The sequence below is a fragment of the uncultured Caldilinea sp. genome, assembly GCF_937128415.1.
In the GTDB taxonomy this organism is placed as follows: domain Bacteria; phylum Chloroflexota; class Anaerolineae; order Caldilineales; family Caldilineaceae; genus Caldilinea.
This window is the reverse complement of sequence record NZ_CAKZMJ010000074.1, coordinates 1-57,671: the sequence shown is the minus strand read 5'-3', so window position 1 is coordinate 57,671 and position 57,671 is coordinate 1. Positions and strand designations below refer to the sequence as shown.

Annotated in this window: 42 protein-coding genes (1 of these 42 running past the window's edge); 23 read left to right on the top strand and 19 right to left on the bottom strand. The window is 62.4% G+C overall.

All coding sequences use genetic code 11. The annotated features are described in order from the left end of the window. Positions 1–698, bottom strand: the 5' portion of a protein-coding gene (locus Q0367_RS14315) for a hypothetical protein (RefSeq protein ID WP_298983052.1). Its footprint begins 1,006 nt before the window's first position; 698 of the gene's 1,704 nt are visible here — the first part of the coding sequence; its start codon is at positions 696–698; the stop codon falls past the left edge of the window. Positions 699–2,212: 1,514 nt separating this feature from the next. Between Q0367_RS14315 and Q0367_RS14310 the strand changes: the two genes are divergently transcribed. Then, positions 2,213–3,142 (top strand): hypothetical protein, encoded by a 930-nt coding sequence (locus tag Q0367_RS14310; protein WP_298983050.1) that lies wholly within the window; start codon positions 2,213–2,215, stop codon positions 3,140–3,142. Positions 3,143–3,252: 110 nt separating this feature from the next. Here Q0367_RS14310 and Q0367_RS14305 read toward each other — a convergent pair whose 3' ends face one another. The 4 genes from Q0367_RS14305 to Q0367_RS14290 are packed head-to-tail and all read right to left on the bottom strand — an operon-like array spanning position 3,253 to position 7,241. Continuing rightward, positions 3,253–5,133 (bottom strand): glycoside hydrolase family 20 zincin-like fold domain-containing protein, encoded by a 1,881-nt coding sequence (locus Q0367_RS14305; protein WP_298983048.1) that lies wholly within the window; start codon positions 5,131–5,133, stop codon positions 3,253–3,255. A 26-nt stretch (positions 5,134–5,159) separates the two neighbouring features. Beyond that, the gene (gene hisH / locus Q0367_RS14300) at positions 5,160–5,846 is read right to left on the bottom strand and encodes an imidazole glycerol phosphate synthase subunit HisH (protein ID WP_298983046.1); all 687 of its coding nucleotides are present in this window, start codon (positions 5,844–5,846) and stop codon (positions 5,160–5,162) included. 17 nt (positions 5,847–5,863) lie between these two features. Further along, positions 5,864–6,388 carry a hypothetical protein gene (locus tag Q0367_RS14295; protein ID WP_297634211.1) on the bottom strand — a complete coding sequence of 175 codons (525 nt, stop codon included), beginning with the start codon at positions 6,386–6,388 and terminating at the stop codon, positions 5,864–5,866. Between the two features lie 37 nt (positions 6,389–6,425). Beyond that, positions 6,426–7,241, bottom strand: coding sequence for a carbon-nitrogen hydrolase family protein (locus Q0367_RS14290; RefSeq protein ID WP_297634214.1), 816 nt, complete (start codon positions 7,239–7,241; stop codon positions 6,426–6,428). A 235-nt stretch (positions 7,242–7,476) separates the two neighbouring features. On the opposite strand from Q0367_RS14290, the gene lspA reads away from it, so the two are divergent. Next, positions 7,477–8,004, top strand: a complete 528-nt coding sequence (gene lspA, locus Q0367_RS14285; protein ID WP_297634217.1) for a signal peptidase II — start codon at positions 7,477–7,479, stop codon at positions 8,002–8,004. Beyond that, the gene (locus tag Q0367_RS14280) at positions 8,004–9,017 is read left to right on the top strand and encodes an RluA family pseudouridine synthase (protein ID WP_298983043.1); all 1,014 of its coding nucleotides are present in this window, start codon (positions 8,004–8,006) and stop codon (positions 9,015–9,017) included. The genes lspA and Q0367_RS14280 overlap by 1 nt, the downstream gene beginning before the upstream one ends. 78 nt (positions 9,018–9,095) lie before the next feature. Here Q0367_RS14280 and Q0367_RS14275 read toward each other — a convergent pair whose 3' ends face one another. The 4 genes from Q0367_RS14275 to Q0367_RS14260 all read right to left on the bottom strand — a co-directional run bounded on the left by Q0367_RS14275 (position 9,096) and on the right by Q0367_RS14260 (position 13,360). Then, positions 9,096–9,527, bottom strand: coding sequence for an EamA family transporter (locus Q0367_RS14275; protein WP_298983041.1), 432 nt, complete (start codon positions 9,525–9,527; stop codon positions 9,096–9,098). A 4-nt stretch (positions 9,528–9,531) separates the two neighbouring features. Continuing rightward, entirely contained in the window at positions 9,532–10,383 is an 852-nt protein-coding gene (locus Q0367_RS14270) for an ABC transporter permease (RefSeq protein ID WP_298983037.1), read from the bottom strand. Between the two features lie 51 nt (positions 10,384–10,434). Then, positions 10,435–11,370, bottom strand: a complete 936-nt coding sequence (locus Q0367_RS14265) for an ABC transporter permease (protein WP_297634229.1) — start codon at positions 11,368–11,370, stop codon at positions 10,435–10,437. A 313-nt stretch (positions 11,371–11,683) separates the two neighbouring features. Next, the gene (locus tag Q0367_RS14260; protein WP_297634232.1) at positions 11,684–13,360 is read right to left on the bottom strand and encodes an ABC transporter substrate-binding protein; all 1,677 of its coding nucleotides are present in this window, start codon (positions 13,358–13,360) and stop codon (positions 11,684–11,686) included. A 342-nt stretch (positions 13,361–13,702) separates the two neighbouring features. Here Q0367_RS14260 and Q0367_RS14255 point away from each other — a divergent pair, with 342 nt between their 5' ends. From Q0367_RS14255 to Q0367_RS14210, 10 genes are all read left to right on the top strand, one after another. Then, a complete protein-coding gene (locus Q0367_RS14255; RefSeq protein ID WP_298983034.1) occupies positions 13,703–14,680 on the top strand; it encodes a hydroxyacid dehydrogenase in 978 nt (325 codons plus the stop codon). A 31-nt stretch (positions 14,681–14,711) separates the two neighbouring features. Next, complete coding sequence (locus Q0367_RS14250) at positions 14,712–15,239, top strand: OsmC family protein (RefSeq protein WP_298983031.1); 528 nt, start codon at positions 14,712–14,714, stop codon at positions 15,237–15,239. Positions 15,240–15,349: 110 nt separating this feature from the next. After that, positions 15,350–16,468, top strand: coding sequence for a site-2 protease family protein (locus tag Q0367_RS14245; protein WP_297634241.1), 1,119 nt, complete (start codon positions 15,350–15,352; stop codon positions 16,466–16,468). A 105-nt stretch (positions 16,469–16,573) separates the two neighbouring features. Beyond that, positions 16,574–17,752, top strand: a complete 1,179-nt coding sequence (locus Q0367_RS14240) for a VLRF1 family aeRF1-type release factor (protein ID WP_298983029.1) — start codon at positions 16,574–16,576, stop codon at positions 17,750–17,752. Between the two features lie 198 nt (positions 17,753–17,950). Further along, positions 17,951–19,069, top strand: a complete 1,119-nt coding sequence (locus Q0367_RS14235) for a BMP family protein (RefSeq protein ID WP_297634247.1) — start codon at positions 17,951–17,953, stop codon at positions 19,067–19,069. 259 nt (positions 19,070–19,328) lie between these two features. Then, complete coding sequence (locus Q0367_RS14230) at positions 19,329–20,867, top strand: ABC transporter ATP-binding protein (protein WP_297634250.1); 1,539 nt, start codon at positions 19,329–19,331, stop codon at positions 20,865–20,867. Between the two features lie 11 nt (positions 20,868–20,878). Next, positions 20,879–21,970 carry an ABC transporter permease gene (locus Q0367_RS14225; protein WP_298983024.1) on the top strand — a complete coding sequence of 364 codons (1,092 nt, stop codon included), beginning with the start codon at positions 20,879–20,881 and terminating at the stop codon, positions 21,968–21,970. Positions 21,971–22,036: 66 nt separating this feature from the next. After that, complete coding sequence (locus tag Q0367_RS14220; RefSeq protein ID WP_298983021.1) at positions 22,037–23,035, top strand: ABC transporter permease; 999 nt, start codon at positions 22,037–22,039, stop codon at positions 23,033–23,035. Next, the gene (locus tag Q0367_RS14215) at positions 23,032–23,802 is read left to right on the top strand and encodes a hypothetical protein (protein ID WP_298983018.1); all 771 of its coding nucleotides are present in this window, start codon (positions 23,032–23,034) and stop codon (positions 23,800–23,802) included. Before Q0367_RS14220 ends, Q0367_RS14215 begins: the two co-directional genes overlap by 4 nt. A 49-nt stretch (positions 23,803–23,851) precedes the next feature. Continuing rightward, a complete protein-coding gene (locus tag Q0367_RS14210) occupies positions 23,852–25,192 on the top strand; it encodes an amidohydrolase (RefSeq protein WP_297634259.1) in 1,341 nt (446 codons plus the stop codon). Between the two features lie 113 nt (positions 25,193–25,305). Here the strand turns inward: Q0367_RS14210 and Q0367_RS14205 are convergent, their stop codons facing one another. The 6 genes from Q0367_RS14205 to Q0367_RS14180 form a co-directional block, all read right to left on the bottom strand. Then, complete coding sequence (locus tag Q0367_RS14205) at positions 25,306–27,546, bottom strand: S8 family serine peptidase (RefSeq protein WP_297634262.1); 2,241 nt, start codon at positions 27,544–27,546, stop codon at positions 25,306–25,308. 199 nt (positions 27,547–27,745) lie between these two features. Beyond that, on the bottom strand, positions 27,746–28,135 hold the full coding sequence (locus Q0367_RS14200) for a VOC family protein (protein WP_297634265.1): 390 nt from the start codon (positions 28,133–28,135) through the stop codon (positions 27,746–27,748). A gap of 493 nt (positions 28,136–28,628) precedes the next feature. Next, the gene (locus tag Q0367_RS14195; RefSeq protein WP_298983015.1) at positions 28,629–34,610 is read right to left on the bottom strand and encodes an Ig-like domain-containing alpha-2-macroglobulin family protein; all 5,982 of its coding nucleotides are present in this window, start codon (positions 34,608–34,610) and stop codon (positions 28,629–28,631) included. A 482-nt stretch (positions 34,611–35,092) separates the two neighbouring features. Continuing rightward, a complete protein-coding gene (gene pbpC / locus Q0367_RS14190; protein WP_297634271.1) occupies positions 35,093–37,729 on the bottom strand; it encodes a penicillin-binding protein 1C in 2,637 nt (878 codons plus the stop codon). Positions 37,730–38,028: 299 nt separating this feature from the next. After that, positions 38,029–40,149 (bottom strand): NAD-dependent DNA ligase LigA, encoded by a 2,121-nt coding sequence (ligA, locus tag Q0367_RS14185; protein ID WP_297634274.1) that lies wholly within the window; start codon positions 40,147–40,149, stop codon positions 38,029–38,031. A 203-nt stretch (positions 40,150–40,352) separates the two neighbouring features. Continuing rightward, complete coding sequence (locus tag Q0367_RS14180) at positions 40,353–41,288, bottom strand: squalene/phytoene synthase family protein (protein ID WP_297634277.1); 936 nt, start codon at positions 41,286–41,288, stop codon at positions 40,353–40,355. Positions 41,289–41,508: 220 nt separating this feature from the next. Between Q0367_RS14180 and Q0367_RS14175 the strand changes: the two genes are divergently transcribed. The 7 genes from Q0367_RS14175 to Q0367_RS14145 are packed head-to-tail and all read left to right on the top strand — an operon-like array spanning position 41,509 to position 49,925. After that, complete coding sequence (locus Q0367_RS14175; protein WP_297634280.1) at positions 41,509–42,942, top strand: MerR family transcriptional regulator; 1,434 nt, start codon at positions 41,509–41,511, stop codon at positions 42,940–42,942. Positions 42,943–42,945: 3 nt separating this feature from the next. Beyond that, complete coding sequence (locus Q0367_RS14170; RefSeq protein WP_297634283.1) at positions 42,946–43,944, top strand: TIGR01777 family oxidoreductase; 999 nt, start codon at positions 42,946–42,948, stop codon at positions 43,942–43,944. Positions 43,945–43,948: 4 nt separating this feature from the next. Then, positions 43,949–44,413, top strand: a complete 465-nt coding sequence (locus Q0367_RS14165; RefSeq protein ID WP_297634286.1) for a hypothetical protein — start codon at positions 43,949–43,951, stop codon at positions 44,411–44,413. A gap of 1 nt (position 44,414) precedes the next feature. Beyond that, positions 44,415–45,968, top strand: a complete 1,554-nt coding sequence (locus Q0367_RS14160; RefSeq protein WP_297634289.1) for an NAD(P)/FAD-dependent oxidoreductase — start codon at positions 44,415–44,417, stop codon at positions 45,966–45,968. A gap of 16 nt (positions 45,969–45,984) precedes the next feature. After that, positions 45,985–46,938, top strand: a complete 954-nt coding sequence (locus tag Q0367_RS14155) for an L-lactate dehydrogenase (RefSeq protein ID WP_297634292.1) — start codon at positions 45,985–45,987, stop codon at positions 46,936–46,938. Between the two features lie 10 nt (positions 46,939–46,948). Continuing rightward, positions 46,949–48,373 carry a deoxyribodipyrimidine photo-lyase gene (locus Q0367_RS14150; RefSeq protein WP_297634294.1) on the top strand — a complete coding sequence of 475 codons (1,425 nt, stop codon included), beginning with the start codon at positions 46,949–46,951 and terminating at the stop codon, positions 48,371–48,373. A gap of 58 nt (positions 48,374–48,431) precedes the next feature. Continuing rightward, on the top strand, positions 48,432–49,925 hold the full coding sequence (locus Q0367_RS14145) for an AAA family ATPase (RefSeq protein ID WP_297634297.1): 1,494 nt from the start codon (positions 48,432–48,434) through the stop codon (positions 49,923–49,925). Between the two features lie 222 nt (positions 49,926–50,147). Here Q0367_RS14145 and Q0367_RS14140 read toward each other — a convergent pair whose 3' ends face one another. The 4 genes from Q0367_RS14140 to Q0367_RS14125 all read right to left on the bottom strand — a co-directional run bounded on the left by Q0367_RS14140 (position 50,148) and on the right by Q0367_RS14125 (position 53,236). Further along, positions 50,148–51,203: a UDP-glucose--hexose-1-phosphate uridylyltransferase gene (locus Q0367_RS14140; protein WP_297634300.1), complete on the bottom strand. Its 1,056-nt coding sequence runs from the start codon at positions 51,201–51,203 to the stop codon at positions 50,148–50,150. Positions 51,204–51,215: 12 nt separating this feature from the next. Further along, complete coding sequence (locus Q0367_RS14135) at positions 51,216–52,106, bottom strand: ROK family protein (RefSeq protein ID WP_297634303.1); 891 nt, start codon at positions 52,104–52,106, stop codon at positions 51,216–51,218. 45 nt (positions 52,107–52,151) lie between these two features. Then, on the bottom strand, positions 52,152–52,784 hold the full coding sequence (locus Q0367_RS14130) for a YigZ family protein (protein WP_298983009.1): 633 nt from the start codon (positions 52,782–52,784) through the stop codon (positions 52,152–52,154). A gap of 89 nt (positions 52,785–52,873) precedes the next feature. Further along, positions 52,874–53,236, bottom strand: coding sequence for a hypothetical protein (locus tag Q0367_RS14125; protein ID WP_297634310.1), 363 nt, complete (start codon positions 53,234–53,236; stop codon positions 52,874–52,876). Between the two features lie 179 nt (positions 53,237–53,415). Between Q0367_RS14125 and Q0367_RS14120 the strand changes: the two genes are divergently transcribed. The 3 genes from Q0367_RS14120 to Q0367_RS14110 form a co-directional block, all read left to right on the top strand. Further along, a complete protein-coding gene (locus Q0367_RS14120) occupies positions 53,416–55,788 on the top strand; it encodes a hypothetical protein (RefSeq protein WP_298983006.1) in 2,373 nt (790 codons plus the stop codon). Positions 55,789–55,923: 135 nt separating this feature from the next. Next, positions 55,924–57,384 carry an LCP family protein gene (locus tag Q0367_RS14115; protein WP_298983004.1) on the top strand — a complete coding sequence of 487 codons (1,461 nt, stop codon included), beginning with the start codon at positions 55,924–55,926 and terminating at the stop codon, positions 57,382–57,384. Between the two features lie 39 nt (positions 57,385–57,423). Continuing rightward, positions 57,424–57,671 (top strand): hypothetical protein (locus tag Q0367_RS14110; protein WP_298983002.1); only part of this gene is annotated, 248 nt, incomplete at its 3' end.

Genomic DNA, 57,671 nt, shown 5'->3' with positions numbered 1-57,671 from the left:
ACCTCGAGGTTTTCAAAGCGCCCTCCGTTGATGACTCCAACGCAAGTTTCATCTCCCCCTGGCGTTGGAGTGGCGGTTGGGGCGGGCGTAGGCGAGGGAGAGGGCGTCGAAGTGGGGGTGGGCTGGTTCGGCGTTCCTCCAAAACCGGCGCACTGATCTTCATAGCTGGCTGCCCGGTTGCGTCCGCCGACTGGGACAGGCGCGTTTTCTTTGCACTGTAAATTGCCGTTGATCACGTTGTCGCTGATGGTGGCGCCGCCGCGATTCTGAAACACCTGAATATTGCCGCCAACGCGGTTGAAGGTGACGCTGAGCGCGCGGCTGTTCGATTCCAGCTGAATATCTCCATTCACCTGCGTCTGATCCACCGTGGCGCCGCCGCCCTGCTTGATCTGAACGCTGCCCCCAATCCTTGAACTGTTGACCGTGACGGAGGCGGCGTTCTCCGCCTGAATGTTGCCGCCGACGACGATCTCATTGGCGGTCAACGTAGCATTATTATAAACCTTGATGTTGCCGTCGATGCGCGTGCCGTTCAGCGTACAGGCGGCGCCTGCCGGCACCTCCAGATTCTCGAACCGTTGCACACCGATGACGCCGGTGCAGGTTGCGTCACTCGCATAAAGGACGCTGTACATTCCCACCGTCGCTCCCAACGCAACGAGGGCCAGGATCAACAACCGAATGCGTTTTAACATGCCGTGACTCCTTTCCTATGTCAACACATTGTAAACCGACGAGCGATTTCCAGGCGAGCCGAGGTTGAATCGCTTTTCCGGCGCCTGCAACTCACTCGTACAGAGCAGGCGCCCTTCTCAAAAATACATTCCCGCTCTTCGCGAAAAATACATTCCCGCTCTTCGCGGAAGCATCTTCCAAATGCGTTGACATCCCGATCTGCACGTTGTATGATTACGTTGACTTCGCATATTTGTTCAGCTCGTTGCGTCTGAATCGCGTTTCTGCGGAGGACGACACCATGACAGACTCTTTTTGGTGGCATCTCCTGGCCGGTTTCATCCTCGGCTTTGGGGTGTCCACCCTCTGGGAATGGCTCTATTTTCGGCGCAAGCGCACGACGATCCGCGACCGCTATGTCGCCGAGCTGGAGGCTACAGTGCGCACCTATGCGGCAGCCGCTTCGCAGTCGAACGTCAACACGGCAGGCGATTGGAGCGAACCTCGTTTTGAAAAGCCGCCCGTCTTCTTGGAAACTGAGGAAAACCTTACAGAAGAGCGTTCACGGGAGCAGAAGCCATCCGTTGCGTCTCCCTTCAGTGGGAGCGTTTCACATCCGCAAACAGCTCTCAGAAGCGTCGGGAGCGCACCGGCGCCCTTGACTTCCGTAAACCCCAAACTGCACCGGCAGGGAATTTCACCGGATCAATCAGCCGCCGGCTCGGCGCATCCCCAAACCGCGACAGCGTCTTTCCGCTCCGTCGCAGTGCAACAGCCGACTTCGGCCTCGGATCGGTCGCAGACTCCTGCGGTTTCGCAGGGCGAAGCCTATAGGGAATCCACCTTTGCAGAAGAACCTGCGAGACGCATCGAGCCTGCACCCTCTTTCTATACACAGGAGCGCCCGAGCCTGCCCGAGGATGTGCGGCGGAGACGCATCGAGCCGTCGATGTTGTCCCTTCCACAGGAGCAACCAAGTCCTACCGAAGAAGATGAATCATCGAGGCGCGCTCAACCGTTGACCCCGCCTCCCTCCCAGGCGACCGACTCAGGCCTCGCCGAAGATGCACAATCACAGCGCGTCGAGGCTGCAACTTCGTCACATCTACAAGCTCGCTCAGTCCTCTCTGAGGCTCCGCAACCCGGTCGCGTTGAAGCTGTCGCCTCGTCCCATTCGCAGGCGCCCCCGAGCCGCACCGAAATTGCGCAAGCAGAGGAGCTCGAACCGTCAATTTCCCTTCGTCCTCAGAAGGATTCAACGAGCCTTGATGAGGATGCACAGTTGAAGCGCAGCGAACTGACAGCCTCGTCTCCACTGCAAGAGGAATCGGCGCCTCCCGAAGCCGGGCGTCCGACGCCCACGGAACCTGTAACTTCCGCTCCTGCCCAGGAGCGCTCAAGCGCCGCAGAAGCTTCGCAAGCGAGGCGCACAGCGTCCACCTCTTCAAGCGCTCCCTATCTCGCCGCCTCTGTCCCGAGCGAAACGCAGAAATTCCAGAAGCTCTCGCCCACAAAAGACGCGTCGCCTGAAACAATGCAACATGCCGCCGCGGTGGAGCCAGGCTCAGGATCACCGGCCACCTCACAGACGAGCAGAACAGGGGAGGAGGCAGCGCAGCAGCCTTTTGCAGCGCTGCACCTCGAACGGGCGGGAGCGACGCCTGCGGCCGACGCTCCATCGCAGGCGCCGTCAGCCCCCGCCGGCGAACGCCGCGAGTCCGTCTACTTCGTGTTCCCAAACGGTTACCAGGCGCCGCCCGAAGCGTCGCGAACGGAGCCGACCGGACGCGAGAACGCGGAGCAAGCGGAGCCAACCCGAGAAACTCCTCCGTCGGCGCAGGGCAGCGTGGCTGCGCCTCAGCCTGAGACAAAATCCTCCGCCTCGATGGACGAACAAATCCAGCTTTCCCCTGCAGAGACGGCTCCGGCGGAGGCGTCCGCAGCAATGGCGACCGATGAGCGCACAGGGATGCAAAGGGAACGCCTCTCGGTGACTGCGATTGACGCAGCTCAGAGCGAGGGCGAACCTTCTCCTTCGGGCGAAGCCGCTGCCTGCCAGGATGAGGTCGCCGCCCCGCCCATGCGACAGGGCAAAATCTACACTACGGTCATCACCAGTCGAACAGAGTGGATGTTGGTGCGGGTGGTGCAGGCGATGGTGCAATTTGTGCGTCAGGTGCGCAGCGCCATCACGGGCGAGGATGCGCCGTGCTCCGAACCTCGTCTGACGCACGACGCTGCGCTTTGTGAAGATGATCTTACGCGAATCTCCGGCCTGACGCCCGCCCATGCAGAGCGGCTTAAGGCCGTAGGCGTTACACGATATACACAGCTCGCTGCGCTCACCCTCGATGAACTGCGGATGCTGACGTTCACTCCAGATGCAGCGAAGCCGATCGACTACGAGCAATGGCGCCAGGAAGCGGCCACCCTGGCGGCCTCCCAGGAAAGGGGGCGACGATGAGCAAGCACTTCTTCAAGCGCCGTCCCTTTATCGACCCCGGCGTCGACGGTTGGAAGGTCGCTGTGCTGGCGCTGGCCTTTTTGCTCCTCGTTGCGCTGACGCTCCTCCAATCATAGCGTTGCCTCCGCGTAGTCGTTGCGCATGCGCTGCAGCCGTGCAATGCTGCGCGCAAACCCTCCCGGTCGGTTGCGCGCGTGCCAGATCGCCTCAAACTCCGGCAACAATTTGTCCGCCTCCTGCAGCAGCCACTGGCGCAGGGCGTCGTTCTCGACGCGGCGTTCGATGTTCAGCGCCCAGAGCGCGCGCCAGCAGGCGTGACGCAACATGTCGGCGGCCCAGGTGAACTCCCGTTGAATCAATTCGGCGTCATCGCGCTGCATGGATGCATTATGAAGATTGCCCATGATGCCGTCGATGGCGTCGAGCACAGCGCGCAGCCGTTGCGGCAGGTCGCCGACGGCATTGGCGCGCAGCCATTCGACGATCTGCGCCGGCGTGGCCTGGAGAATGCGAAAAAGGATGCTGGCGTTGTGCATCGTCACGCCGGTGAGACGATAGACGTCGCCGAGATCGTAGGCGAGCCTCCCCATGATGCCCGTTTCGTCGCGAAAGGCGAAGCGGCTGAGCGCATCCTGAAGGGGGAGGGCGCAATTGGCGTCATGCGCCCAGGCGTGCGCCGCGCCAACCGCCAGCCCCAGATAGCTGACCGGCAAGGGCTGCCAGTGGCCGTGGTCGCCCCAGTCGGTGTTGAGCAGGCCGACCGCACCGTGTTTGAGACCGTTGGCAGCAGCGTTGCGGATGTTTTCGATGGCGTTGGTCGTGCGTCCGGCGATGGAGTTCCAACTCGACGTCCCAGGGCAGACATAGAAGGGAATGCCGGAGGCGGCGAAGAGCGCGCCATGCTCGTCGAAGGGATGGTTGGCTTCGTAGCCCCACTCAAGTGCAACGACGTCACGCGGCAGCTCGGCAACCAGCTCCGGATGTTCGACGATGATGTCGCCCCAAAACTGCATCGTATAGCCGCGACTCTGCACCTCTCGATGAATCTTGCGCAAGAAATTCAAATAAAGTCGACCGACGCCGATCTCCTCCGCCAGTCCCCGGCTGCGACCTTTTCCCAGATCGATGGTCTCGTCGCAGCCGACGTTGAACTGGCGGCTGCTGAAGTTCGGCAGCAATTCATCGTAGAGCGAACGGAGAAAGTTCAGGCTCTCTTCCGTCGGTTGCAGGCTGAACGGCTTGTCGCGCGGGCCCCACGGCGTGTCGCATCCCTCCGGCGCCTCGGCGAGATGGATGTACTCGGGGCGCACCAGCCATTGCTCGAGATGGCCGAAGGAGTTCTGATTGGGGACGAGCTCAATAAAACGCTCCTTGCAGAAGCGATCCAGCTCCACGATTTCTTCGGCGGTGAACGGTGAATCCTCCTGCCAGACGGTCGGATGGTTGCGATAGGCGAAAATATGCTCGAAATAGATCTGGAGCTGGTTGATCTTCCAGGAGGCGAGCAAGTCCACCAGTTCCAGCAGCGTCGCCATTGTGGGAACCTTGTCGCGGCTGACGTCGAGCATGACGCCGCGGTTGGGGTAGTCCGGCCAGTCATTGCAGCGCAGCGTAGGAACCTGACGGCCGCACTGGGCGAGCAACTGACGCAGCGTCTGCACGCCGTAGAAAAGGCCGGCGGGCGTGGACGCAACCAGGTGTATCGCCTCTTGGGCGACGGTGAGTTGATAGCCCTGTGGGTGAACGGTCGCGGAAGGCGTGACGGTGAGCACGGCGCCGATCTGCTCCGCCGGCGCGGTCGCTCCGCCGACGATCTCCCAATCCACTCCAGGGATGGCGTGGAGCGCCTGCTGCAGCTGCCGCGCGGCCAACCAATTTTCATGAACCGCCGGGGCCTGGACGCAGATCAAAGCGTTTGCTTTGAGTGGAAACGCCTCGCCCAAAAATTCGAGACGCCGCGGATTCGGCAAAAAGACGAAATCTCGGATCATAGTATGTTTCTCCCTAACGCAATCTTTCAGGTGGTAGAGCTTTCAGGTGACAGGAGCGCCGTCTGCTCCGCCACCATGGCGATGAAGTTGCGCAGGATGCGCAGGCCGACGGTGTGACTCTTCTCTGGGTGAGGCTGCACGCCCCAGGCGTTGCGATAGCGCACGATGCTCGGGTAATCGATGCCGTAGTCGGTCGTCGCCAATACAGCCTTCGGATCGGCGGCGTCGCAGTAGTAGCTGTGCGCAAAATAGGCGTAGGCGCCGTCCGGCACGTGGTCGAGCAGCGGGTCGCGCTGGCGAAGATGGAGTTGATTCCAGCCGATCTGGGGCACGCGCAGGCTGCGTCCTGGATGGATGGGATCGGGCATATCGTCTGGAAAACGTCGCACTGCGCCGGGGATCAGATGCAATCCTTCATGCTGGCCCATCTCCTCGCTTGAGTCAAAGAGGAGCTGCATTCCCACGCAGATGCCAAGCAGAGGCACGCCGCTGTGCACGGCGTCGAGCAGCGGCCGTTCAAAGCCTTGGCGACGCAAGTTGTTGACACTGTCGCCGAAGGCCCCCTGGCCCGGCAGAACGATGGCCCGCCAGCGGGTGAAATCGGCCGGCCGCTCGACGATGTCCACCGCAATGCCAAGCGGGGCGGCGACCGTCTCGAACGCTTTGTACACGCTGCGCAGGTTGCCTACGCCGTAATCGATGATGGCAATCATGATTGAATCCCTCCAAGCTATGCAGCATCGTGGTCCGGCGTCATGAGCGCCAGATTGCGCACGATCGGCGGCGGGAAGCGCCTGTTGGCGATCGCCATGGTCAGCTCGCGGATCTGCTGTTCCGCGTGCTCCGCCTCCACCGGCGAAATGAGGCCGGACTTCACCGCTTCGTCGAACTCTTCTTCATGCAGGACGGTGACGCGCGCGTCCTCGGTGATCCACAGCCCCAACAAGAGGTTCAACATCGTGAAGCCGCGACCTCGGTGCGGCAGCGCCATGCCGATGCGCGCGTACATGCCGATCGCCCGTCCGAGATTGTCGAAGTATTTCTCGATGACGTGCTGCCCGTTCGCCAACCAGAAGCGAAACCAGATATAGCCGGGTGCGGCGACGACGTGGTGATTGATGCGTTGAACGGCGGCATCGGGGGCGCAGGTGGCGCGTTCGACCAGGAGATCGCTCAACCACTCGGCGCGGTAGTCGATCAGCCCGGGATGGCGATTCCATTCGCCGCTGGCGATCATTGTTAACGATTGACCCATGATGTCGATGACCCTGTCGTCAGCCGCCCTCCGTTGTCTAATATTTGCGCACAATGGCGCGGTAGGCAAGCGGCTCGCGATATTGAATGAGCTGTCGCTCCTCGCGCACGACCCGCACCTGATCCAGGTCGATGGTGGCGACGGCGTAGCCTTCGATCGGCTGGTCGAGCACCGTGTAAATCTCCGCCGAGGGGCCGACCAGCAGGCTATCCCCCATAAAACGCATGGTTGGCTCTTCGCCAACCCGATTGGCGGCGGCGACAAAGATAGAGTTTTCGCAGGCGCGGCTGATCAGATGCGCCCGCCATGAGTCGGCGTATTGCTCCTCCCAGTTGGCGCTCAGCGTCACCAACTCGGCGCCGTCGAGGGTCATGCAGCGGGCCGCCTCCGGGAAAGCCAGGTCCGTCCCGATCATCAACCCGAAGCGCCCCCATTCGGCGTCAACGATCTGGAAGCGGAAGCCGTTGCGATAGACTTGGCGCTCTTCACCCAACAGATGGACTTTGCGGTAATCCGCCACAACGTCGCCCTCCGGCCCCAGACAGACGACGCCATTATAAAGGATGCTCTCCACCTTCTCCTTGATCACCATGCCGAAGACGACATAGACGTTGAAATCGTTGGCGCGCTTGGCCAGATAGTTGGTGGCGTGGCCGGGCACGCGTTCGGCCAGGTCGGTGGCGCGCAGCCCCAGCTCCGCGCCTGTGTAGCTCAGTTCCGGAAAAACGATCAAATCTGTGCGCTGTTCGGTGCAGATTTTTTCGATAAAGTCGCCCATCTTGCGCAGGTTCGCCTCCGGGTTGGCGAGCTCCGGCGCCATCTGCACCAGAGCGACGGTCACTTCACGCGGCATACAAATCACTCCTGACGGCCTGGTGGTGTTGAGAAATGTTGCTCTCGCCCCGCTTGCGGAAACAATCCTACGGAAGCGATGCAATAATTTCACGATCATAGCACAAGATGAAAAATTCACCACTTTGGCGCATCTGCGGTACAATGCTTGCGATGGATCGCCGGGGGGCCGACAAGCGCTGTGAAAGATTTCAGGGAAAAGTGAAGAGACCATGCAGAACAGATTGAGACACTGGATGAGCAGAGCCTGGCTGGTGCTGTTGGTGGCGGGGATCGTGATTGCACTCGATCAGTGGACGAAAGAGCTGGTGCGCCGCTCTATCCCGGATTACACGTCGGTGATTCCAATCCCGGCGCTGGGAGAATATTTCATCTTCGAGCACGTCCACAACTACGGCGCGGCCTTCGGCATTCTGCAGAACATGGGCAATCTGTTCATCATCGTCGCCATCGTCGTCGTGGTCGGCATCCTCGCCTACGTGCGCTATTTGCCGACCGAGGACTGGCCGGTGCGTCTACTCTTGGGATTGATGTTGGGCGGCGCGGTCGGCAACGTCATCGACCGCATCACGCAAGGCTACGTCACCGACTTTATCAAGATGGGCATCCCCGGCGTCTACTACTGGCCCAACTACAACATCGCCGACAGCGCCATCGTCATCGGCGTGATCGGGCTGGGCCTCTACGTCGTCATCGACGACGTGCGCAAACATCGCCGACAGAAGGCGCAGGAAAGCATCGAGGAAGCGATCGAACGCGGGTAGTGCACAGCCCTCGCTTTTCTCCGACCATGCCCGCCGCAGAGAGCGTAGCGCCCTGGATATTTCAAGTTGAGAGCGATGCAGGTCAGCGTCTCGACCGCTGGCTGGCCGACCGCTTGCCTGAGCGCAGCCGCAGCGAAATTCAGCGCTGGATTCGCCAGGGGCTTGTGCGCGTCGACGGTCAAACGGTGAAAGCAGGCCAACGCGTCGAGCCGGGGCAGCAGATCGTCGTCGAGGCGCCGCCCCCTCCGGCGGAAAGGGCGCTGGAGCCTGAAGCCATCTCGCTCGCCATCGTCTACGAGGACGACGATCTCCTCGTCATCGACAAACCGGCGGGCATGGTGGTCCACCCTTCGCCGGGGCATGGCAGCGGCACCCTCGTGCACGCCGTGCTTCATCATTGTCCGCAGATCGAAGGGGTCGGCGGGGAACAGCGGCCAGGCATCGTCCATCGGCTCGACAAGGACACCTCCGGCCTGATCGTCGTCGCCAAGCACGACTATGCGCATCGCTATTTGCAGGCGCAATTCAAGGATCGCACCGTCTATAAGCAATACCTGGCGCTGGTCGAAGGCCGCCTGACGCCTGCGCGCGGCCGCATCGACGCGCCCATCGGGCGCCATCCTACCCATCACACTCGCCAGGTCGTCCTGCCGCCCGACGCCCTCTCCGGCGTTTCGTCCGGACGCGAGGCGGTCACCGACTATGAAGTGCTCGCCGTCTACGCTGCGCCGCTGCAGGGCGCCGGCAACGCACTCGCCACCTTCTCTCTGGTGCGCGCCGAGCCCCACACCGGCCGCACGCATCAGATCCGCGTCCACTTCGCCTGGCTCCAGCATCCGGTCGTGGGGGACGTCCTCTACGGATTCAAACGGCAGCGCCTGGTCTTGAACCGCCACTTCTTACATGCGCACAAGTTGCGCTTGCGCCTCCCCGGGGACGGCGAAGTGCATGAATTCACGTCGCCGCTGCCGCCCGATCTTCAAGCCGTGTTGGATCGATTGCAGAAGCTCTGAAGGCTGCACTATCCCGGCTTGCGCGCTGTTTTTCTAGAAAGCCCGGAACTCTCGAAAGACGACGGAGAATCCCCTAGCTCATAAGGTGGCGATCAGAATCCCGGCGACGACGCACAGAACGCCGAGCACCGTTTTCCAGGTCATCGCCTCATGCAAGACCAGGGCGGAGAGGATCAAGACCAACGCCAGGCTTGACTTGTCGATGGCTGCCACGATGGCTGTCGGGCCGCTCTGCAGGGCGCGGAAATAAAAAAGCCAGGACAGGCCGGTGGCGACTCCCGATAAAACCAGAAACAGCAAGGTGACGCGGTTCACCTCGCCGAGCTGATGAATTTCACCTGTAGCTGCGACCCATCCCCATGCAATCAGCAGAATCACGATGGTGCGCACGGCGGTCGCCAGGTTGGAGCTGACGCCCTGGACGCCCAACTTCGCCAGGATCGTGGTCAGGGCGGCGAACAGGGCGGATAAAAAGGCGAAGAAAAGCCAAAGATTGCGACTGTCAACCATGAGATTACTCCTTCGGATCGAGTGCATCGCGTAGGCCATCGCCTACAAAGTTGAAGGCGAGCACAGTGATAACAATCATCAGGCCCGGGAAAAAAGCGATGTGAGGATAGCGCAGGATATAGGCGCGGCCATCGGCGAGGATGGCGCCCCAGGAAGGCGTCGGCGGTCGCACGCCAAGGCCCAGGAAGGAAAGGGCCGCCTCCAGAATGATGATGCCTCCGACGCCGAGCGACGCCAACACGATCACCGGCCCCATGACGTTGGGGATGAGATGACGCCAGATAATGCGCCAGTTGCGCACGCCGGAGGCGTAGGCCGCGAGGACGAAGTCGCGTTCGCGCAGGCTCAGCACTTCGGCGCGCACGACGCGCGCATAGCGAGACCAGACGGTCACGCCGATCACGATCACCGTCGTCAGAAGGCTCGGACCCAGGACGGCGGCGAGAACGATCAAGAGCGCAATGATGGGGAAGGACATCAGTGTGTCGATGATGCGCGAGAGCACCGTGTCGACCCAGCCGCCGAAAAAACCCGCCAGCGCGCCGACGACCACACCGATCACCACAGAGATGATCGTGGCGCCGACGCCGGCGATCAGCGCGATGCGCGCGCCGAAAATGACGCGGCTCAGTAGATCGCGGCCCAAATGGTCGCAGCCAAAGGGGTGCTCCCTTGAAGGAGGGCAGCCGCGCAGGCTGGTGTCCATATCGTTGATCGGGTCATAGGGCGCCACAAACGGCGCAAAGAGGGCGATGAGCGTAATGAAAGTCAAAAGGCTTAACCCGACCAGCGCCACGCGATTGGCGGCGAAGCGCCGCCAGGCGTTCTCCAGTTCGGAGCGATGCCTGGATTCCATCGCAGCTGCAGACAACCGGGTTCGCGAAGAAGTGACGGCCATGTTCGATCTCTAACGGCTCAGACGAATGCGAGGATCGATGAAGGCGTAGACCAGATCGGTGAGCAAGTTGGCGACGACGACCAGCACGGCCAGGATGACGACGAGCGACTGCACCACCTGATAGTCGAGACGAAAGACCGAGTCGGTGAAGAGGCGCCCGACGCCGGGCAAGGCAAAGATCGTTTCGACGACAATGGTGCCGCTCAACAGGAAGGCGATATTGAAACCGATGACCGTCACCAGCGGCAGCAAAGCGTTGCGCACGGCATGGTTGAGGATCACCGCCCGTCGCGACAGCCCCTTGGCTGTGGCTGTGCGCACATAGTCCTGTTTGAGCGCCTCGATGGTCGAACTGCGCATGACGCGCGTAAACACCGCCATCTGCTCGACCGCCAGCACGATAACCGGCAAGATAAACCCCTGCCAGGACTTGAGGCCGAAGGGTGGCAGCCAGCGTAACATCAGCGAAAAGACAATGATCAGCATCAACGAAAGCCAGAAATTGGGCGTCGCCACGCCGACCACCGAAATCACCGAGGAGCTATAATCCACGATCGAATTGCGCTTGACCGCCGCCCAAATCCCCATCGGCACCGAAAAAAGCAGCGCCAGCGCCATCGAATAGAGATTCAGCTGAGCGGTGACGGGGATCGCCTCGAAAATCATATCTCGCACCGGCACGCCTGTGCGGATGATCGACTCTCCAAAGTTGCCCGTAAGCAGGTTGCCCATCCAGATCAGATATTGTTCGGGATAGGATCGGTCAAGCCCCCAGCGGGCGCGGATCGCTTGAATTTGATCCTCTGAGATGCGCACCTGCCCCTCGCCAAGGAGCAGATAGACCGGGTCGCCCGGCATCATGCGCATCACGACAAAGGTGAGCAGGCTAATGAGAAAGATGACAATGACGCCATGAAAAAGACGGACGGCGACGTAACGTCCCATCGTTCATCCCATAGAACATGCAGAATTTTGCAGTCGTCTGCTTCCAGGAAACAGGCTTGTGCACGTCGAAAATGACAAAAAATGACGTCCGTGAAAATCCCATTGCCTGGCGGGGAACTCTAAAGCAAGGACGCCTTAAAACCAAGAGAGCATTTCATGTCATCTTCCAGGAAGCTTCAGAGCTTCCCGGAAGATGAGCGTAGAGACTTCTGTGAATCGCAACGCAAACCCTGTTCGAGCTTCTCGCCAGGTGCAAACGCCGCCATTCTATCATCGATGGTTCGCATCCTGGAAGAATGACCCTCTTCAGAACTTATTCCTCCAGCCACCATTCGTGGGCGCGGTAGTAGAAGACCGTGGAGGACTTTGGATTCTGTGGCAGGCCCTTGACGCGATTGCTGAAAACGTTGATCCATTCGTCGTACTGAAGATAGAGACAGGGCACTTCCTCGACGAAGATCGCCTGAATCTGATCGTAGATCTTTTTGCGTTCGTTGGGATCGACGATCTGCAGCCCTGCTTCGATCAACCGATCCATTTCCTCGTTCTTGAACTGGTTGAAATTGTTGCCGCCCTTGGAATGCAACGTCGCAAAAGGATCCGGCTCCAACGCGCCGCTGTTGTACGTCCAGTTGAAGATGGAGCTTTCCAACGTGCCGGCGCGCAACCCTTCCAGGATGGAAGCAACGGGCGCCTCGGCGAGCTGCACTTCGACGCCGATCTCTTTGAAGACCTGCTGCGCAAACTCAGCGATCGGGCGCCGCGCCTGATCGCCCGTGATCGTGGTCATGGTGAAGGAGAGACGGACGCCGTCCTTCACGCGCACCCCGTCAGCGCCGGGAGTCCAGCCTGCCTCGTCAAGCAATGCTCGGGCTTTCTCTACATCGTAAGGGTACTTCTTGACGGTCGGGTCATAGTAAAAGCTCGTCGGCGGGATGTTCGAATGCGCTACGGTGGCGGCTCCCTGCCAGAGATCGGCGATGATCTTCTCGCGATCCAGCGCATGCATCATGGCCTGGCGCACGCGTTTGTCCGAGAGCTGCGGAACGGAGTTGTTCAACGGGAAATGCTTGATTGAGTTGCCCAGCGTGCGCAACAGGGTGTAATTCGGGTCGTCGGCGAAGCTCAGGCTATCTTCGACCAGCAAGGGCCAGACCGAAGAGTGGGCGTCGCCGGTCTGCAGAGCGATCGTGCGCACGGAGGGCTCGGGCACAACCTCCAGCCGAATGACATCGATGTAAGGACGGCCGCGGAAGTGATCGTCGAAAGCTTCCAGCTCCGTGTATTCCGCAGCGCGCCACTCCTTGAGTTTATAGGCGCCCGTGCCGATCGGCGCCGTGCGATAAACGCTTTCGCCAACTTCGGCGTGGTAGGTGGACTGAACGATCGGGAAAGAAGCCCAGTTCACCAGCGATGCCGCATTGACGCTGTCCATCTTGACAACCACTGTGTAGTCGTCAGGCGTCTCGATCTCGCCCACGCCGGTGAAAAGGCCGGCCCGCACGGCGCCATGGTCTGGATTGCGGTAGTAATCCCACGTGTACTTCACGTCTTTGGCGGTGAAGTCGCTGCCGTCGTGGAACTTGACGCCCTGTTTCAGTTTGAAGGTGTAGGTCAGGCCATCCTCGGCGACTTCGTAGGATTCGGCCAGCACAAGCTCCAGCTCGTTATATTCGTTGTAATAAAGCAGAGGATTGTGAATGTTGTTGATCAACACCGCCTGCACATCGGGGCCGGCGTCGTCCGGACTGAGGCCGGCGACTTCCTGATGTCCTAACCAGACCATGACGCCGCCCCGTCTTGGGGCCTCGGCGGCCGGCGCTTCGCCTGCAGCGGGCGCGGCGGCAGGAGCGCCTCCCGTCGGCGCCGCCGCAGGAGCGCACGCCGCCAGGAAAAGGGCCGCCGATCCTCCCACTGCAGTGTAGCGCAGAAAATCACGGCGCGAGAGTTTGCGCCCATCCTCACGCCCGCCTCTCGTTTCTGCCGTCATCTGGAATCCTCCTTCTGGTGTGTGGTGGCTCAAACGATCGGAAAACCACGTTGAGAAATACAAGAGAAAAACTATGAAGATTGCATATGAAGATTGCACTTCATAGAGAACTACATATGGAAGAAATGCTTGCGCTGTCGCCGGAATTTGCACAGAGTCTACAATCAACAGGGACAGACTGTCAACTTGTGGCAAAATTCGCCGTGTCTGTGGTACACTATGCAATATAGAAGGACGAAACAAACCTTTCAAGCGTCACACTCAACCTTTACCAAGCAAAAACTATCAAGCAAAAACTTCGACCAACCGATCACCGCAATTTGATAGAAAGGATGGACGTCTGTGTCTGTTCCGCCGCTCACCCACCTGTGGTTAGAAGCGCCGATCTCTGACGAGGCGCTGGCGCGGTTGCCCGCCGGGGTGCAGGTGCTCTACGCCGAAGACTCACCCCCGATCTATCGCAATGCAGCGCCCGCACAGGCGATCATCGCTTCGTCTCAGTTGCGCTACGATGCTACGGTGATGGATGCCTGCCCCAATCTGCGTCTGATCGCCCGCACCGGCATCGGAGTGGACAACATCGACCTGGATGCGGCCACGGCGCGTGGCATCGTCGTCACCAACACGCCGGACGGCCCCACCGAATCGACGGCGGAGCACACGGTCGCCATGTTGCTGGCGTTGGCCAAACGGCTCAAACAGGGCAACGAGAATCTGGCCGCCGGCAAATGGGGGCCGCGCACCGGCGTTTTGCTCGGCGACGAGGTGCAGGGCAAGACCCTGGGGCTGGTCGGGCTTGGGCGCATCGGCCGCCGCGTCGCCGAAATCTGCCGGCTCGCCTTTCAGATGCGCGTGCTCGCCTACGATCCTTACTTGCCCCCCGAGAGCGCTGCAGCGCTTGGCGTGACGCTGGCGCCGCTCGATGAGGTGATCCGTCAGGCCGATTTTCTTTCTTTGCACGCGCCGGCGACCCCCGAGACGGTCGGGCTGATGAACGCCGAGCGCATTGCGCAGATGAAGCCGGGCAGTTATCTCCTCAACCTGGCGCGCGGCGCCCTCGTCGATGAGGCGGCGCTGCTCGATGCGCTGGACCGCGGCCATCTCGCCGGCGCCGGCGTCGACGTTTTCGCCGTCGAGCCGCCGCCGCCTGACCACCCGTTGCGCAATCATCCTGCGGTCGTCGCCACGCCGCATTTTGCTTCGGTGACCAAAGAAGGGCGTCTGCGCATGGAGCAGATGGCCATGGATCGTCTGCTGGCCTTCTTCCGGGGCGAAAAACCGGCGGACATCGTGAACCCTGCCGTATGGCCTGTCGCGTAGGCGCGTCAACGCAAGTCAGGACGGAGTCTATATGAGCGCGCTGGACAATTACCTGCAACGCAAATCTGCTGTGCTGGCGCAACGTCGGGCCGACTTCACCGCCTCACCGGAAAAAGCCACGGTGCGCATTCAAGCCCGCTCGTGGGTGGCGGGTGAGGCAGGCGCTCGTCCGGTTAAAATGGGCGAGACGCTTTTTATCACCGATTCTGCGCCTGCGCTGGCCGGACATGGCCTGGGGCCGACAGCGCCAGAGATGCTGCTCGGCGCGCTGGCGAGCTGTCTGGTGCACACTTATCTGATCCAGGCGGCGCTGCTGAACGTTCCACTCGACGGCGTGGAGGTGGAGGTGCAGGGCGCCGTGCCGATGGAAGGCGTCGTGGGTCTGCCGTATGAAAGACCGCCGCAGATCGAAGCGATCGTGTACACGGCGCACGTGCGCTCCTCTGCGCCGCCCGAAACCATCGCGCGCATGCATCAGGCGGTGGAGGAGACCTGTCCGGTGTTGAATACGTTGCGTTTCCCGACCAGCGTTGTGCGTCATGAAGCGAAAGAAGACTAACACCGGGGCGAAGTCTGGTCTATGGTCTATGGCTAAAGAGCTCAATCTGCGCTATACGCGACAGGAGTCGCAACCATAAAAATCGACTTGGAAAGGAGCTGTCATACAATATGGGCTGGTCAATCAGGATTGCGCGCATCGCAGGCACCGAGGTCAAGATCCATCTGACGTTTTTCCTGTTGCTCGCCTGGATCGGGCTGGTCTATTATCTCCAGGGAGGGCCAGGCGCAGCCGTCGAGGGGGTCATTTTCATTATCTTGCTCTTCGGCTGCGTGTTGTTGCATGAGTTTGGCCATGCGCTGGCGGCGAAGCGATACGGCATTCCGACGCCAGACATCACGCTGCTGCCCATCGGCGGCGTGGCGCGTCTCCAGCGCATCCCGGACAAGCCACGTCAGGAGCTGGTCGTGGCGCTGGCCGGGCCGGCGGTCAATGTCGTCATTGCATTCCTCCTCTTTCTTTGGCTTGGCCGTGCGGCCAGCCTCGAGGAGCTGACCCGCCTCGAAAGCCCCCAGCTCAACATGGCGGCCAAGCTGATGGCCGTCAACGTCTGGCTGGTGCTCTTCAACCTGATTCCGGCCTTTCCGATGGACGGCGGTCGCGTGCTGCGTGCGTTGCTGGCAATGCGCATGAATTATGCACAGGCGACGCAGATCGCAGCCAGCATCGGCCAGGGAATCGCCTTCTTGTTCGGTTTTTTGGGCCTCTTCTTCAATCCCCTGCTCATCTTCATCGCCCTCTTTATCTACCTGGGCGCCTCGCAGGAAGCTGCGCTGGCGCAGATGCGCGACGTCGCACGCGGGCTTCCGGTCTCGGCGGCGATGGTGACCGAGTTCAAGGCGCTGCCGCCGAGCGCCACGCTCAACGACGCCATCGACCTGCTGTTGCGCACCTCTCAGCATGAGTTTCCGGTGGTCGACGCCACGGGAAGAGTGCACGGCATCCTGACCCGCGACGCCTTGCTGGCGGCGCTGCGCCAGAATGGCCTGGATACGCCGGTGCGCGAGGCGCTGCAAGGCCAGGGGGAACTTCCGCTGGTCTCCTGGCGAGCGCCCTTCGATGAAGCGTTTCAAGAGATGCAGGCGTGCGGCTGCCCGGCGCTGCCTGTGGTCGACGACTATGGACGTCTGGTGGGTCTGATCACCCCAGAGAACGTAGGCGAGCTGATGATGGTGCAGTCGGCGCTGAAGAAAAACGAACGGCTTGCATGGCGTCCCGCAAACGGCTGAGCAGATCCGACGCCTTCCGTCGACTTTCTATCGTCCAGATGGCGTAGCTCCTGGGGAAAGAACCGGTTTGTTCATTTTCCTGAGAAAGATTAAGGTGCGTTCGATATGATTGACAAGAATGATGTGCTTGAGATTCGCAATCATCTGGCAGACTTGCAGCCGCCGGTGCTGTCACTCTATGTGGAGGTGAACCCGGCCCAAACGTACAACGCGCGTCGCGCCTGGGCCATCCGCGCCAAAAACAGCGTCAAAGAGCTGGGATTGCCCCAAACGCTCGAAGCGGTGGTCTTCTCCGCCATCGAGCAAGAGCTGGCGCCGGAGGCGCGTACGCTGGCCATCTTTGCTGCAGTGGAGACTCGCAGCAAACGCGTCGAGATGGATGTCGTTCGCATCCCCCTCCACATCGATCTGCCCATCGTCGACCTCGCCCATGGTAGGGTGGAGGCGCGCTGGGGTGAGCCATACTTTGCACCGCTGCTCTATGCGTTGGATGAGTACGAGCGAGTCGGCGTCATCTGGCTGCGCGGCGAAGGTTGGAGATTCTTCGAGGTGTTTTTAGGCGAGATCGAAGAACACACGGAGGTCTTCTGCGAAATTGAGCCAGAAGTGTGGAAAGAGCTTCAGGAGTTCGATCCCGGTCGGGTGCGCAGTCTGGCGCAGGCGCGCACGTCCGGCAGCCGCGATCGGTTTTCCCAACGCATGGAAACGGTCGCCTATCGCTACCTGAAGCGGTTGGCCGACCTGACGGAGCGCGGGGTCGCCGCCATGGAGATTCATCGCCTCGTCCTGCTCGGCCGTGAAGAGTCGACGAAGACCTTTGTTCAGATGCTTTCGCGCAGCATGCGCGAGAGCATCGTCGCGCAGATTTCCGACCTGCCGGTTCCGCAAGCTTCGCCGGCAGCGGTGTTGGAAAAAGTGCTGCCTGTGTTGATGCAGGTGGAGCGAGAGCAGGAGATGGCGTTGCTTCAACAAATTCAAGAGCAGCCCGGCGTCTGGGGGATCGATCCGACGCTCGATGCGCTGCAGGCAGGACGACTGAGTGTGCTGGCGGCGCCGTGGCAGCTCGATGAGCAGGTCTGGATCTGTTCGAACGGTTTGATGGCCGGAACAAAGCAGGCGGCCAGCCTCTTTTGCGACGGAGAAGAGCCGCAGCCGATTGCGCTGCGAGACGTCATCGTGGAGGCATGCGCCGCCTACGCCACGCGGTTGGAATTCGTATCCGGCCCTGCAGCGGAGAAACTGCTCAACGAGATGAAAGGGATCGCCGGGCTTTTGCGCTGGTAGAGCGTTCAGAAGTGGGCGCCCACGCTTCAGATCGTTCAGGCTTCATGAGGAGAGCGCCTTTCTGGAGTTTGACGAAGGGGCGGGAAGCCGTTAGTATTCACTTTCCAGGCACCCCCCACCTGCGAACGGTGCTGTGTTTTTCAAACAGTCATCTTTGAATCAGACGGATTGGAATCAGACGGATAGGAGGAGGCAACCATGCGCCGTCATTGGACAATTGGATTTACTTTGATGATGGTCATTGCGCTGATCGCGGCGGCGTGCGCTGCGCCGACTGCGCCGGCGCCTGCGGCGCCCGCTCCGGCGGCCGGCGAAGGTGCGGCGGCGGGCGAGCAACCCCTGCGCATAGTTCATTTCGTCAACGGTGTGCTGGGCGATAAATCTTTCTTCGATTCGGCGCAGCGCGGCGTCCAACGCGTGGCTGACGAGTTCGGCGCACAGACCAAGACGATCGAAGCGGGCATCGACCCCACGGGCTGGGAGGCCGCATTGATCGACGCCGCCGCCAATGAAGAGTTCGACATCATGATCGTCGGCACGTTCCAGATGGTGGAGTATCTGGAAAGGCTGGCGCCGCAGTACCCGGACAAAAAGTTCTTCTTATATGATGCACCCGTGAACTATGAGGGCGAAGCGTGCGCCCCCAACAAGTGCGCCAACGTCTATTCCATTCTCTACAAGCAGAATGAAGGCTCGTATCTGGCCGGCGTGTACGCTGCGGCGATGACCACGCAAGACATCGAGGGCATGAATCCCGAAGCCATCATCGGCTCGGTCGGCGGCCAGGAGATCCCCGTGATTCTCGACTTCATGGTCGGCTATGAGCAGGGCGCCCGCGACACCAATCCGGATATCCAGGTGATTCGCCAGTTCGCAGGCGGCTGGAACGACCCGGCCAAGGGCAAAGAGCTGGCCAAGGCGCAATACAGCCAGGGCGCCGACATCGTCTTCCAGATTGCGGGCGGCACCGGCCAGGGCGTCTTCGAGGCCGCGGCGGAGGATGGGCGCTACGCCATCGGCGTCGACTCGGACCAGGCGTTGATCATCGAGAGCGCCAACCCGGAGCAGGCGGCGCGCATTCTCACCTCCATGATGAAGAATGTCGACAACTCGATCTACCGTGGGGTCAAGCTGCATCTGGAAGGAACGCTGCCCTACGGAACTGCGGAAGCGCTCGGCATTGCCGAAGGCGGCGTCGGTCTGGCGCGCAACAAGTACTACGAGGCGATCACGCCGGACGAGGTGAAGGCGCTGGTCGACGAGGCGGAACGGAAAATCCTCAACGGCGAGATCGTTGTGGACACGGCATTCCGGTAATGTCTGTCGGGGGCTACGGGGTTTTCCTGATTTTCAGGTCTATGCGGAGCGTTGTCGTTCATCCACCAGGGAGTTCGAAGCTCCCTGGTGGATGACGGCTTCACCTGGAAATCAACAGGGTCTTGGAGATTGAGAGAGACTGCGCATGGAATTGCACCATCCTCGTATCCCATCGCCCTGAAACCCCATCTCCCCCATCCCCCAACACACGAATTCTCTACAACACAACTCAGCCAGCCTTTCAGGACTCGACCGATTCATGGCCGCACTTGTTGAAATGAAGCAGATCACCAAGGTCTACCCCAATGGCGTCGTCGCCAACAAAGGGGTGGACTTTTCGGTGGAGCAAGGGGAGATTCACGCCCTGGTGGGCGAAAACGGCGCGGGCAAGAGCACCCTGATGAAAATTCTTTACGGACTCGAAGCGCCGACGCACGGAGAGATTTGGCTGCGGGGGCGCCGCGTGGAGATCCCGAATCCGCACCGCGCCATCGAGCTGGGCATCGGCATGGTGCATCAGAACTTCATGTTGGTGCCATCCTTTACGATCGCAGAAAACATCGTGCTCGGCAGCGAGCCACGCAAGGGCCGCTTCATCGATCGCGCACAGGCGATCGCCGTCACCGAAGAATTGAGCAAGACCTACGGCCTGCAGGTGGATCCGACCGCGCGCATTGAGGCGACGCCGGTGGGCATGCGCCAGCGCGTCGAAATCCTCAAAACGCTCTATCGCGGCGCCGATCTGTTGATTTTGGACGAGCCGACCGCCGTACTCACACCGCAGGAGACCGATGAGCTGTTCATGGCCATCCGGACGCTGGTGAACCAGGGCAAGACGGTGATCTTTATCACGCATAAACTGGTCGAAGTGAAAGAGATTTCCGATCGCGTCACCGTCATGCGGCACGGCGAAGTGACCGGGCGCGTCGCCACGCGCGATGTGACGGAAGCCGACATCGCGCGCATGATGGTGGGCCGCGCCGTCTTTTTGCAGATCGACAAGCCGCCGGTGCAGCGCGGTCGCGTCGTCGCTGAGGTGCGCAACCTGGGCTATGTGGCCGAGACCGGTCGACCTGTGCTGCGCAACGTCAACTTCAGCGTGCATGCAGGCGAAATCCTAGGCGTGGCCGGCGTCGAGGGCAACGGCCAGACCGAGCTGGTCGAGGTGATGACCGGCCTGCGCCCGGCGACGACCGGCGAAATTCTTGTCGACGGCAAGCCGGTGCAACGACAAAGCCCGCGGCGCATCCGCCTAAGCGGCGTCGCCCACATCCCCGAAGATCGCCTGACCAACGGCGTGGCGCTCGACGCCACCATCGCCGAAAATTTGGTGGTGGATCGCTACAACCGGCCTCCCTTCACCCAGCGCGGGGTGCTTTCCCCTCAGGTGATCCGGAAACACGCCGAGACGTTAATGCAACAGTTCGACATCCGCGCCGCCGGCCCCGACGCCCTGATGCGCTCGCTCTCCGGCGGCAACATGCAGAAGGTGATCGTCGCTCGCGAATTTTCCGCCGAACCCGTGTTGCTGATCGCTGCGCAGCCAACGCGCGGGGTGGACATCGGCGCCACCGAATTTGTGCATACCCAGTTGGTGACCAAACGCAACGAGGGCAAGGCGGTGTTGCTTGTCTCCGCCGACCTGGCGGAGGTGATGAGCCTCGCCGACCGCATCGCCGTGATGTACAAAGGCGAGATTGTCGCCATCTTGGACAACGGCCCGGAGCTGACGGAAGAGGAAATCGGACTTTACATGCTCGGCGTTCGCCGCCAGGAAGTTGTTACGAAGGCTGCATGAATATGAAGGGGATGACCAAATTTGTTGAACCCGTTCGCATCATCGCCGTGGTGTTGATTGCGCTCGCGATCGGTTTTGTCATTACGGCGCTCGTCAGCAAAGAGCCGGTGCAGGCGTACACGGCGCTGCTCACCGGGCCGTTGCCGAGGCTCTCCTTTGAGAACGGCTTTGAGATCAAAAACATTAACCGCTTCGGCAACTGGCTGGAGGAGAGCACCACGCTGATTCTGCTCGGGCTGGCGGTTTCGATCGTCTTTCGGGCGCGGCAGTTCAGCCTCGGCGCAGAAGGACAGATGTTGCTCGGCGCGCTGATGACGGCCGTCATTGCACTGAAACTTTCTTTGCCTTTTCCCGCCCATATGCTTCTGGCGCTGGCGGCGGCGATGATCATCGGTTTTCTCTGGGGCTTGATTCCGGGCCTGCTCAAAGCCTACCTCTCGGTGGACGAAATCGTGAGCACGTTGATGCTCAACGTGATTGCGCTTCAGCTCTTCGATCTGCTGCTTTTCAACTGGCTGCGCGATCCGGCCGCCGGCTTTGTGGGAACGGTGCCTTTTCCCACTTCGGCGGTGTTGCCGTTGCTCATTCCCGGCACGCGCGTTTCTTTCATGACGATCCTCATGCTGATCGCCGTGGTTGTCGTCTGGTTTTTGATGGCGCGCACGCCCTTTGGCTTCGAGTTGAAGATGCTCGGCGCCAACCGCAAGTTCGCCGAGTACGGCGGCATCAACACGAAGCGGGTGATTGCCTTGAGCATGGCCGTCAGCGGCATCCTGGCGGGGCTGGCCGGCGCCCATCTGAGCATGGGGCTGCTCAAACGGCTGACGATCAATCTTTCGCCCGGGCTGGGCTTTGAGGGCATCGTCGTGGCGTTGCTGGCGCGCAACGACCCGCGCTGGGTGTTGCTGGCCGGCCTTTTCTACGGCTACTTGCGCACCGGCGCGCAGATCATGGAGCGTTCGTCCGATGTGACGCGCGAGGTGGTGTTGATCATCCAGGCCATCATTATCCTGCTGATCACCGCCGAACGCCTTTTCCCCTTCGTCCAGCAATGGGTTCAACTGCGTCGCAGTCGAGAAGAAGTGGTCGTCGAAGCCGGGTGACGCCGAGCAAAATTTGTGCAACGGGTTCTGGTGGCAACTTTTTGAGGTCTTTTTGAGGGAAGCTGAATGTCTCTAGAAGTCGTCCTGCAAAGCATCTTCTCGGCGGCGTTCATTGCAACGGTGATTCGCGTGGCGACGCCGCTGATCTTGCCGGCGATGGGCGGCCTGCTCTCTGATCTAGGCGGCGTGATCAATATTGCGCTGGAAGGCATCATGCTGGCGGCGGCCTTCACCGGCGTCATCGTCAGTGGATTCGCTCCTCAGTGGTTTCCCGGCGCACCGGCGTGGTCCTATCCCTGGCTGGGCGCGCTGGCGGGCGTGCTCGTCGGCATGGCGATGGGCTGGCTGATCGCCTTTTTTCACCTGGAGCTGAAAACGGACATCATTCTCACGGGCCTGGCGATGAACATTTTGGCCTCGGGCGCCACGGTGTTCCTGATGTTCTCGTTCACAGGCGACAAGGGCAGCACGTCGACGCTCGCCAGTGCGCGGCTGCCTTCGCTGCAGATTCCTTTTGTCAACAACGTTCCGGTGTTGGGCACCCTGCTCAACGGCGAAAACGGCACCGGCTACAACATCATGAGCTATCTCGCTTTTGCGCTGGTGGCCGTGATTTGGATCTTCCTCTATCGCACGCCGGCCGGCGCCCACTTGCGCGCCACCGGCGAGATGCCGGACGCTGCGCAGTCTGTCGGCATCGACATCCGTCGCGTGCGCTATCAGGCGCTGGTGGCGAGCGGCTTCTGCGCTGCGCTGGGCGGCCTCTATCTCAGCATGGGCTACCTGAGCATCTTTCAGGCCAACATGACGGCGGGACGCGGCTTCATCGCCTTGGCGGTGATTTTTCTCGGCAACCGCAATCCGATCGGCGCCCTCATCGCCGCTCTAATCTTTGGAACCGCCTCCGCGCTGGGCACGCGGCTGGGCACGATGGCGATCCCGCCCCAGTTCGTAGAAATGATTCCGCCTGCGGTGACAATCGCTGCGCTGATCATCTACAACATTCGCCGCCGCGCGCGCATCAACGCTGCAGCCCGGCGCTTTCAGGAACAGACAGCACCATGAACCTTGACTACACCACCTGGTGGGAGCGCATCGAGCCAGAGGCCCGCGCCACGCTGGCCGGCGTGTTGATTCCGATCGGAACGCCGGGATACGCAGGCGAGCGCAAGGCGCAGTGGCGGGCCCTGCTGGACGAACGCTTCGGCGATGACGGCTGGCGCATCGATCACTACGTGCGCGGCCGGATCGTTTCCTTTGGTGAAGCAATCGCTGAATATGAGCAGTGCTATCGAATTTTTCTGCGCAATCATCCTGAAATCGCGGAGTGGCTGACGACCTGGTGCGGCAACGTCTATGACGACCGTCGTGAAAATGTCTACGAGGACGACTATTTTCAACCGCAGACGCAACAGAACCACTATCAGGACATTGCAGTGCGTCGCGTCATCGCCGAACTGGTCGAGGACCCGACGTGGCCCACCATCGTAGACACGCCGGTGGAAGATTGCGAGCTGATCGACCTCACCGATGGCAGCACACATCGACTGCCGCGCGCCCGCGGCATGCGCGGCGCGTACTTGTTGCAAATTCGTTCGCCGGAATCCCCGGGCTTTTTCCTTAGCCCGGCGGTTGTGCCGGTCTATGATCCTGCGTTGATCACCGTCCATCCTCACATCGACGGCTGGTGGCTGCACGAAGGCTGCCAACACCTCTCGGTGGAGTCCTTCTGGCAGATGAGCAAGGTGATTGTCGTGCGCTACGATCGCTTTCTGGCTTTGGGCGAACGCCGGCGCAGCCCTCTCGCCGGCCTGACCGTTGAAGAAACCTGAAGGGGGCGTTCGTTTTCGCCGGTCATCAATTGGTTGAGAAAGTGCATCCATGTCGAACACGCTCGTCTTGCACAATTGCGACGTCCTTGTGCGCAACGACGACGGCGCCTACGCCGTGCTGCGCAACCACGATATTCACGTGCGAGGCAACCGCATCGCCGCCATTTCGCCGACCCAGCCGATCGAGCAGCACGAAGCCGATGACGTAGTGGCGGCGGATGGACTGCTGGCGACTCCGGGACTGATCAACACCCACGCACACACGCCGATGGTGCTCTTCCGCGGCATCGCCGAAGATGTGCCGGTGCAGCGCTGGTTCAATGAATTCATCTGGCCGGTGGAGAGCAACTTGACCGCCGAGGACGTCTACTGGGGCATGTTGCTAGGGCTGGTGGAGATGATCGAAGCGGGCGTGACCACCGTCGCCGACCACTACTTCTTCATGGATGAGGCGGCGCGCGCAGTCAGCGAGGCAGGCAGCCGGGCATTGCTGGGGTGGGCGGTCTTCGCCAGCCAGGGCTATGCAGCGCTGGACGCCACGGCCGCTTTTGTCGAACGTTGGCAAGGCGGCGCCGGCGGACGCATCCGCACGTGGATGGCGCCCCATGCGCCCTACACCTGCGACGACGACTTTCTACGCGCAGCGGCCGCTCATGCCAAACGGCTGAACGTGGGCGTCCACATTCACGCGGCGGAAGACATGGCGCAAACCCAATCCAGCCTGGCCAAACGAGGAATCACTCCAATTCAAGTGCTGGAGCAGACCGGCGTGCTCGACGTTCCAACCTTGATCGCCCATGGCTGCGGCATTCTGCCCGAGGACATCGAACGGTTGCGCGCCTACGCCGACCATGTCGGCGTCGCCCATTGCCCGAAGACTTACCTAAAGCTGGCTGCAGGCCTGACACCGATTCGCCCGTTGCAGGCTGCGGGCGTCTCCATCGGGCTGGGCAGCGACGGCGCGGCCAGCAACAATACGCTGGACATCTGGGAGAGCCTGCGTCTGATGGCGCTCATGCAGAAGTTCACGGCCAACGACCCGGAGGTGATGCCCCTTCATGCAGCGCTCGACGTCGCCTTCCTTGGCAGCGCTGCGGCGATCGGCATGGCGGGCGAGCTTGGACGTTTGGCCCCGGGCTTTTTGGCCGACATCGTGCTGTTGGACCTGAGCGGCGCCCACAACCAGCCTGTGCACAATGTTGCGGCCGCCTTGCTGTACAGCGTGCGCGCCTCGGACGTGCGCACCGTGATCGTCGACGGACGAGTCGTCATGGAGGATCGCAAGCTACGCACGCTCGACAAAGCGGAAATTCTGTCCCAGGTGAACCGCAACATCGGCCGGCTGGCGCGGCGCGTGCCGGAGCGACGGATTCAGGTCTATAATCCTTGAAATGTGTTCGTGCTGCGTGCCCAATCACGCAACACGTAACACGCAACACGTAACACGCAACACGTAACACGCAACACGTAACACGCAACACGAAATACGCAACGCGCCTTCCCTCACCGCACGACTATCGGCAGGTACAGCGATGAGGTCGCCACCTGAACCTGGCCGTTGAGGGCGCGATTGAGAATCGAGCGTCCGCTGAATGTGACATCGCTTTGCCGAGGGCTTGTCGTTTCAAATGACAGCAATGAGCCAGGTGAATCCGTCGTCGCCGTCAGAGCGAGCGTCGCCACAATGAAGTCGTGTTCAGGGAAGGGCGCGTTGAGCGCGCGGGCGCTAAAATTAACGCGGCCCTGCACATTGTCCACCTCATTGAGGAGGATTTCCGGCAATGCGCCCCCGGGCGTTATCGACGCAACCTGCAAGACAGTGGGGTCGAAGTTGAGATAGGCGGCGGCTCCCTCCACCGGCTGGGTCGTGCGCACCTGCACTTCGACGGTGAAGCGTTCGCCAGGGCGCACCGTCAACGCAGAAGGAGCGATTGCCAGCACCGCCCCCGTAGCAGGCGAAGGAGTTGGCTCTGATGCAGGAGTGAAATCGAGCGTCAAGTGCAGATTGCCCCCAGTTTGCGTTTTGAGCAGAAGCGCATGCGACTTATGAGCCGAGATGTTGACCCCGTAGTCGGCGACTTCGATAAAATATGTTTCTCCAGCATGGACATCCAGCGTCACACTTGACTGCAGCGTGTTTTCGGCGTCGTCGTTGCAGGCGAGCCGATAGAGCGCGCCGCGTTCTCCGGTGAAGATCGCCAGCACCGTGTCGTAGTCGCTGCCGAAGGTGTTCGCCGTGAGCAGCCCGTTGACCTGCGGCGCGAAACGATACCAAACCGTAGCCTCGCCTCTTGCCCCGGTGCAGAGGATCGGATCATCGTTCGACACGGTGGCGTACGTTGTGTTTAGAACCTGGCTAAAGGGAAGCGGCGTCGCCTCTGTGGGCCGGTCGAAGTCGTCGTTGGGCGGCGGCGTGGCGGGAGCGGGAGGCGTCGACGTAGGCGTTGGCGTGGCTCCAGGCGGCGTCGGCGTAGGCGCCGCCGGCAAGTCGAATCGCATGTAGAGGAGACGATCGGGGGAGCCGCTTCCGGCGTTGCTCACCACGCCCTCGGTGGCCGCAGCAATAAGCGCGTCGGCGACGTCGGCCGGGGAGGCGGAGGGCGCCTTTTGCAGAAAGAGCGCCGCTGCGCCCGCCGCGTGAGGCGCAGCCATCGACGTGCCGGAGACCGTCTGCTCGGCGTTGTCGCCGGTGTGCCACGCCGAGAGAATGTTGACCCCAGGGGCGAAGAGATCGAGGCAGGCGCCGTAGTTGGAGAAACTGGCGCGTTGATCGGCGCTGTTCGTGGCGCCCACCGTGATCGCCGTCGCCTCGCGCGCAGGCGAAGCGTTGCAGGCGTCAATCCCCAAGTTGCCGGCCGCCACCACATAGACGACGCCCGCCGCCACGGAGGTGCGCACGGCGAGATCCAGCGCCGTGGATGAATTGCCGCTCAGGCTGAGGTTGGCGACGGCGGGCTTGATGTGGTTCGCCGTCACCCAGTCGATGGCGGCGATGACGCCCGACGTGTAGCCGACGCCGTTGCAGTCCAGCACGCGCAAGGGGTGCAGGGTCGCTCCTTTGGCGACCCCATAGGTTGCGCCGCCGACGATGCCGGCGACATGCGTGCCGTGGCCGTTGCAGTCGTCCGGCGCAGCGTCGTTGTCGATGAAATCGAACCCCCCGCCAACGCGGCCACTAAACTCGCTGTGAGTAGCGCGAATGCCGGTGTCGATGATGTAGACATGCACGCCGACGCCGTCGCCGTCGTAGACGTAGCGTTCGTCCAACGGCAAGGTGCGCTGATCGATGCGATCCAATCCCCACGGCGGACTGATTTGTTCGCCTGCGATCGTCACGATTTGGTCCTGCTCGATCCAGGCGACGTCGCCGTCGCTGCGCAGCAGTTGGAGCGCAGCAGGGGAGAGCGTGGCGGCGAAGCCCCAGAACGTATGTTGGTAACTGCGATGCACGGCGACGTCCGGACGACTTTGCAACGCGGCCACCTTCTGGCGAAGGGCGGAGGCTGTGCGCACCCGGTCCCCGCGCAGGACAACGATGTAGCGATTCGGTGCAGCCTGCTGTCCACCCACTCCATAGAGAGGCGCCAACTCCGCGGTCACCCCCTGCGCCGCTGTCGCCGCACTCAAAGAAGCATTCAAAAAGAGAACCAGCGCCGCCAGGAGCAACGGCCATGCCAACACGCGGACATGAACCAGCCGTAAAGAAAAGATGGATAACAACTGTTTGCGTCGTTTTATGTTCATCTACTCAGATCAAATCCGTAAGCCTACCTCAAAATCAGCTATGGACATTATGACAGAAAATTTGCTAAAGCGGAACGTCTTAGCACCCAGTCGGAGACATGCTTTTGTGGTATAAGCTTCTGGGCACTTCAAGAAGGAGCTTGACAAATGACAACCTTGCTCAACGAGTGTCGTCTTCCGTTTGCGACGACTTTTTGATTCACTGCTGAACTCTTGGACCGTATTTGAAGAGTTTCAGGCGGTATCCATTGGGGTCCTCAATGATAAAACCGTAAGGCCCCTGTCTAGAGGTGTATCTTGACCTAAGATCCTGGACAATTGGAACGCGTCCTGAAAGCTCATCGAAGAGGCGATCGACCTCTTCAAAGGAATCAAGTTCGAGTCCTATGAATCGAATACTTGATGGTTCAGCCGGTCCCTTGGCTTCAAAGCGAAGGACGAACCCATCGGCGAGAAGCAGCGCCAGAAGGCCGAATGCCTCGTCGTAGGTGGCTGCGACGAGACCAAGCGTTTTCACATAAAAGTTTCGCGTCTCGGCCAGCCGGTCGGTCGTCAGGCAAATATGTTGACAACGCAGCATGGTGGACATTATAGCACAAGAAGCATAGAGCGGCGTCAGTCGGTTTCCTTGTAGGGGCGGCTCTCAGCCGTGGGCCCTCACCCCCTGGCCCCCTCTCCCAGCATTGGGAGAGGGGGAGAAGGGAACGCCGTAGGTGCAGCTCACAGCTGCACGCTCGCCATGGCCTGCAAGGTTTTGGGGAATTCAAGGAAGCGCAGCTGCGAGCTGCGCCTACCGGTTGCCGGAATCCCTTGTAAAATTCAATTCAGCTTCCTGAAAAGTTGCTTGCGCCACCGGTTTGACGGCCAAGCGCTCAGAATATCACCACAAAGGCGCGAAGACACCAAGAAATACGATGACCTGAACGAACCTCTGTACAACGCCAGGTGCAGCTCCCAGCTGCACGTTCCCAGCGGTTCGCCTTTGGATAACAAAATAAAACAAGGGCGGCTGAAAGACGCCGCCCTTGCGCTTGACTTCGTTCAACAAACGCCTGCAGGCGCACCCCCTTTCATTCCGGCTCTCACCGTCTCACCGTGAACACTGCCCCTCCACTCCGTCCCCACACTTCGGGGAAGTACATCATCTCGCCATGCACCGGCAGCACGCGAAACTCGCCGGGGAGCGAGGCGCGCACCTGGAAGGTGTATTCGTAGGCGCCGGCGGGCAAGTAAGTGGCGAACAGTGTCACCTTGTCGTCGCGATAGTCCACGAAGCTCGGCGTCCACATCCACCGGCTTTCCTCCGTCGGTCGGATCGGACGCAGCGCCGGAGGACCGTAGACGTCCTGCGGCGAGACGGCCGACAGGCTGGGATCGAGCGGCTCCACGCCCGCCGGGATGGGCGTCTCCACCATCACATGGTGGAGGTCGGTCGGCGCCACGATCGTGACCGTGACGCTGAGCACGTCGCCGACGCTGGCGCTGTGCACGGTCTCGCCGTTCAGGCTAAACCGTCGATCCACCGAAAGGCCGCGGTCGAGCGGCTGCACGGCCAACGCATCGAGGTTGTAGCGCAGATGGGTCGTGTAGTAGAGCCGGCCACTTTCGTTGTTACGCGTAATGCGCAGGAGGTTGGCCTGGTCGCGCAGCAGCTCGGTGATCGACGCGCGCAGCGTCGCCGAGGTCAAGATGTTGGCGTTGTCGAAGCGCCCTTCGCCCAACGAGACGTCGTTGAGCGTCGCCCGCCAGGCGTAGTCCGCCTCCAGCTCGCCGGTGTGGGTCAACCAGTCGGTCAGGGCGAGGATGCTCCAGGCGGTCTCCTGCGTCGTGGCCCAGTGGCCGGCGGTGCGCGCGCTCACCAGCCAGCGCACTACGTTGGGCAGGACTGCGGCGTCCGGGCGGATGCGCAGGAAGGCGGCCAGAGCCACGGCGGTCGAGCGCACGTCGCTGCCAAGGTTGATGTAGTCGATCGCATCCTCGCGCCACGAGGCGCCCGCAGCGCTGATCTGCACTGCGCCGGCCAGGTCATCCATCAACGTCTGCACGCGGCTATCGTCGGCGTCCATGCGATGCATCGCCATCGCCAGGAAGGCCCTGCCGTCGATTGAGAGCCGCTCGCGCACCTCGTAGAGCGTGCTCATGCGCCCGGCGTCTCCGCGCCCCATCTCCGCCAATACATAGTGCATGAAAGCCATTTCGTTGAGCTGTGAGGGGCTGGTTGCGTCCGCAGGCGCCATGAAGCGGCTGAGCAGATACTCGGCGGCCCGGTTGCGATTGTCGATGGAGACCGGATACCCGAGCGCGTCGGCGCTGTTCAAACCCCACAGCACGTAGGCGGTGATGAAGGGCGAGCTTTCTTCGCCGGGCCAGTAGCCCCATCCGCCGTCGAGGTTCTGGCGACCGATGAGCTGCTGCACGCCGACGCCGACTTGATAGCTCAGGTTGCGCTCCAGGCCGGGCTCGCGGATGTTCAATGCCTGCAATGCGCGCACCGTGAAGAGGTTGGGCAGGAAGCGACTCACCGTCTGCTCGTTGCATTCGTAGGGGAAGTGCTCTAGATAGCGCAGCCCTTCGAGCAGTCCGGCGCCCAGGCTCGGATCGAGGGTGACGATCAGTTCACCATCGTCGGTGGCGCCAGCCGGCGCGTGGATGGCCTCCACCACGCCGAGGCCTTCGATGACGCCGCTGGAGCCGATGACCTCCGGCGTCTGATAGCGCACGACCGGGATTTCCATGCGCAGGCCGTCGGACAGCGCGTCCGCCACGGCGGTGAGGGTCACGATGACCGACGTCGTCGCGGCGTCCACCGTCACCGGGAAGTCAAAGCGGGCGAATTGACCGGGGTCGAGCGCAGCGAAGGACGCTTCGCTTCGGGTTCCTCGCCCCTCGATCGTTGCGCCGCTGACCTCGAAGGTGAAGGCGCCCGCCGCCGTCGTCTCTTTGCCGCCGTTGAGAACGACGCCGCCGATGAAAGCGCGGTCGCCCGCCGTGAAGAAGCGCGGCAAGATGGGACGCACCTGCAACGCCTTGGTGGCGACGATCTCGTGCATCGCCTCGCCGACGCGCGTGTCTGGCGTCACAGCCTTAGCGGTCAGCACCCAGGTGGTCAGGTTGTCGGGCAGCTTCACGCTGAACTCGATGACGCCGTTTGCGTCGCTGACTGCGTCGGCGCGCCAGTAGGCGGTGTCCGCCAGGTCTTCGCGCACATCGACGCCCAGGCCATCGCCGCCGCCGCCGCCACCCTTGCCGCCTTCGGCAAGCTGCTGGCTGATGCGATCCTTGTTGATGACGATCAGTGAGCCGGTGTTGACGCCGAGCGGCCGCTGATAGTAGAAGATGTCGACCAGCTTCTGCTCTGCGCCGTAGGCGCCCGCCAACACCAGCACCGCCTTATCCACCAGCGCCAGGCTCGTCTCTGCGCCGGCGACCGGATTGCCTGCGCTATCTCGCACGGTCAAGGTGTAGGTGACCACGTCGCCCGGACGCACCACCTCGGACGAGGCCTGCACGTCGATGTGCAGCTCCTTCTCGGCGGTGTCCACGGCCAGTTTGGCGTAGCCGACGCGCGTCGCCGGGAAGGGATTGGTCTCGTCCACGCCTTTGACGATGACGACGCCTACGAAAACGTTGGGAATGTGTGCAGCGGTGATCGGGACTTCAATTGTCTCGCTGCTGCCGGTGAATTCTACAACGCTCGCCTCCAGCACGCCGCTGCGCTCGAGCGTCACCAATGCCTTGACCGAACCGCTGAACGGGTTGGGGACCAGAATCTTCGCCGTCTCGCCCGGCACGTAGAGTTTCTTGTCCGCCACCAACTCGAGGCGGTCGTTGTTCTGGCGCGGCCAGGCGACAAAATCTTCACCCGCAGCATAAAGGAAAACCGCGCTGCGGATGACGTTGCCGTTTGCGTCCTCGCCTGTGGCGGTCGCCTGATATTGGCCGCTCTTTTCCGGCGTAAACTCGAACGACGTCACGCCCCGATCGTTGGTGGTGACGGTGGTGGTGTAGACGGGCGTGCGCTCCGCCGAAGTTTTCCAGTAGAAATTGCCGTCCTCCGCCCGCTCATAGACGCTGTTCCAGATGTACTCGTACACCACAACCTCCAGCTCGGCGCCGGCATACATCGTCCCATCCGGGCGCACGCTCACGACGTCCACCGGAGTCGGGCGCCCCACTTCGGCCACGTAGCTCGCCGGGCCGAGGCCGATGTAGTACGCGCCGCGGTGCACCGGGAAGCTGGCCGTGGCGTAGACGGCCTGGTTGGTCGGGCTGGTGATGGTGACATCTACGTGCCAGCGTTGGCTGGAAAGCATGCCGCCGAGGTCGGCGGGCAGCTCGATGACAAAGGTTCCATCGGCGTCGGTCTGGCCGCGTCCCTGTTGCACCAGCCCCTGGAAAGAGTCGAACGGATTGTAGGCGGGGCGGTCGGGGTCGAACGGCTCGAAGCTGTAGAAGCGATCTTCAGGGGCGCCCGCCCAGCTGAAGGTGTAATTGTAGCCTGCGATGCGCCACTCCACCGGCGCATTGGCGAGCGGGCCGCCGCTGAAGTAATCCGCCTGCACGGTGATGCGAACTGTTTCGCCCTGGATGTATTCGGGCTTGTCGGTCGTGACGGCGATCTGAAACTCCGGCTTGCGGTAGGCCGCAACCTGGAAGTAGGCGCTTGCTGTGTGATACGCCTCCGTGTCGATGGGCGCCATCACGTTGATGCTGTAGTAGCCGGTCACCGCGTCCGGCGCCAGCGTGAACTCGCCGTGGAGCGTGCCGTTTTCGCTCACAGGGACGCGCAGGGTCGAGACCAGGTTGCCCATCCCGTCGTTGATGTTGACGATGGCCTCCAGCCCGGCGGGCGGCAACCGCCATTCGTCATTTTCAAGGACGCGGAAGATGCCGCGCCAGTAGACCGTCTGTCCGGGCCGATAGATCGGCCGTTCGGTGTAGACATGCAGCAGCCGCGTTTCGGAGAGGCCGCCGACATCGAGGTTGAACGACCAGGGCTGGATGCCATCCGCCCACTCGGACGAGACGACGGCGAAGTCAGGCTGACCCGGCTCGCCCGTGTAGACGAAGAAGGGCTTCCATTGATCGTCCTGCGTCAAGCCGAGGTCGGCGATCGCCAGGCCGTCGGCGTCGGTGACGCCTTGCGCCAGCGGCGGGCCATCCTTCGTGAAGATCACCGCCGCGCCTGCGACAGGCTGTCCGGTGGCCAGATCGGTGAGCCAGGCCAGGCTGTCGCCCTGCAAGCCGCGCTTGAAGGTGAGGTTGTAGTTGCTGATGACGATCACCCCGCGCTGCACCATCGGCGCGCCGTCCTGTTGCGTCTGCGCCGTCGGGTCGCGCACTTCGAGCAGGTAGACGCCGGGCGGGAGCGGCTCTTCCGCGCCGCCGCGCGACGCCGTCAACTTGACGCCCATCCTGGCGATGACGTTGTCGCCGCCCTCCGGCGTGTAGGTGCGCTCCCAGATCAGGTTCCTCGCCTGGTCGGGCACGACGTAGTTGTCCCACACCATCCACTGATTTTCGCCCGCCAGTTGGAAAAGCCCCTCCAGCGGCAGACGGTAGAGGCGGGCGTCGATGCGCTCGACGTTGCGATAACGCACGCCGACGACCGTCGTCGTGAATGCGCTGTAATGGGTGAAGCGATCCAGCTCCAACTGCACCAGGGGTGAAAAGTCGCCGGTGGTGAAGCTCAACATGTAGTCTTCCGGCAAGGTGTTGCCGTAGGCGTCGGCGACGCGGCTGTCGATGGTGACCGTGTAGGTCGTGTTCGGCTGCTTGTACCAGTTGATCAGCAGATGGGTGTGATAGCCCGTCCGCGGCGACCCCTCCACCTGCTGCGCAAAGCCGTCGGTCAGGTCGTAGAGGTCGGTGTAGGTGTAGCTGATGACCTGCGTGGTGGTGAGCAGCCCTTCGATGCGGATGGCGTCGAAGAGCAGCGTGTCGCTCACCGGCGCGGTGAAAGAGATGCGCAGCTCGCTCTCCGGGTTGACGCCGCGCGCGCCGGGCAGGATGGAGGAGCTGCGGATGGCGGGCAGCGGAACCACCGTAAATGTGCTATTCCAGGGAGCGCGTAAACCACCCGTCCCTGCCTTCGCCAGCGCCGTCTCCGCCACCTCGATGCCGAAAACGTCGCCGAAGGGCAGCGGGTTCTCGGGCGTAAAGGTGAGCACGGTGTCGGCGTCGTTCCAGGTGAAAGCTCCGGGCATGGACGGATACGCTTCGTTCCAGAGCCTGAACGCAGCTTCCGTGCTCGCCCGATCCATCGGCTGGCTGAAGGTCACGACCACCTGCGCGTCGGGCGAGACAAGAATGCCGGATGGCCTGGCTTCCACCACAATCGGCGCAGCGGTGGAGAAGCTGAAAGTGTATGGCTCGTCCATGGCGCCGCCGTCCACGGCGGTCAACGGAGCCACAGTGACCTGGTAGGTGGTCGCCGCCGCCAGCGGAGCCGCCGGCGTAAACTGATAGACGCTGGTGGTGACCCATCTTCCTGCTCCTTCGAGGGCAGGCTCGAAGCGGAGCGGCTGCGGCAACGACGCCTGCTCCTCGACGCCCACCAACGGAACGACGGGGCGGCTGAAGATGACCGTGATCGGCATGTTGGGATCGACGTCCACGGCGCCATCCGAAGGTTGCGTGCTCAACACGCCGAGGGGGCCGGTTGCCTCTACAGTCAGCTCGATGACGCCAGAGATGGCTGCGCCGTTGGTCGCCGTCGCCTCCACAAAGCTGAAGCGGTAGCGCGTGGTGGGCGTCGGCGCTTCCGTAGGCGTGAAGATGACGTCGGCCCCTTCCACCGTCGTCTCGCCCGCCAGCGCCGGCGCAACGGCGATCTGCGCCGAGGCCATCGGCTGGTCGAAGGTGAAGACCACGGGACCGCCGTCCCAGCCTGCGCCGGCCTCCGGCGACGTCTTCAAAAGAACGGGCGCAGCAAGCTCTTGCAACAGCGGCTTCGCCGGTTCGCCGGCCAGGACGACGGGGTTCACGGTGGGCGCGCTGATGGTGAAGATCAAGGCGAAAAGAAGAATCGGGTTCAAAATTTTGAAGAATCGACGCTGTTGCATATCAGCCTCCTGAAATGGTGGGGCGTGCTTTCCCAATGAGTGCAATGTATCTTTTGTTGAAAACCGGAGCGCCGGCCGAAGTCGAAATCGTCGCCCGGCGCGTTTTTGCATAACTTCTTCTATCCTTCGCCGAAAATAGAAACTCTCAAGACCTTATAGTCCATCAAGAACGTGCGGCTGCGAGCTGCGGCGTTCCCTTCCCCCTCTCCCAGCCTTGGGAGAGGGGGGCCAGGGGGTGAGGGCCGCACCCGGCTCCATCAAGAACATGCGGCTGCGAGCCGCACCTACGATGAGACCGGCGCCTTCGCGTAGGCGCTGCTCGCAGCGGCGCTTCCTTCTCTCCCCCTCTCCCAGCCTTGGGAGAGGGGCCAGGGGGTGAGGGCCGCACCCGGATCCATCGAGAGCGTGCGGCTGCGAGCCGCACCTACAATCACCTCTGCCCATTGGCTCATAAATTCCCGTCAGGCTTCTCCGACGGGCTTCTAGGGCCCACTGAACGTTATCGGATCTTTCACAAATTCGCTAACCCGAATGATTGCAATTTCTGAGCGTAGGGTGTCGGCGCCGCGGACGGTCTCTCCCTCCACCCAAAAACGATGCTCACCGATTTCCATCGGCCACCAGGCGCTGAGGCGGTCGGTGTTGTGGGCGACGGCGAGCGGCGCTCCATCCACCATCAACCGCAGCTCCGCCCATTCGCCTCCATCCGCAACGATTCCCTCGACCTGCAGTCGCTGATTGGCGGCGGGCAGGGCAGGATGCAATTGATAGGCTGCAAAGGCGTCCGGCTGGATGAGACGCAGCAGTGCGCGCGGTTGTCCTTCTGCATAGACGTCAGGCGCTCCCGTTTTGTTTCCATCTTGCCCGATCTCCTCTTGCGCCAGCATCGCTCGCACAGCTGGCGGCGCAATCGGGATGCCCTGCGCCAGCATCCAATCGTGATATTCGGGCGGCAGCAGCCAGTAGACGCGCTCCATTCGACGCTCGGCAGGCGTGCTTTCGTCGGCGGGCAGGCCGGTGGCGCGGTCCAGGACGATGCGTCGGAACTGGTTGTCCGGCTCGGTCGGCTGCGTTCCCTCGATAAACCACTCGCGGCGCACGCGTGGACACTCGCGCGAGGGCAGCATCCCGCTCGGCGCGCAAATCTCCACCTCGACCAGACCAGCCGGTCGGGCGAAGGGGCCAGGCGGGCGCAGGTGCGCCAGCCGCATGAGGTCGTGCCAGATGGGGCCGGCGCCGTCCACGCCGCTGACGCCGACCATCGGCGCGTTGTCGGCGTTGCCCACCCACACGCCGACGAGCCGCTGCGTGGAGTAGCCGATCGTCCAGTTATCGCGCCAGTCGGTCGTCGTGCCGGTCTTGACCGCAGCCGGGAAAGGCAGGTTGAGCACCGAGTTGCGCCCAAAGGCCGGCGCGCGCGCCGCCTCATCGGACAGAATGTCGGTGATGAGGTAGGCGGCTTCAGGGGCGATCACCTGGACGCCGGAGGTTGCAGCCTGAAAATCGATGGCTGCACTTCCCTGGGCATCGTCAGGCTCCACCGTTTCGATTCTCAAAATGGCTCGCGGGGTCACCGCTTTGCCGTCGTCAAAAATGCCATACGCAGCGGTTAAATCAAGCAGGCGCACTTCGCCGCCGCCGAGCGTGAGCGCCAGCCCATAGCGGCCGGTGAAGGTGTGGATGCCGGCCTGGCCGGCGAGTTGACGCAAGGTCTCGACGCCGATGCGCTCGAGCACTTCGACGGCGGGCAGGTTATAACTGTTCGCCAGCGCGTCGCGCACGCTGACCGGTCCGTGCCACATGCGGTCGTAGTTCTGGGGTCGATAAGGTGCAAAGGAGCCGTCGGCGTTCTTGACGGTGAAAGTCTTCGGCAAGTCGGCCAGGATGCTGGCGGCGGTGAGCGGAGGCCGGCCGGCGCGGCGGCTCCAGGCCGGATCGAGCGCGGCCGCGTAGGTGAAGGGCTTGATGGCGCTGCCCGGCTGGCGTTTGACAAGCGCAGCGTTGACGTTGCCGGCGATCTGTGCGCTGAAATAGTCTGGGCTGCCGACCATCGTCAGGATTTCGCCGGTGGCGCTGTCGAGCACGACTGCGGCGGCGTTGTCGACGCGACGGGTGCGCGCGGCGGGGTCATCGCAGGCGCGTTCACCCTGGCAGGTCAGCTGGGCCAGGCGACGCCGCACAGCCGCCTCGGCTTGACGCTGCAGGTCCAGGTCGAGGGTGGTGTAGACGCGCAGTCCACCTCGGCGCAGCGCTTCCACGCCCAGCTGCTGCACGAGCAGGTCCTGCACGTACATCACGAAGTGCGGCGCTGCGATCTGAAAAAGCCGGGAGCGATATTGCAGCGGCTGACGGGCGATCTCCTCCACTTGCGCCGCCGTCAGATAGCCGGCGTCGCGCATGAGGCGCAGCACGGTGAGCTGTCTTCCCTTCGCCGCCTCCGGGTCGATCAGCGGGTTGTAGCCGGTGGGGTATTGCACCAGACCGGCGAGCAGCGCGCACTCGGCGGCGCTCAGCTGTGCAGCGGGCTTGGCGAAGAAAATCTGCGCCGCTGCCTCCAGCCCGAAGGCGAAATTGCCGTAGTACGTCTGGTTGAGATAGAGGGCGAGCAGTTGCTCTTTGCTGTAATGCCGTTCAAGCTGGAAGGCCAGATAGGCTTCGCGCAGCTTGCGCCGCAGGGAGGTCTCATAGCGTTCGCCGGCGTCCATCAGCAGATTGCGCGCCAGTTGCTGGGTCAACGTGCTGGCGCCGGAGGAGACGCTGCGGCTGGTGAGGTTCTGCCACGCCGCGCGTGCGATCGCCAGCGGGTCGACGCCGGGATGATGGAAGAAACGGCTGTCCTCGGTGGCGATGGTGGCCTGAATGCACGCCTGCGGGATGCGGCTGAGGTCGAGATCGATCTGTTTGCCCGCGAGAGGGTCGAGCACCTCGTAGAGCAGCTTGCCGTTGCGGTCAAGAATCTGCGTCGTAGGGCGAGCGGCGCGCAGCTCCACAGCGGTCACCGGCGGCAGGTCGGCGAAGAGCCAGGCGTACAACCCAGCTACGACCAGCGCGCCGAACAGCGCCGCAGCGAGCAGCAGACGCCGACCCTGTTGTTTGATTCTGGAACGCCATCGCTTCATGTGCGCCATCCCTGCCAGGATAACGGTTGGCGCAGCGTGCAGAGTTCCCAGGTGGGTGTGAGAGCAGGAGAGCGGGAGAGTTTGAGAGCTGGAGAGCGGGAGAGTTTGAGAGCTGGAGAGCGGGAGAGTTTGAGAGCTGGAGAGCGGGAGATATGGAGAACTGGAGAACTGGAGAACTGGAAAAGCGTCACCCTCTCCCGCTCTCCCCCTCTCCCACTCTCCCACTCTCCCACTCTCCCACTCTCACCCTCTCCCGCTCTCACCCTCTCCCACTCTCCCACTCTCACCCTCTCCCGCTCTCACCCTCTCCCGCTCTCCCCCTCTCCCGCTCTCAAAGCTCGCCCTTCCGCCATCGCCCGCAGCGTCGCCTCGTCGATCACGGGCACGCCGAGCTGTTGCGCTTTGGTCAGTTTGCCGCCCGCAGCCTCGCCGGCGACCACGTAGCTGGTCTTGCTGCTGACGCTGCCCGCCACCTTGCCGCCGTGCGCCTTGATGAACTCCTCCACCTCTGTGCGGGTGAAGCCGGGCAGCGTTCCCGTAACGACGAAGGTGAGGCCTGCCAACGGTTGACCGGCGGCCTGTTCGACCGCTGCGGGCGGCCTCTCCGCCACGCGCACGCCGAGGCGGGCGAACTTTTCGATCAGCGCTCGATTGGCCGGCACGGAAAAATAGGCGTGAATGCTGGCGGCGATCTTGGGGCCGATGCCCTCGATGGCGCTCAGCGCTTCAGGGGAGGCGTCCATCAGGTCGAAGAGGCTGTGGTAGCGCTGCGTCAGCAACTCCGCCACCACTGCGCCTACGTAACGAATGCCGAGGCCGGTCAACAGGCGGTGAATGGGGCGGTCTTTGCTGGCTTCGATGGCGGTGCGCAGGTTCTCAACGCGCTTGTCGCCATAGCCCTCCAGCTTGCGAATCTCGTCCCAAGGCAACTGATAGATGTCCGCCAGGTCGCGGATAAAGCCGCGCTCCACGAAAAGCTCCGCCTGGCGAATGCCAAAGCCGGCGATGTCCATCGCCTGACGGCTCACAAAGTGCTCCACTGCGCGCACCAGTTGCGCCGGACAGGCGTTGTTGACGCAGTAGGTGGCCGCCTCTCCTGGCGGTCGCACCAGCGGCGCGCCACACACCGGGCACTGCTTCGGCATGCTCCAGATGCGCTCGGCGCCGGTGCGCAGCTCGGGCAGCGGCCGCAGCACCTTGGGGATCACCTCGCCGGCGCGTTTCACCACCACCTTGTCGCCGATGCGGATGTCGAGGTCGCGAATGTAGTCCTCGTTGTGCAGGGTGGCGCTCTTGACGATCACGCCGCCGATCTGCACCGGTTCGAGCACGGCGTTGGGCGTGACTGCGCCGGTGCGCCCCACGTTGACGACGATGTCGAGCAGCGTGGTGATCGCCTCTTCGCTCGCGTATTTATAGGCGATCGCCCAGCGTGGGTCTTTGCCGGTGAAGCCGAGCTTCTCCTGCAGCGCCAGCGCATCAACTTTGATCACGGCGCCATCCACCTCATAGGGTAGATCGTGGCGGCGCTCGCCAAACGACTCGACATGGGCCGCCAACTTGTCGAATTCCTCGTCCGTAAAGCGCTGGTTGAGGGGACAGACCGGAAAGCCGAGCGAGCGAAGATAGGCCAGAGCCTCCCAATGGCTGGCGAGCGCCGGCCCTCCTTCGACGATAAGCGCCTGGTAGACCCAGAGCTTGATCGGCCGCGTGGCGGTGATGCTCGAATCGAGCTGGCGCAGACTGCCGGCGGCGAAGTTGCGCGGGTTGGCGTAGGGGCGTTCGCCCGCCTCGATCTGCAGCTGGTTGAAGCGCTGGAAGTCCGCCTTGTCGACGTACGCCTCGCCTCGCACCACCAGCCGCGCCGGGGCCGCAAGGCCAACGTCCTGTCTGACAGGAATTTTGAGCGGCAAGGAACGCACGGTGCGCAGGTTGGCCGTGATCACCTCCCCATATTCGCCGTCCCCGCGCGTGGCGCCAAGCGTGAAGAGGCCATTTTCGTAATGCAAAACCACCGTCAACCCATCAAACTTGGGTTCAAATACGTAAGCAAGCCGTGCGCGCTCCGCCGGGTCTAACAGACGATGCAGGCGGTCTCGCCATGCATAGAGCTCGCCTGGGCTGAAGGCGTTGGCGAGGCTCAGGATCGGCGCAGGGTGCCGCGTCTTCTCGAAACGGTCGGCGAGAAAGCCCCCCACGCGCTGGGTGGGGCTGTCCGGCGTGCGCAGCTCGGGGTGCGCAGTCTCCAGGGCGACCAGCTCGTTGAACAGCGCGTCAAACTCCTGGTCGCTGATCTCCGGGTCATCGAGCACGTAATAACGATACTGGTGATAACGAATCAGCTCCCGCAGGCGCGCGGCGCGTTCAGCCAGATCGGGATCAACGACGGCGTGCGCGTCTGTGAGAAGGTCAGATGTCATAGCGGCCCCTTTTTGCATGCGCAATCATTCCATCAAAACCTGCCTTTGACTCCATGCTAAAGGGGAAGGGGATTTTTGGCAAGATGAGGCGGAGAGGTGGAGAGCGGGAGAGGTGGAGAACGGGAGAGGCGGAGAGCGGGAGAGCGGGAGAGGGGGAGAGCGGGAGAGTTCTCACGCTCTCCACCTCTCCACCTCTCATGCTCTCAATAACGGCTGCGCCACCAGACGCCGGGCAGCATGCGCAGTTTGCGACCTGTAGAGACGACGGCGCGGCGATTGAAATTGTCGTAGTCGTTGCGTTCAATCTCATCGAGGATGCCGCGGTAGAGGTCGGCGGCGGCGGCGATGGCGAAACGGCCATCGGGGTTGAGCAAGGCAATGCCCGGCATCGCCTCGTCGTAGAGACGGCGGTTGCGCTCGATCTGAAAACGCATGAAACTACGCCAGCGCGTGGTGACGCGGGCGGCGGCGACGTCCTCCTCACTCAAGCCGTAACGCGCCAGGTCCTCCAGGGGGAGATACAGACGACCGGCGCGCCAGTCCTCGCCGACGTCGCGCAGGATGTTTGTCATCTGCAACGCCACGCCCAGTTTGATGGCGTACGGGATCGCCTCCGGACCTGAAAACCCGATGATGTGCATGCTCATCAGCCCTACAGTGGAGGCGACGCCATAGCAATAGGCGGCCAGCTCCTCAAAAGTCTCGTAGCGCACGGGCTGAAAATCACGCGCCACGCCGTCGATCAACTGCTCTGCATAGCGAATCGGCACCTGGAAGCGCAGCCTGGTGTCCGCCCAGGCGATGGCGACCAGGTCGTCCTCAGGAGGATGGGCGGAGGTGGCGCGCTGACGCCAGCGTTGCAGCTGGTCTCGGGCATTTCCTTGATCACGATCGACGATGTCATCGCTGATGCGGCAAAATGCATACAGCGCCCGTGCAGCTCGCCGCTTTTCGGGAGGCAGGAGACGGGAGGCCAGATGAAAGGATCGGCTATTGACCGCCGTGATCGATTCACAATGTTGATACGAGTGCGCCAACAGCACCGGATCGAACGACCTTGTCGTCGTTGGTGGATCACTGGAGAGGGCTTCATAGGCGAGATTGAGCAGAGTGCGCTCCCAGGCGTGCTGTAGCTGCATGCTGGCTCCTTTCGACCGCGTCGAATGTGGTTGGTCAATTGACATCCCCGCAAAACTTAACACATCCGATCCAGCCTGTCAAGGAATCTAAACCACATTTGTCCAGATAATATCCAGAATTAATCTAGAAAAAGGTTATGCAAATGATTGACAATACTGCAAGTCTGTGTTATGCTCATGGAAAGAATGTTCTGAGAGGCCTATCGACAGGTAAAAAACGATGACTCATAGCGATAAAACACCCATCTACAACCTGAAGGCGGTGGTTCAGGAGACAGGACTTAAGGCCGACACATTGCGCGCATGGGAACGGCGTTACGGAGTGCCGACGCCGCAACGCACCGAAAGCGGGCACCGCCTGTATTCACAATACGATATCGACGTCTTAAAATGGCTGGTCGAACGCCAAAACGAGGGCATGAGCATCAGCCGGGCGATCGAGCTTTTGCATCGCCTGGAGGCTGAAGGGAAAAATCCCTTTGAGGTGAACGCTGCGCCGGGCGCGCAGCGTCATGACCTGCGCCCCTTTGAGAGCCGCCCTACTCACGCGGGGATCGAGGTCGGGCGACTGGGTGAAACCGGAACCGTCGCCTCCATGCGCGAAGCCTGGATCAACGCCTGCCTGAATTTCGATGAGTTTCGGGCCGAGCAATTGCTCGCCCAGGCCTTTGCGCTGTTTCCGGCGGAGACGGTGTGTCTTGACCTGATTCAAAAGGGGCTGCGCGAGATCGGCGCCGGGTGGTATGAGGGAAAGGTCACTGTGCAACAAGAGCACTTTGCTTCCGCGCTTGCAGTTCGACGCATGGAGGCGCTGTTGGCTGCGACGCCTGCACCGACTCGCCCTGGGCGCATCATGGTGGCCTGTCCGCCCGAAGAAGAGCATACGTTCGTGCCCTTGCTCATCTCACTTCTGTTGCGCCGTCGCGGCTGGGATGTGGTCTATCTGGGCGCCAACGTGCCGCTGCGCAGCCTGGAGGCGACGCTCGCCACGGTGCGCCCCAGCCTGGTGGTGTTGACCGCCCAACAGCTCTACACCGCCGCCAGCCTGTTGGAAATGGCCGAGACCCTCTTTAGGGAACGCGTGCCGCTGGCGTTTGGCGGCCTGGTCTTCACAGAGGCGTCGACGCTACCTGAAGTGATCCCCGGTCATTATCTTGGCGACACCTTAGAAAATGTAGTCAGCCAGATAGAACACATCATGGCGCACCTGCGCCCGGTCCCTGCGCAGCGTCAGGTCAGCTACGACTACAAGGAAGCGCTCGATCACTTCCGTTCGCGTCAGGCGAGCATCGAAGCCGAAATCTGGGCGCGCATGGAGAACGTTATTCCCAAACGGCTGCTGGCCATAGCGAACCAAAGCTTTGGGCGCAATATCATCGCTGCGCTGACCTTGGGCGACATGGACTTTCTCAACCCAGACATTGACTGGGTCGAGGGGTTGCTGGTCAATCATCATCAGATGCCTCCGGAGGCGCTCGAACACTACTTGAACGCTTACTACGACGCATGCATCCGTCATTTAGGAGAGCCGGGATTCGTTGTGCTTGAATGGTTTTCGCGCCTGCTCGGTCGGGAGATGCCCGACCAGGCGCAACGGCAGTGGATCAAACAAGCAATTGCGGGAAACAAGGAATCGAGAAGGAAGGAGGAGTGAGCAATGCGCGTGATTCTCACCGGAGGAACCGGTCTGATTGGCCGACCGCTCAGCCAGGCGTTGGCTGCAGAAGGCCATGAAGTCATCGTGCTCTCGCGCGCGCCGGAAAAGGCGAAAAATGTTCCCGCGGGCGTCAAACTACAAAAGTGGGACGGCAAAAGCGCAGAAGGATGGGGCGAGCTGGCGGATGGCGCCGACGCCATCGTCAACCTGGCCGGCGCCGGCATCGCCGACAAGCGCTGGTCTCGAGAGCGTAAACAAGAGATCCGCCAGAGTCGCATCAACGCCGGGAAAGCCGTCATGGAGGCGATCGCCGCCGCCTCGAAAAAACCGGGCGTGCTGATTCAAGCCTCTGCAGTCGGCTATTACGGCACGCGCACCGGCGACGCCCAGGTGACCGAAAGTTTTTCACCCGGCGGCGACTTTCTCTCCAAGGTCTGTTTCGACTGGGAAGCCTCCACTGCAGCTGCCAAGAAACACGGCGTGCGTCGCGCCGTCATCCGCACCGGCGTCGTCTTGAGCAAGGAAGGCGGCGCTTTCCCCAAGCAACTATTGCCCTTCAAGCTTTTTATCGGCGGGCCGGTGGGAAGCGGCAAGCAGTGGTATCCCTGGATTCATATCGAAGACCAGGTGCGCGCCATTCAATTTCTGATTGCCAATGAGAAGGCGGAGGGGCCGTTCAACCTGTGCGCTCCCAATCCGATCACGAACAAGGAGTTCAGCAAGCTGATCGGTGAGATTCTCGGGCGCCCGAGCTTTCTGCCTGCGCCCGCCTTCGCCTTGAAACTTCTCTTCGGCGAGATGGCGATGATCCTGCTCGAGGGGCAGCGCGCCGTGCCGCAGCGGTTGCTGGAGCTAGACTTCCAGTTCAAATATGAAACTGCGCGCGCTGCGTTGCAAGAGCTGTTAGGGAAGCCCTCGCCCGCCAGCAGCGCGGCCACAAAGAGCGAACCATCTTCTGAAGAAAAACAAGCTGAGCCAGCCCGGGCAGGCAAGGAGTAAGCGCATGCGCTATGCTCACCGCTTTGTGGTCAAAGCGCCGTTGGCCGTCGTGGCGGACTTTCATCGTCGGTCGGCCAGCATGGGCGCCATCACGCCGCCGCCGATTCGGGTGCGCGTCCACGCTGCGCCGGAAACGCTGCAGGAGGGCGACCGCATGGATTTCACCCTATGGCTCGGCCCCTTGCCCATCCGCTGGGTGGCGCGGATTGAGCAGACGACGCCCAACAGCTTCGTCGACCGCCAGCTCAGCGGCCCATTCGCAACCTGGGTGCATCGACACACCTTCACAGCGGTCGACGATGAAACCACGGCGGTGCTCGATGAAGTCGACGCCACGCTCCACCCCAACGCATTCTGGAAACTCATCGGGTTGGGCATGTGGCTAGGACTGCCGCTCCTGTTCGCCTACCGCGGCTGGAAGACGCGGCGCCTTCTCGAAGATAAAATGAAAGCATTGGCGAGGGCATAACATGACTCAACTGGAGCCGATCGTCGTCATCGGCGCAGGCGTCGGCGGATTGACCACGGCCGCCTTGCTTGCTAAAGCGGGCTGCGACGTCACCGTGTTAGAGGCGCACGTCTATCCCGGCGGCTGTGCAGGAACCTTCTTTCACAAAAATTACCGTTTCGAGGCCGGCGCCACGCTGGCGGGCGGCTTCTACCCTGGCGGGCCGATGGACATCGTGGCGAGAGCGCTCGACATTGCCTCTTGGCCTGCGCGCGCCGATGAGCCGGCCATGGTCGTGCATCTGCCCGACGGGCAAACCATCGCGCGCTACGGCGACGAGCGGCGTTGGGAGGAATACAGGCGTGCGTTCGGCGAGACGGGAGAGACCTTCTTTCGCTGGCAGGAAGCTTGCGCCGACGCACTCTGGGACCTGGCGCTGCGCGCGCCGGCCTGGCCCCCCCAGAGCCCTGGCGAAGTCGCCTCCCTGGTGCGCGACGGGCTGGCGTGGCTGGCCGCCGACCTGCGACGCCGCCTCCATCCTCCGTTGCTCGCCGACGCCTTTCGCCCTGTCGCTGCTCATCTGCAAAATGCGCCGCATGCGTTGTGCCTCTTCGTCGACGCCCAGTTGCTGATTGCAGCCCAGACCACGAGCGCCTACGCCAACGCCCTCTACGGCGCTGCGGCGCTTGACCTGCCGCGCCGCGGGGTCGTCCACCTGCAAGGCGGCATCGGCGCCATCGCCGAGACGCTCGTCGACGCCGTGCGGCGACACGGCGGCAAAGTGCTGCTGCGCCAGGAGGTGGAGCGCATCGTCTACGAGAAAGGCGAGCCAACCGCAGTCGTGACAAAGCGCGGGGAGCGCTTTCCGGCGCGCACCGTCGTCGCCAACCTGCCGCCGTGGAATATCGCCAGGCTGATGGGAGATCATGCACCCGAAGCGTTGCGTCGCCTGCCCGAAAACCCAGAGCCCGGCTGGGGCGCCTTCACCGTTTACGTGGGCTTCGACGCCGGCATCGTCGAGCCGGACGCGCCGCTGCATCATCAGGTGATCGAGCGCGAGCCGTTGGGCGAAGGCAACAGCATCTTCCTTTCGCTTAGCCCGGATTGGGATGAGAGCCGAGCGCCGAGGGGCCGCCGCGCCTTGACGATCAGCACCCACACCGCCCTGGACCCGTGGTGGAAGCTCTTCCGCTTCGACCGCCGTCGCTACGAGCAACGCAAGGCGCACTACCTTGAACGCATCCTGCGCAGCGCCGAGCGCGTGTTGCCCGGCCTCCGCGCACACGCCGACCTGATCTTGCCCGGCACGCCTGTCACCTTTCAGCGTTTCACGCGGCGCATGCGCGGGTGGGTCGGCGGCTTTCCGCAGACGAGCCTCTTCCGCACCTGGGGGCCGCGCCTCGATCGCTCTCTGTGGATGGTGGGCGACAGCATCTTTCCCGGGCAGTCCACCGCCGCCGTGGCGCTGGGCGGATTGCGCGTGGCGCGTGCTATACTGGCGGAGGCAGGCGCGCCGGACGCAGTTGCGGCCCATCGTCTGAGCGCCGCAAACGCCCCTGCTTCAGAGGCTGCTTGAGAAAGGAGAAATCTTCGTGCTGCTTCGAGGAAAGATCGGCGTCGTGGGCAGCGGCTTTGTCGGCTCGACGGCGGCCTACGCCATGGTGATGCGCGGCGTCGGTCGTGAAATCGTGTTGGTCGACATCAACAAGAAACGCGCCCAAGCCGAAGCCAACGACATCTTTCACGCCGTGCCCTTCGCGCACCCAATGTACATCCATGCCGGAGACTATGAAGAGCTGGCCGGTTGTCGCGTGGTGGTGATCACCGCCGGCGTCAATCAGAGGCCTGGAGAGACGCGTCTTCAACTGCTGGAGCGCAACGCCGCCGTCTTCCGCGACGTGGTGCCCCGCGTCCTGGAGCACGCGCCGCAGGCCAGGCTCGTCGTCGCCACCAATCCGGTCGACATCATGACGCACCTGACTGCGCATATCGCCGGACAACTGGGCGCGCCCGTGCAGGGCGTCTTCGGCTCCGGCACGACGCTGGACACGGCGCGCTTCCGGGCTTTGCTTGGCAGCAAACTCGGCGTGGACCCCCAGCACGTGCATGCGCACGTCGTCGGTGAACACGGCGACTCGGAAGTGCTGGTCTGGTCGCAGGTCACCATCGGCGGCACGCCGCTCAACGATTTCTGTCGGCTGCGCGGCATCGAGTTCTCCGACGCCGATCGCGCCGAAATCGACGAACAGGTTCGCCGCGCCGCCTACGTGATCATCGAGGGCAAAGGCGCCACCTACTACGGCATCGGCAGCGCGCTGGCGCGCATCGTCGAAAGCGTGATCGAAGATCAGCGCTCGATCCTGACCGTCTGCGCGCCGACGGAGGAGGTGGCGGGCGTGCGCGACGTCACCGTGGCCTTGCCCCGCCTCGTCGGCGGCGAAGGGGTGCTCGCAACTTTCCCGCAGCCGCTCAGCCCGGAGGAGGAAGTTGCGCTCCGGCGCAGCGCCTCCATCGTGCGCGACGCCATCACGAGCCTGGGCCTTTGAAAGGCAAGTCATGTCTACGGCGATTTGGTGGGTTCGCCGCGATCTCCGGCTCACAGATAACCGGGCGCTGGCGGCCGCTCTGGAGAACGCCGCTCAGATCATCCCCTGTTTTGTGCTCGACCCCCATCTGTTGAATTCGTCTCGGGTGGGGGAAAGGCGCAAGGCGTTCCTTTTCGCCGGCCTGGCTGCGCTCGACGCCGATCTGCGCGCTCGCGGCGGGCGGTTGATCGTCCGCTGCGGCGAACCCGCCACAACGTTGGCGAGGCTGGCGGCGGAAAGCCGCGCGCGCGCCGTATACGCCGAGCGCGATTATTCCCCCTACGCCCGAAGCAGAGACGAGACCGTGGCGCGTGCGCTGCCGGTCCCCCTCGTGCTCACGGACGGCCTGACCATTCGCAGGCCCGACGCCTTGTTGAAAGACGATGGGACGCCATACACGGTTTTTACGCCGTACAGCCGACGCTGGCGCAGCCATCCGCCGGTGACGCCGCAGGAGATCCTGCCCGCCCCCCGCATCCTCTCCGTTCCCGAAAGCATCGCAGGGGAGCCTCTTCCAGAGCAACCTCGCCTGGATGTCGCTGCGCTCTTTCCTCCAGGCGAAGCGGAGGCGCAGGCGCGGCTGCGTCGCTTCACAACGGGCGACCGCGCCCCTATCTACGCCTACGCCCAGGCGCGCAACTTTCCCGCACTCGACGGCACCTCGATGCTGTCGCCCTATCTGCGCTTTGGAATGCTCTCGGCGCGACAGGCGGCGCTGGCGGCCTATCAGGCCATGGAATCGGCCCCTACTCCAGAGCACTGCGCAGGCGCCGAAAGCTGGTTGACCGAGCTAATCTGGCGCGACTTCTACTACTCGATCCTCTATCATTTCCCGCATGTAGTGCAGGGTTGTTTTCATCGCGCCTACGACGCCGTCGCATGGGAGAACAACCCGGCGCACTTTGCCGCATGGTGCGCCGGAGCGACCGGTTACCCCTTCATCGATGCGGCCATGCGCCAGCTGGCGACGATCGGCTGGATGCACAACCGGGCGCGCATGGCGGTCGCCTCCTTCCTGGTCAAAGATCTGCTGATCGACTGGCGCTGGGGAGAGAAGTGGTTCATGCAGATGCTGCTCGACGGCGATCTGGCGGCCAACAACGGCGGCTGGCAGTGGTCGGCGGGCGTCGGCACCGATGCAGCGCCCTATTTCCGCATCTTCAACCCCACGGCGCAAGGCCAGAAATTTGACCCGCAGGGCGTCTACATCCGGCGCTGGGCGCCGGAGCTGCGCCTGGTTCCTGAGCGATACATTCACGAGCCATGGCGCATGCCGCGCAGCGAGCAATTGCGCGCAGGCTGCATCATCGGCCAGGACTATCCTGCACCGATCGTCGACCACGCCGTTGCGCGCCAACGCGTGCTGGAGGCGTACCGGCGCGTGCGGTCGGATTAACGCGTTCTCCCTGCGCTCTTCTCCTCTGAATTATCGGCGTTGTGCTACGATAACAAACATGAAAGACGAACTCGACCTGTACATCCGCGCCCGCTATCCCTTGCTCTGGGTGGTGACGGCGGAAGAGCAGCGTGCTCTCCAGGAGATCGAGGCGCTGGCGCAGGAGCAGCGCAAACGGCTGCTGCTCTGGAGCGCCACGGTCGGCCTCGTCAATCCGGCCGCGCCCGCGCGCGAAGACGCCAGCCGCCGCGATCCGCTTGCGCTGCTGAAGACGATTTTGGACGATCCGGAAGCAGGATTGTGGGTCTTGCGCGATTTTCATCCTTTCCTGAAAGACCCGGTGGTCGTGCGCCGACTGCGCGAGCTTGCCTTTGCGCTGGGCGCCAGCGCCAAGACGGTCATTCTGCTCGGCCCCGTGCTCAAGATTCCGCCTGAACTGGAGAAAGAGGTGACGGTCATCGACTTCGAACTGCCCAACGCTGCGCAGCTGCAGGCGCTGGTGGAAGGGGTCGTCAACAAGCTGCGCAGCGCCAATCGCGTCGATCCCAGCCTGGATCGACGGCAGCAGGCGCGGCTGGTGCAGGCGTGTCTGGGCCTCACCGAGACGGAGGCGAGCAACGCGCTGGCCAAGGCGATCGTCCAGGCGGGCGGCGTGCTCGGCAGCAGCGCGGTCGAGGCGGTCACCGCCGAGAAAAAACAGATCATCCGCAAGAGCGGGCTGCTCGAATACTATGACAACACCGAGCTGATCGACAACGTCGGCGGGCTGGACACGCTCAAGGAGTGGCTGCGCAAGCGGGTGCGCGCCTTCACCGACGAGGCGCGTGCATTCGGCCTGCCTGCGCCCAAGGGCATCTTGCTGGTGGGCGTGCAGGGCTGCGGCAAGTCGCTGATCGCGCGTTCGGTGGCCAGCATGTGGCGGCTTCCCTTGCTGCGGCTCGACGCCGGTCGCCTCTTCTCGTCGCTGGTCGGGTCGAGCGAAGAGAATCTGCGTCAGGCGATCAAAACGGCGGAGAGCGTGGCGCCGGCGGTGCTCTGGGTGGATGAAATCGAAAAGGGCTTCTCCGGCGTGGGGTCGAGCAACGTCAGCGACGCAGGCACGGCTGCGCGCGTCTTCGGCAGCTTCATCACCTGGCTGCAGGAGAAGCAGAAGCCTGTCTTCGTCGTGGCCACGGCCAACGACATTTCCAACCTGCCGCCGGAGCTGGTGCGCAAGGGGCGCTTCGACGAAATCTTCTTCGTCGACCTGCCCAACGCCGCCGAACGCGCCGACATCTGGCGCATCCATTTGGCCAAGCGCAACCGCGACCCCAACCAGTTCGACCTCACCACGCTGGCGATGGCCTCCGAGGGGCTATCCGGCGCCGAAATCGAGCAGGCTGTCATCGCCGGCTTGTACGAAGCCTTCGACGCCAACCGCCCGTTGACCATGAACGACCTGCTCGAGGTGCTCAATGAGACGGTGCCGCTGAGCACGATGATGCGCGAGGAACTGGAGGCGCTGCGTGCGTGGGCGCGCCAACGGGCGCGCATGGCAAGCGCCCCTCGGTGACGCGCTCTCCCCACGGCGAGCCGCAGGCCCTCACCCCCTGCCCCCTCTCCCAAGGCTGGGAGAGGGGGAGAAGAGCTGCGCCTACACAAATGCACCGATTTCCTCGTAGCTGCGGCTCGCAGCCGCAGGCCCTCGACAAGTCCAGGAGCCGTGGCAGGCCCTCACCCCCTGCCCCCTCTCCCAAGGCTGGGAGAGGGGAAAAGGCTGCAGATCCTTTGCAGACTACGTTGACTGCTTGTAATGCACCTCGCTCATTTGACGCAGACGATCGGCCGCCTGTTCGGCGGTGATATCGCGCTGCGGCATGGCCAGCATCTCATAGCCGACCATGAACTTCTTCACCGTGGCCGAACGCAACAGCGGCGGATAGAAATGCGCGTGAAGCTGCCAATGGGCATAGCGCTGCCCGTCCGTTGGCTGGCCGTGCCATCCCATGCTGTACGGGAAGCTCGTTTCAAAGAGGTTGTCGTAGCGAATGGTCAGCCGTTTGAGAATGTCGGCCAGCGCATCGCGTTCGTCTCCGCTGAGTTCAGGCAGGGCGAGCGTATGCCGGCGCGGCAGCAACAGCGTCTCGAAGGGCCACACCGCCCAGTAGGGTGTGACGACGACCCAGTGACGATTTTGCAAAACGACGCGCTCTCCGGTCTCCAACTCCTGCGCCAGGTAGTCGATCAAGAGCGGCCGCCCGTGGCGCTCGAAGTAAAGGCGCTGCTGCATGTCCTCTTTGGCCGGCTCCACCGGCACGGTGTAGTTGGCCCAAATCTGACCGTGCGGATGAGGGTTCGAGCACCCCATGATGGCGCCTTTGTTCTCAAAGACCAACACGTAGTTGATGTCCGGTCGCGCGCCCAACTCTTCAACCTGCTCCGCCCATACATCGACGACGCGACGCACATCGGCCAGCTCCATTTCCGGCAGCGTGAGGTCGTGACGAGGGCTGAAACAGATCACGCGGCAGATGCCGGTCTCCGCCTGCGCCTGGAACAGCTCGCCGACGCCCACTTCCCCGCGCGGGCCATCCGGCAGCAGCGCCGCAAAGTCATTGTCAAAGACAAAAGTGGTGGTGTAATGAGGGTTGCGTCGACCGCCTGCGCGCGCGTTGCCGGGACACAAATAGCAGTTGGGATCGTAGGCGGGGCGCGTCTCCGGTGCGCTTTTCTCCACCTGGCCTTGCCAGGGCCGCCTGGTGCGATGGGGAGAAACGAGCACCCACTCGCCCGTGAGCGCATTGCGTCTGCGGTGCGGATGTTCGGTCGGGTCGAAAGGAACGGTGGTCATTGCGCCTCCTGTCTACCGTGCAGCGTCCATCGCCAGTGCAATCGCCCCCAACACTCCGGCCCGGCTGCCGAGCAGAGGAGGCACGATGTACTGATCGATCGCTTCGGTGATTTCGGGTCTCTGAATGTAGCCGTTCAGCAGTTCCTGCACTTCTTTACGCAGCAACGGGAAAAGATGGCGCTGATCCATCACGCCGCCGCCCATGATGATGCGTTGCGGAGAAAGGGTCGTGATGATGTTGACCACGCCGAGGGCGAGATAGTGCGCCTCCAACGCCCAGGCGGGATGGTCGGCGGGCAGATTCTGTCCTTTCGTCTTCCAGCGGCCTTCGATGGCCGGCCCGGCCGCCAACCCCTCCCAACAGTCGCCATGATAGGAGCACCAGCCGGGATAGGGATCGCGCGTCCGGTCATGGGGAATGCGCATATGTCCCATTTCGGCGTGCATCAGGCCATGCAGCAGCCGGCCGTTCACCATGGCGCCGCCGCCCAGGCCGGTGCCGATCGTCAGATAGACGAAGGTGTTCAACCCCTGCGCCGCGCCCCAGCGATGTTCGCCCAGCGCCGCGCCGTTGACATCGGTGTCAAAGCCGACCGGCAGCCCCAGCGCCGCCTTCAGCCGACCGACGACATCCGTGTGCGCCCAGTGGGGCTTGGGCGTCGTCGTCACGTAGCCAAAGGTGGGGGAGGCGGGATTGGGATCGATCGGGCCGAAGCAGGCGACGCCGATGGCCTGCAACGGTTCGCGTCGATGATGCGCTTGAAAGAAGTCGATTGCCTGCGCCAGCGTCTCTTCAGGGGTGGTCGTCGGAAAGCGAATCTCATCGCGATAGTCGTCGGGTCCGCCGGCGACAGCGCAGACAAACTTGGTGCCGCCCGCTTCGATTCCACCATACAAAGCCATTTTTTTCTCCCTGCTCGTTTTGATTTGAATCGGATGGTTTTGACTTTATAACGCATTTTCTTCGCTCGGCGCCACCTCCAGCAGCGCCTGGCCATGGGTCGCTTCAGTGAGCGCATTGCGAAAGGCGTCGAGCTGGTTCAAAGGCAGCCGGATGCGGAAGCTGGCGTCGACGCCGAACTCCTGCTCGACGATGCTGGCTTCATAAGCGGGCAAAAGGCGTTGCAAAAGCGTGATGGCGCTATAGTCGAGAAGGACGTCTAGCAGCGCAGTGGGCACGCGCTCGCGGGTGGGCAGAGTGGACAGCGCCAGTTGCACGCCGCCACTGTAGGCGCGCACCAACCCTCCTACGCCGAGCAGCACGCCGCCGAAATACCGGGTCACCACGGCACAAATATCTCCGACGCCGGAATGAAGAAGGACGGTCAACATGGGGCGACTGGCGGAGCCGTGCGGTTCACCGTCGTCGCTCATGCCGATCTGAGCGGTGGCGCCGGGCGGCCCGACGACGTAGGCCCAACAATTGTGATTGGCGTCGGCGAATTCCTGGCGCACCGACGCAATGAATGCACGAGCCTCCTCCACGGTCGGCGCATAGCCGATCGTCGTAATAAAGCGGCTGCGCTTGATCTCCTCTTCGACACGCCACACCGTCGCTGGAACAAGGTACCGTGAAGCCATGAGGATCGGATGCAGACGACCGGTCACAGCCAGGGGACAGGAAAAACGCTGAATCGTCCTATGGCGTGAACCTGGCGAGCGGTGAATCATCAATACGAAGGGCGCCCGATTACGTCCTCATCTTCTTCGTCGAAATCGTCGAATTCGTCGTCAAACGCATCCTTCTCAAACTCGTCCTCATCCAGGAACTCGTCATCGAATTCATCGTTCAGGTGGTTACCCTCCAGACGCGCCAGCTCATCGAGATCGTCGAGGTCTTCCTCGTCCTCCACGCCGTACCCATCGAAATCATCCCATTCCTCGCTGTCGTCGTAGGCAATATCCACCTCGATCGGGCGGAGGCTGATGATCTCCAGCTGGATGCCGCAGTTCGGGCAGACGATGCGCTGTCCGAGGCGCACCCGCCCCGTCAAATTGAGCTCCGCGTCACATTCGACGCACAGTGCTGCCATGATCCCAAAATCCTTTCGGTCACTGAGTTCAATCGTTTCAATTGGTTACGTAATAGCACGAAATCAGAGGCGGCGCAAGAGGCAATCCTGTCAAAACTGCACCAAGAAACGGTGCGCCACGTTTTTAACTCTGCGATTCACGTTGACACGAATACTCCATCACGCTACAATTCATGCAAGTGAACAACAGACCAGCGATCACTCAGCCGCTCATGCCGATCTACGTCTCCTACCTGGCCGAAGGAAGTGATGAAGTCTCCACCGGCGTCCGCGTCATCGTGCCGGTGGAAGGTTCGCCGCAAGCGCAACGCGGGGCTTTCTGCGCCCTTGTCGATCTCCACGGTCTACCGAACGTCGAGCTCCTGACCGAGCGCGTCCTCAGCGCCATGCAGCGCACCTACTACTCGGAACGCGGCACACAATCGCACGTGATCTCAGAGACGGCGCGCCGCGCCCAGGCGATCCTTGCGGCGGAGGTGGAGCGCCTTTCCACGCCCTGGCGGGCGGGCGTCGTCTGCGTCGGCATCCTGGCGGACCGGCTGGCGTTGATGGGGGTGGGAAGCGCCTTCGCCCTGGTGACCAACGAGGACGGTTCGGTGAGCGTTTTTCCGCCCGACCGTCTGGCGGCCCACCAGAAAGGCGAGGAAGCGACGCTGACCTTATGGCCGCTGCACCGTCAGAAGATCGGCGCCGGCGCCGCCATGTTGGCGGCCAGCGGTGTGTGGCTCGACCTGGTCCCGGTGCGCATGCTTGCCGGAACCGCCGCCTATGTGGAGGCGGAGAGCTGCATCGACGCCGCCGAAGGTTTACGCAACCAAGCCGGCCGCAGCGATGCGCCGGGGTTTATCATGGTGATCGAACCTGGTTCTCCTTCGGCTCCGCTTTCGCCGCCGCCTGCACACTCCGGCAGTGAAGGGGCTGCGCCGCCGACGGATCGATCCGCCGGCGGCTTGCCCACGGCGCTCAACGCATCGCCGCCCGTGATTCGCGCGCCCGACGCGCCGCCGACAGAAGACGCACACGCCGCTTCATTCAGGCAGCCCACGCCGCATCCTGGCGCACCCGAAAGCACTCAAACGGAGGCGATCTTTGACCGGACGCTTTCTTCAGATGAGTCTTCAGTGGAGGTAAAAGCGGCGGCGTCAGCTCCACGCGCTGCGCAACAGCGGCCGAGGGCCAGCCTGGCGGCCGAGGTGGTCAATCGTCTGGAAGGGTTGCGCGCATTTGTTGCAAGCATGTTGCCGGAGCGCAACCCCACGCTGACGACGCCGCTGATGGCGGAGGCGACAAGCGCCGGCGCCTATGCGTCGCCCTCTTCTCCGCGGCCCAAAGTGCGCCCGGCGCCGGAGCCATTTGTCCTGCCGCCGCCGGCCACAGGCGGACGTGCGCGGCTGTTCATCACCCTCGCCGTCATTTTGTTATGTCTGATTCCGGCCGTGGTCGGGACGTTGTACTGGCGGCAGGCCGCCGTGGGCGCCGCAGAAGCCGAGCAGTTGGTCAAGCTGGCGGAGGCGCGCTACGCCACCGCTGTGCAAGCGCTCGATCAGGAGGACGCCACAGCCGCCCGCACGTTGTTGACCGAAGCCGCCGCCTTCGTGCGTCGCGCCGAGGAAATCCGCGGACGCACCGAGCGCAGCGCCGAGCTGATGCAACTGATCGAGCGCGATCGCATGGCCGTCGAACGCATCACCTTCCTGTACGGGCTGACGCTCCCCCTCATATCCTTTCCGCCCGAGCGAGCGCCGCAGCAACTGATGGTGATCGGCCCGGACATCTACGTGCTGGACGCCGGGCGCAATGAGATTCTTTACTACCGACTGGGGCCTGACGGTGAGAGCCTGACCACTTCTGAGGCGCAGGTTGTCCTGCGCATGGGTGAGAGCGTAGGCGGCGTCGCCGTCGGCGCGCCCATCGATCTTGCCTGGCAGCCGCCGATCCCCGGCTACGACGATAAGTCCAGCCTGCTCGTGCTGGATGACAACAACCACATTTTTCGCTACAACCATCAGGTGGACGGCGCTTCGCTCGTGCGCTTCGGCGATGGGCCGCAGTGGATCAAGGCTACGCAGATTGAGACCTATCTGGGACGCCTCTACGTGGCCGACGAAGGGGCCAATCAGATTTATCGATATGAAGCGGGCAGTTACAGCAATCCGATCGCCTGGTTTCAGGCTCCAGCGTTGGTGAACCTCTCGAATCTGGCGGCCATGCGTATCGACGGGGACATCTGGTTGCTTTACAAAGACGGCAAGGTGGTCCGCTATCGCTCCGGCGAGCAGCTCCCCTTTGGGCTGGACAACAGCATCCCCTCCCCATCGGAGGGAACCGATCTGTGGGTGGGCCAGGACGGCGACGACGCCATCTATCTGGTCGATCGTTTGTTGGAGCGCATTCTGGTGTTCGACAAAGAGAGCGGCGCCTACCTGGAACAGTTCCAGGCCGCCGAAGGCGCCCCCCTACGCAATCTCAGAGCGATCTTTGTCGACCGTGCACACAACGTCCAGTATCTTCTGGCAGGAAACAATCTGTTTCAGGAGAGATTGCCTCGTTGACGAAAGAGGATGGCCAGCGTCCCTCAGAAGCAGCTTCTCCGCAAGATCGACGACGCCGCGCCCTTTTGTTCAACCTTGATTCCAACGCCCATCTGAATTGTCGGTGAGGATTGGCTTTGATATACTCGCAATGATATGTCGAAGCAATTTCGTCTGCATCCGACGCCTGTTTCCTCGTCGGGAGAGAACGCACAGGAGGGCGCTTCTCGCCTGGCGATCGGCGTGACGATTGCGTATGGGTTCTTTGTTTTAATCTTGGCGATTGTCGCCGGCGTGCATCTGCATGACTGGGCGCAGCAGCGCGTGGTCCGCTCGTCGATCTTGTTCGAGCTGGACAAAATCGTGAAACCGGTGAAGGTCAACGACGCCGTGCAGCCAGAAGTGAGTGCGCCCGTGGAGGGGCAGCCGGCGGCGTCGGCGGCCGACCCGAACGAGCGCGCAGATGCGCCTGCCGAGCAGCCTGTCGTCAACATCCTGCTGTTGGGCACCGATGAACGCCCCGATGAGTACGGGCCGCCCCGCACCGACACCATTATTCTGCTCTCCTTCAACCCCAACACAGGCGCCGTCGGCATGCTTTCGCTGCCGCGCGACCTATGGGTGCCGATTCCGGCGCTAGGCGTCACCACCAAGATCAACACGGCGTACATGCTCGGCGAGCTGCGCGGCTACCCCGGCGGGGGAGCGCAGCTGATCAAAGACACGGTCAGCAGCTTCGTCGGTCGACCGGTTGACTATTACGTCCGCGTGAACTTCGATGGCTTCCGACAGCTGATCGACCTGATCGGCGGCGTCACGGTCGAAGTGCCCTATACGATCCACGATGAGGAATATCCTACGCCGGACTACGGCGTTGAGACCTTTCACCTGGACGCCGGCGTGCACCGTCTGGATGGGGAGACGGCGCTGAAATATGTGCGCACCCGACACGGCGACAGCGACTACGGACGCGCCCGTCGCCAACAGGACGTCATTCGCGCCGCAGTGAAACAGGTGCTGGACGCCGGCGCGCTCCCCCAACTTCTGACGAGAGCGCCGCAGTTGCTCATGACCATGCAAAACAGCGTTCAGACGGACGTGCCGATTCCACTGGCCATCGAGCTGGCCGGACGGCTGCAGGAGCTTGGCCAAGGCAATATCGAACAGTTGGTGTTGGATAATCGCTACGGCGAAGAGACCTTCAGCAGCGAAGGCGCATGGATCCTGCTGCCCGACCGCGCGCGCGTACGCACGGCGCTCAACGCATTCTTTGCCGCCATCGATGCGCCGCCTGGGGTCGAAAAGATTGCGGTGACCAATCCGGCTTCTGTGCGCATCGAAATTCTCAACGGCACCGCACAGCCGGAGGCGGCGGTGCGTGCAGCAGAATTTCTGCAACGCCGAGGCTGGCAGATCACCTCGATCGGTCAGGCCGATCGCAGCGACTACCTGCAGACCATCGTCATCAACTACGGAGTGGCGGACAGTGTGGCGGCCATGGTCTCCAGCCAATTGAATCTGGATGCAGACCAGGCGCAGATTAACGGTTTGGCGGCGTCGGCGCCGGTTGACATTCGCATCGTCGTGGGACGCGACGTGCTTGCACTCCTTCAGTAGCGATGCATGCAGAAATAAGCTATTCGAGTGAACAGGACCATGGGCAAGGCAAGTAAGGTGGGCTGGCTCATCGTCGGCGCAGCGGCGGGCTATCTAGGGTACGAGCGCCTGTGGCGGCAACCTCCCCTGCTGGACATTCCCGCAGCGCGTCCTCAGAAAGACTTTGACTCGGCCGTAGAAGCCGCCCAATCCCAGATAGCTGAGCACGCTCCGGGCATGCGTCCTGAGTGCGCCGCTAGGCTCTTCACACACGGACGACAGACCGATCGAGCCATCGTGCTCCTGCA

Excerpts from the sequence above, each read along its gene's own strand:
- Q0367_RS14275 (WP_298983041.1), bottom strand. The coding sequence starts at position 9,527 with ATGGTTGACAGTCGCAATCTTTGGCTTTTCTTCGCCTTTTTATCCGCC.
- Q0367_RS14115 (WP_298983004.1), top strand. The coding sequence starts at position 55,924 with ATGTCGAAGCAATTTCGTCTGCATCCGACGCCTGTTTCCTCGTCGGGA.
- Q0367_RS14195 (WP_298983015.1), bottom strand. The coding sequence starts at position 34,610 with ATGCAACAGCGTCGATTCTTCAAAATTTTGAACCCGATTCTTCTTTTC.
- Q0367_RS14225 (WP_298983024.1), top strand. The coding sequence starts at position 20,879 with ATGACCAAATTTGTTGAACCCGTTCGCATCATCGCCGTGGTGTTGATT.
- Q0367_RS14240 (WP_298983029.1), top strand. The coding sequence starts at position 16,574 with ATGATTGACAAGAATGATGTGCTTGAGATTCGCAATCATCTGGCAGAC.
- Q0367_RS14130 (WP_298983009.1), bottom strand. The coding sequence starts at position 52,784 with ATGGCTTCACGGTACCTTGTTCCAGCGACGGTGTGGCGTGTCGAAGAG.
- Q0367_RS14215 (WP_298983018.1), top strand. The coding sequence starts at position 23,032 with ATGAACCTTGACTACACCACCTGGTGGGAGCGCATCGAGCCAGAGGCC.
- Q0367_RS14250 (WP_298983031.1), top strand. The coding sequence starts at position 14,712 with ATGAGCGCGCTGGACAATTACCTGCAACGCAAATCTGCTGTGCTGGCG.
- ligA (WP_297634274.1), bottom strand. The coding sequence starts at position 40,149 with ATGACATCTGACCTTCTCACAGACGCGCACGCCGTCGTTGATCCCGAT.
- Q0367_RS14245 (WP_297634241.1), top strand. The coding sequence starts at position 15,350 with ATGGGCTGGTCAATCAGGATTGCGCGCATCGCAGGCACCGAGGTCAAG.
- Q0367_RS14170 (WP_297634283.1), top strand. The coding sequence starts at position 42,946 with ATGCGCGTGATTCTCACCGGAGGAACCGGTCTGATTGGCCGACCGCTC.
- Q0367_RS14265 (WP_297634229.1), bottom strand. The coding sequence starts at position 11,370 with ATGGGACGTTACGTCGCCGTCCGTCTTTTTCATGGCGTCATTGTCATC.
- Q0367_RS14205 (WP_297634262.1), bottom strand. The coding sequence starts at position 27,546 with ATGAACATAAAACGACGCAAACAGTTGTTATCCATCTTTTCTTTACGG.
- Q0367_RS14145 (WP_297634297.1), top strand. The coding sequence starts at position 48,432 with ATGAAAGACGAACTCGACCTGTACATCCGCGCCCGCTATCCCTTGCTC.
- Q0367_RS14160 (WP_297634289.1), top strand. The coding sequence starts at position 44,415 with ATGACTCAACTGGAGCCGATCGTCGTCATCGGCGCAGGCGTCGGCGGA.
- Q0367_RS14175 (WP_297634280.1), top strand. The coding sequence starts at position 41,509 with ATGACTCATAGCGATAAAACACCCATCTACAACCTGAAGGCGGTGGTT.
- pbpC (WP_297634271.1), bottom strand. The coding sequence starts at position 37,729 with ATGAAGCGATGGCGTTCCAGAATCAAACAACAGGGTCGGCGTCTGCTG.
- Q0367_RS14135 (WP_297634303.1), bottom strand. The coding sequence starts at position 52,106 with ATGGCTTTGTATGGTGGAATCGAAGCGGGCGGCACCAAGTTTGTCTGC.
- Q0367_RS14180 (WP_297634277.1), bottom strand. The coding sequence starts at position 41,288 with ATGCAGCTACAGCACGCCTGGGAGCGCACTCTGCTCAATCTCGCCTAT.
- Q0367_RS14305 (WP_298983048.1), bottom strand. The coding sequence starts at position 5,133 with ATGATCCGAGATTTCGTCTTTTTGCCGAATCCGCGGCGTCTCGAATTT.
- Q0367_RS14290 (WP_297634214.1), bottom strand. The coding sequence starts at position 7,241 with ATGCCGCGTGAAGTGACCGTCGCTCTGGTGCAGATGGCGCCGGAGCTC.
- Q0367_RS14140 (WP_297634300.1), bottom strand. The coding sequence starts at position 51,203 with ATGACCACCGTTCCTTTCGACCCGACCGAACATCCGCACCGCAGACGC.
- hisH (WP_298983046.1), bottom strand. The coding sequence starts at position 5,846 with ATGATTGCCATCATCGATTACGGCGTAGGCAACCTGCGCAGCGTGTAC.
- Q0367_RS14260 (WP_297634232.1), bottom strand. The coding sequence starts at position 13,360 with ATGACGGCAGAAACGAGAGGCGGGCGTGAGGATGGGCGCAAACTCTCG.
- Q0367_RS14150 (WP_297634294.1), top strand. The coding sequence starts at position 46,949 with ATGTCTACGGCGATTTGGTGGGTTCGCCGCGATCTCCGGCTCACAGAT.
- lspA (WP_297634217.1), top strand. The coding sequence starts at position 7,477 with ATGAGCAGAGCCTGGCTGGTGCTGTTGGTGGCGGGGATCGTGATTGCA.
- Q0367_RS14230 (WP_297634250.1), top strand. The coding sequence starts at position 19,329 with ATGGCCGCACTTGTTGAAATGAAGCAGATCACCAAGGTCTACCCCAAT.
- Q0367_RS14125 (WP_297634310.1), bottom strand. The coding sequence starts at position 53,236 with ATGGCAGCACTGTGCGTCGAATGTGACGCGGAGCTCAATTTGACGGGG.
- Q0367_RS14270 (WP_298983037.1), bottom strand. The coding sequence starts at position 10,383 with ATGGAATCCAGGCATCGCTCCGAACTGGAGAACGCCTGGCGGCGCTTC.
- Q0367_RS14310 (WP_298983050.1), top strand. The coding sequence starts at position 2,213 with ATGCAACATGCCGCCGCGGTGGAGCCAGGCTCAGGATCACCGGCCACC.
- Q0367_RS14210 (WP_297634259.1), top strand. The coding sequence starts at position 23,852 with ATGTCGAACACGCTCGTCTTGCACAATTGCGACGTCCTTGTGCGCAAC.
- Q0367_RS14200 (WP_297634265.1), bottom strand. The coding sequence starts at position 28,135 with ATGTCCACCATGCTGCGTTGTCAACATATTTGCCTGACGACCGACCGG.
- Q0367_RS14295 (WP_297634211.1), bottom strand. The coding sequence starts at position 6,388 with ATGGGTCAATCGTTAACAATGATCGCCAGCGGCGAATGGAATCGCCAT.
- Q0367_RS14235 (WP_297634247.1), top strand. The coding sequence starts at position 17,951 with ATGCGCCGTCATTGGACAATTGGATTTACTTTGATGATGGTCATTGCG.
- Q0367_RS14165 (WP_297634286.1), top strand. The coding sequence starts at position 43,949 with ATGCGCTATGCTCACCGCTTTGTGGTCAAAGCGCCGTTGGCCGTCGTG.
- Q0367_RS14220 (WP_298983021.1), top strand. The coding sequence starts at position 22,037 with ATGTCTCTAGAAGTCGTCCTGCAAAGCATCTTCTCGGCGGCGTTCATT.